At 68.0% G+C, this 57,671-nt stretch carries 45 protein-coding genes and 1 pseudogene (1 of these 46 running past the window's edge); 24 read left to right on the forward strand and 22 right to left on the reverse strand.

Annotated features, from left to right (window positions below):
- From MKK84_RS33940 to MKK84_RS33960, 5 genes are all read left to right on the forward strand, one after another.
- The coding region (locus tag MKK84_RS33940; RefSeq protein ID WP_243927234.1) for a glycosyltransferase at positions 1-2,240 on the forward strand (2,240 nt) is incomplete at its 5' end.
- An 87-nt stretch (positions 2,241-2,327) separates the two neighbouring features.
- Positions 2,328-3,122 (forward strand): ABC transporter permease, encoded by a 795-nt coding sequence (locus MKK84_RS33945; RefSeq protein ID WP_243927235.1) that lies wholly within the window; start codon positions 2,328-2,330, stop codon positions 3,120-3,122.
- Positions 3,123-3,348: 226 nt separating this feature from the next.
- Positions 3,349-3,693, forward strand: a complete 345-nt coding sequence (locus tag MKK84_RS33950) for a hypothetical protein (RefSeq protein ID WP_243927236.1) — start codon at positions 3,349-3,351, stop codon at positions 3,691-3,693.
- Between the two features lie 58 nt (positions 3,694-3,751).
- Entirely contained in the window at positions 3,752-4,507 is a 756-nt protein-coding gene (locus MKK84_RS33955; protein WP_243927237.1) for an FkbM family methyltransferase, read from the forward strand.
- 7 nt (positions 4,508-4,514) lie between these two features.
- Positions 4,515-4,835, forward strand: coding sequence for a hypothetical protein (locus MKK84_RS33960; protein WP_243927238.1), 321 nt, complete (start codon positions 4,515-4,517; stop codon positions 4,833-4,835).
- Between the two features lie 78 nt (positions 4,836-4,913).
- Here the strand turns inward: MKK84_RS33960 and MKK84_RS33965 are convergent, their stop codons facing one another.
- Positions 4,914-5,915: a hypothetical protein gene (locus MKK84_RS33965; RefSeq protein ID WP_243927239.1), complete on the reverse strand. Its 1,002-nt coding sequence runs from the start codon at positions 5,913-5,915 to the stop codon at positions 4,914-4,916.
- Between the two features lie 437 nt (positions 5,916-6,352).
- On the opposite strand from MKK84_RS33965, the gene MKK84_RS33970 reads away from it, so the two are divergent.
- Entirely contained in the window at positions 6,353-7,396 is a 1,044-nt protein-coding gene (locus tag MKK84_RS33970) for a hypothetical protein (RefSeq protein ID WP_243927240.1), read from the forward strand.
- Between the two features lie 143 nt (positions 7,397-7,539).
- Positions 7,540-8,958 carry a phosphomannomutase gene (locus tag MKK84_RS33975; RefSeq protein WP_409566575.1) on the forward strand — a complete coding sequence of 473 codons (1,419 nt, stop codon included), beginning with the start codon at positions 7,540-7,542 and terminating at the stop codon, positions 8,956-8,958.
- A 107-nt stretch (positions 8,959-9,065) separates the two neighbouring features.
- Here MKK84_RS33975 and terL read toward each other — a convergent pair whose 3' ends face one another.
- The 6 genes from terL to MKK84_RS34000 form a co-directional block, all read right to left on the reverse strand.
- Entirely contained in the window at positions 9,066-10,703 is a 1,638-nt protein-coding gene (terL, locus tag MKK84_RS35795; RefSeq protein WP_243927242.1) for a phage terminase large subunit, read from the reverse strand.
- 16 nt (positions 10,704-10,719) lie between these two features.
- Complete coding sequence (locus MKK84_RS33985; protein ID WP_243927243.1) at positions 10,720-11,193, reverse strand: DUF5681 domain-containing protein; 474 nt, start codon at positions 11,191-11,193, stop codon at positions 10,720-10,722.
- Positions 11,194-11,543: 350 nt separating this feature from the next.
- Complete coding sequence (locus tag MKK84_RS33990; protein ID WP_243927244.1) at positions 11,544-12,974, reverse strand: DNA modification methylase; 1,431 nt, start codon at positions 12,972-12,974, stop codon at positions 11,544-11,546.
- 584 nt (positions 12,975-13,558) lie between these two features.
- Positions 13,559-13,882: an HNH endonuclease gene (locus MKK84_RS36050; protein WP_409566573.1), complete on the reverse strand. Its 324-nt coding sequence runs from the start codon at positions 13,880-13,882 to the stop codon at positions 13,559-13,561.
- The gene (locus MKK84_RS33995; RefSeq protein WP_243927245.1) at positions 13,879-14,364 is read right to left on the reverse strand and encodes a hypothetical protein; all 486 of its coding nucleotides are present in this window, start codon (positions 14,362-14,364) and stop codon (positions 13,879-13,881) included. Before MKK84_RS33995 ends, MKK84_RS36050 begins: the two co-directional genes overlap by 4 nt.
- Before the next feature lie 918 nt (positions 14,365-15,282).
- Positions 15,283-16,209 (reverse strand): LysR family transcriptional regulator, encoded by a 927-nt coding sequence (locus MKK84_RS34000; protein ID WP_243927246.1) that lies wholly within the window; start codon positions 16,207-16,209, stop codon positions 15,283-15,285.
- A gap of 151 nt (positions 16,210-16,360) precedes the next feature.
- Between MKK84_RS34000 and MKK84_RS34005 the strand changes: the two genes are divergently transcribed.
- From MKK84_RS34005 to MKK84_RS34015, 3 genes are all read left to right on the forward strand, one after another.
- Entirely contained in the window at positions 16,361-18,514 is a 2,154-nt protein-coding gene (locus MKK84_RS34005) for a malate synthase G (RefSeq protein ID WP_243927247.1), read from the forward strand.
- 663 nt (positions 18,515-19,177) lie between these two features.
- Positions 19,178-20,308: a methyltransferase domain-containing protein gene (locus MKK84_RS34010; protein WP_243927248.1), complete on the forward strand. Its 1,131-nt coding sequence runs from the start codon at positions 19,178-19,180 to the stop codon at positions 20,306-20,308.
- A gap of 458 nt (positions 20,309-20,766) precedes the next feature.
- Positions 20,767-20,964: a hypothetical protein gene (locus MKK84_RS34015; protein WP_243927249.1), complete on the forward strand. Its 198-nt coding sequence runs from the start codon at positions 20,767-20,769 to the stop codon at positions 20,962-20,964.
- Here the strand turns inward: MKK84_RS34015 and MKK84_RS34020 are convergent.
- The gene (locus MKK84_RS34020; RefSeq protein ID WP_243927250.1) at positions 20,942-21,202 is read right to left on the reverse strand and encodes a hypothetical protein; all 261 of its coding nucleotides are present in this window, start codon (positions 21,200-21,202) and stop codon (positions 20,942-20,944) included. The two genes, MKK84_RS34015 and MKK84_RS34020, sit on opposite strands and share 23 nt — an antisense overlap.
- Positions 21,203-21,456: 254 nt before the next feature.
- Between MKK84_RS34020 and MKK84_RS34025 the strand changes: the two are divergent.
- A pseudogene (locus MKK84_RS34025) lies at positions 21,457-21,759 on the forward strand (transglycosylase SLT domain-containing protein); the annotation flags it as partial.
- Positions 21,760-21,766: 7 nt separating this feature from the next.
- Here MKK84_RS34025 and MKK84_RS34030 read toward each other — a convergent pair.
- The 6 genes from MKK84_RS34030 to MKK84_RS34055 all read right to left on the reverse strand — a co-directional run bounded on the left by MKK84_RS34030 (position 21,767) and on the right by MKK84_RS34055 (position 25,344).
- Positions 21,767-22,195, reverse strand: a complete 429-nt coding sequence (locus MKK84_RS34030; protein WP_243927251.1) for a hypothetical protein — start codon at positions 22,193-22,195, stop codon at positions 21,767-21,769.
- Between the two features lie 357 nt (positions 22,196-22,552).
- Positions 22,553-22,744: a hypothetical protein gene (locus MKK84_RS34035; protein ID WP_243927252.1), complete on the reverse strand. Its 192-nt coding sequence runs from the start codon at positions 22,742-22,744 to the stop codon at positions 22,553-22,555.
- Positions 22,745-22,902: 158 nt separating this feature from the next.
- Positions 22,903-23,496, reverse strand: a complete 594-nt coding sequence (locus tag MKK84_RS34040) for a cell wall hydrolase (RefSeq protein WP_243927253.1) — start codon at positions 23,494-23,496, stop codon at positions 22,903-22,905.
- A gap of 189 nt (positions 23,497-23,685) precedes the next feature.
- Entirely contained in the window at positions 23,686-23,829 is a 144-nt protein-coding gene (locus MKK84_RS34045) for a hypothetical protein (RefSeq protein WP_243927473.1), read from the reverse strand.
- A gap of 106 nt (positions 23,830-23,935) precedes the next feature.
- On the reverse strand, positions 23,936-24,730 hold the full coding sequence (locus tag MKK84_RS34050; protein ID WP_243927447.1) for a septal ring lytic transglycosylase RlpA family protein: 795 nt from the start codon (positions 24,728-24,730) through the stop codon (positions 23,936-23,938).
- Between the two features lie 287 nt (positions 24,731-25,017).
- Positions 25,018-25,344, reverse strand: coding sequence for a DMT family transporter (locus MKK84_RS34055; protein ID WP_243927254.1), 327 nt, complete (start codon positions 25,342-25,344; stop codon positions 25,018-25,020).
- A 333-nt stretch (positions 25,345-25,677) separates the two neighbouring features.
- Between MKK84_RS34055 and MKK84_RS34060 the strand changes: the two genes are divergently transcribed.
- The gene (locus MKK84_RS34060) at positions 25,678-26,904 is read left to right on the forward strand and encodes a serine hydrolase domain-containing protein (RefSeq protein ID WP_243927255.1); all 1,227 of its coding nucleotides are present in this window, start codon (positions 25,678-25,680) and stop codon (positions 26,902-26,904) included.
- A gap of 37 nt (positions 26,905-26,941) precedes the next feature.
- On the opposite strand, the gene MKK84_RS34065 is transcribed toward MKK84_RS34060, so the two are convergent.
- Positions 26,942-28,321: an HdeD family acid-resistance protein gene (locus MKK84_RS34065; protein ID WP_243927256.1), complete on the reverse strand. Its 1,380-nt coding sequence runs from the start codon at positions 28,319-28,321 to the stop codon at positions 26,942-26,944.
- An 825-nt stretch (positions 28,322-29,146) separates the two neighbouring features.
- On the opposite strand from MKK84_RS34065, the gene MKK84_RS34070 reads away from it, so the two are divergent.
- The gene (locus MKK84_RS34070) at positions 29,147-29,569 is read left to right on the forward strand and encodes a MucR family transcriptional regulator (protein ID WP_243927257.1); all 423 of its coding nucleotides are present in this window, start codon (positions 29,147-29,149) and stop codon (positions 29,567-29,569) included.
- A 325-nt stretch (positions 29,570-29,894) separates the two neighbouring features.
- On the opposite strand, the gene MKK84_RS34075 is transcribed toward MKK84_RS34070, so the two are convergent.
- On the reverse strand, positions 29,895-30,896 hold the full coding sequence (locus MKK84_RS34075; protein ID WP_243927259.1) for a PAS domain-containing protein: 1,002 nt from the start codon (positions 30,894-30,896) through the stop codon (positions 29,895-29,897).
- Between the two features lie 612 nt (positions 30,897-31,508).
- Here MKK84_RS34075 and MKK84_RS34080 point away from each other — a divergent pair.
- Positions 31,509-32,438, forward strand: a complete 930-nt coding sequence (locus MKK84_RS34080; RefSeq protein ID WP_243927261.1) for a sugar kinase — start codon at positions 31,509-31,511, stop codon at positions 32,436-32,438.
- A 130-nt stretch (positions 32,439-32,568) separates the two neighbouring features.
- Positions 32,569-33,360, forward strand: coding sequence for a DUF502 domain-containing protein (locus MKK84_RS34085; protein WP_243927263.1), 792 nt, complete (start codon positions 32,569-32,571; stop codon positions 33,358-33,360).
- Positions 33,361-33,508: 148 nt separating this feature from the next.
- Here the strand turns inward: MKK84_RS34085 and cbiB are convergent, their stop codons facing one another.
- Positions 33,509-34,492 carry an adenosylcobinamide-phosphate synthase CbiB gene (gene cbiB, locus MKK84_RS34090; RefSeq protein WP_243927265.1) on the reverse strand — a complete coding sequence of 328 codons (984 nt, stop codon included), beginning with the start codon at positions 34,490-34,492 and terminating at the stop codon, positions 33,509-33,511.
- Here cbiB and cobD point away from each other — a divergent pair.
- Positions 34,484-35,503: a threonine-phosphate decarboxylase CobD gene (cobD, locus tag MKK84_RS34095; RefSeq protein ID WP_243927267.1), complete on the forward strand. Its 1,020-nt coding sequence runs from the start codon at positions 34,484-34,486 to the stop codon at positions 35,501-35,503. The genes cbiB and cobD overlap by 9 nt on opposite strands.
- Positions 35,504-35,660: 157 nt before the next feature.
- On the opposite strand, the gene MKK84_RS34100 is transcribed toward cobD, so the two are convergent.
- Complete coding sequence (locus MKK84_RS34100; RefSeq protein ID WP_243927269.1) at positions 35,661-36,827, reverse strand: MFS transporter; 1,167 nt, start codon at positions 36,825-36,827, stop codon at positions 35,661-35,663.
- Between the two features lie 348 nt (positions 36,828-37,175).
- Here MKK84_RS34100 and MKK84_RS34105 point away from each other — a divergent pair, with 348 nt between their 5' ends.
- From MKK84_RS34105 to MKK84_RS34115, 3 genes are all read left to right on the forward strand, one after another.
- Positions 37,176-37,367 carry a hypothetical protein gene (locus MKK84_RS34105; RefSeq protein WP_243927271.1) on the forward strand — a complete coding sequence of 64 codons (192 nt, stop codon included), beginning with the start codon at positions 37,176-37,178 and terminating at the stop codon, positions 37,365-37,367.
- Positions 37,368-37,619: 252 nt separating this feature from the next.
- The gene (locus MKK84_RS34110; RefSeq protein ID WP_243927272.1) at positions 37,620-39,029 is read left to right on the forward strand and encodes a malonyl-CoA decarboxylase; all 1,410 of its coding nucleotides are present in this window, start codon (positions 37,620-37,622) and stop codon (positions 39,027-39,029) included.
- Positions 39,030-39,253: 224 nt separating this feature from the next.
- The gene (locus MKK84_RS34115; RefSeq protein ID WP_243927274.1) at positions 39,254-40,762 is read left to right on the forward strand and encodes a malonate--CoA ligase; all 1,509 of its coding nucleotides are present in this window, start codon (positions 39,254-39,256) and stop codon (positions 40,760-40,762) included.
- Between the two features lie 169 nt (positions 40,763-40,931).
- On the opposite strand, the gene MKK84_RS34120 is transcribed toward MKK84_RS34115, so the two are convergent.
- The 4 genes from MKK84_RS34120 to MKK84_RS34135 all read right to left on the reverse strand — a co-directional run bounded on the left by MKK84_RS34120 (position 40,932) and on the right by MKK84_RS34135 (position 43,313).
- On the reverse strand, positions 40,932-41,747 hold the full coding sequence (locus tag MKK84_RS34120; protein WP_243927276.1) for a hypothetical protein: 816 nt from the start codon (positions 41,745-41,747) through the stop codon (positions 40,932-40,934).
- Between the two features lie 228 nt (positions 41,748-41,975).
- Positions 41,976-42,347 carry a DUF3618 domain-containing protein gene (locus MKK84_RS34125; protein ID WP_243927278.1) on the reverse strand — a complete coding sequence of 124 codons (372 nt, stop codon included), beginning with the start codon at positions 42,345-42,347 and terminating at the stop codon, positions 41,976-41,978.
- A gap of 5 nt (positions 42,348-42,352) precedes the next feature.
- Positions 42,353-42,775, reverse strand: a complete 423-nt coding sequence (locus tag MKK84_RS34130; RefSeq protein ID WP_243927280.1) for a phage holin family protein — start codon at positions 42,773-42,775, stop codon at positions 42,353-42,355.
- A gap of 4 nt (positions 42,776-42,779) precedes the next feature.
- A complete protein-coding gene (locus MKK84_RS34135; RefSeq protein ID WP_243927283.1) occupies positions 42,780-43,313 on the reverse strand; it encodes a hypothetical protein in 534 nt (177 codons plus the stop codon).
- A 471-nt stretch (positions 43,314-43,784) separates the two neighbouring features.
- Here MKK84_RS34135 and MKK84_RS34140 point away from each other — a divergent pair, with 471 nt between their 5' ends.
- The 5 genes from MKK84_RS34140 to MKK84_RS34160 form a co-directional block, all read left to right on the forward strand.
- Positions 43,785-45,209, forward strand: a complete 1,425-nt coding sequence (locus MKK84_RS34140) for a trehalose-6-phosphate synthase (RefSeq protein WP_243927285.1) — start codon at positions 43,785-43,787, stop codon at positions 45,207-45,209.
- A 167-nt stretch (positions 45,210-45,376) separates the two neighbouring features.
- The gene (gene glgX, locus MKK84_RS34145; protein WP_243927287.1) at positions 45,377-47,485 is read left to right on the forward strand and encodes a glycogen debranching protein GlgX; all 2,109 of its coding nucleotides are present in this window, start codon (positions 45,377-45,379) and stop codon (positions 47,483-47,485) included.
- Between the two features lie 223 nt (positions 47,486-47,708).
- Positions 47,709-49,514 (forward strand): malto-oligosyltrehalose trehalohydrolase, encoded by a 1,806-nt coding sequence (treZ, locus tag MKK84_RS34150; RefSeq protein WP_243927289.1) that lies wholly within the window; start codon positions 47,709-47,711, stop codon positions 49,512-49,514.
- Positions 49,515-49,525: 11 nt separating this feature from the next.
- The gene (locus MKK84_RS34155) at positions 49,526-54,433 is read left to right on the forward strand and encodes a malto-oligosyltrehalose synthase (protein ID WP_243927449.1); all 4,908 of its coding nucleotides are present in this window, start codon (positions 49,526-49,528) and stop codon (positions 54,431-54,433) included.
- Between the two features lie 345 nt (positions 54,434-54,778).
- Positions 54,779-57,671: the 5' portion of a maltotransferase domain-containing protein gene (locus MKK84_RS34160; RefSeq protein WP_243927291.1), read on the forward strand. The gene runs 488 nt beyond the window's last position; only the first 2,893 of its 3,381 coding nucleotides appear in the window; its start codon is at positions 54,779-54,781; its stop codon lies off the right edge, out of view.

The following is a 57,671-nucleotide window of genomic DNA, read 5'->3' on the forward strand; positions in this document are numbered from 1 at the left end:
TCGGTCCGGGGGAGTCGCCGTTCCTGCACTACGTGCGCGTCGGCCGCGCCGCCGGCCTGATGGGCTGCCCCGAGGATCTCGGGACGCTCCCGCCCCTGACCGCCCCCGATCCGCACGACTGGGACGGCCTGCCCCAGGCCCGGCCCATCGCGGACGCCCACGTGCTGGTCATCATGCCCGTCTACAAGGGACGCGCCGAGACCCTGCGCGCCCTCCACGCCTGCCTGTCCCAGCCCCAGGCCACCCCCTTCACCCTGCTCGCCGTCAACGACCGATCCCCCGAGCCGGAACTCACCCGCGACCTCGCGGCGCTCGCCGCCCGCGGCCTGTTCCACCTCGTCGAGAACGAGACCAACCTCGGCTTCGTCCGCTCGGTCAACCGCGCGCTGTCCCTGCGCCAGGGCCGCGCCGTCGTCCTGCTCAACTCCGACGCCCAGGTGTTCGGCGACTGGCTCGACCGCCTCGTCGCACACGCAGAACCCGCCGATCCGGCAGCCCCGCGCGTGGGCAGCGTCACGCCGCTGTCCAACAACGCCACGATCTGCTCCTACCCGCGCTTCAACGCCAACAACACCATGCCGCTCGAGATCGCCCCGCCCGAACTCGACCGCCTGGCCGCCGCGACCAACCCCGGCCGCAGCCTGCCCGTGCCCACCGGCGTCGGCTTCTGCATGGTCATGACCGCCCACGCCCTCGACACGGTGGGCGAGCTCGACGCCGAGGCCTTCGGCCGCGGCTACGGCGAGGAGAACGACTGGTGCCTGCGCGCCGAGAAGGCCGGCTTCCGCAACCTTCTCGCCGAGGACGTCTACGTCTACCACGCCGGCCAGATCTCGTTCGGCACCGAGGGCGGCGGCGGGGCCGGCGGCGCCTACGACGAGGGCCAGGCCGCGCTGCTGGCTAAGCACCCCGACTACCCGGCCCGCGTCGGCCAGTTCGTCCAGGCCGATCCCGGACGGCAGGGCCGGGCGCGGCTCGACCTGGAGCGGCTGGCCCGGCACGTCGCCGGCCGGGCGCTGCTGTTCGTCACCCACAGCTGGGGCGGGGGCATCCAGCGCCACCTCGACGACCTGATCGCCCAGGCCCGGGCCGAGGGCACCCCCGTGGTGCTGCTGCAGATCGACCGCACCCGCAACCTCGCGGTGCACGTCGCCTATCGCGGCGCCGCGTTCCTGTACCTGCCCAACCTCGACAGCCTGTACCTGCCGCGCGACGCGGACGAACTCGCCGGGTTCGTGGCCAGGCTGGCACCGCGTCTGATCCACGTACACTCGCTGGCGGGCCTGCGCTGGGCGGCGGCGCGGGCGATAATGGACGTGGTGGCGGGCTCGGGCCGCCCCTACGCCTGGACGCTGCACGATTACTCGCCGGTGTGCCACCGCAACCACCTGGTTCAGCCGGACGGGCGCTACTGCGGGCTGGCGGCGGTGGCGGAATGCCGGGGCTGCCTGGCGCGCGACGCGGACGGGTTCGAGGAGCCGGATCCGGGCGAGCGGCGGGCCACGTTCGGGCGGTTCCTGAGCGGGGCCGCGCGGGTGTTCGCGCCGTCCTCCGACACGGCGGGGCGGATCGGGCGCGTGTACCGGGATCTGGCGATCACGGTGCGGCCGCACGCGGAGCCGGAGCGGGCGGTGCGCACGACCGCGCGGCACCGGCCGGGGCGCGTCCGGCGTGTCGCCGTTCTAGGCGGCATCAGCATGCCCGAAGGCGGGCTGGTGCTGCAGGCCCTGGCCGCAGATGCGCGCGAGCGTGATCAGCCGTTGCTGTTCACAATCGCGGGCTACTGCGACCCGGCGCTGGAAGGCGGCCTTGAGCGCGCCGGCGTCACGCAGACCGGACGCTACGCCACCGACGATCCGACCCTCGATCGGGAGGCGCGGGCGGCCCTTCAGATCGCCGAGACCGGCCGACATTGGGAGGACGACGAGACCTTCGACCTGGTCACGCAGGTCTCGGCGGATCTGATCCTGCTCCCGGCGATCTGGCCGGAGACCTATTCCTACGCGCTGACGCTGGCGTTGCGCACCGGTCTGCCGGTGGCGGCCTTCGACCTCGGCGCCCCGGCCGACCGGCTGCGCGCCGATCCGGACGGCCATCTCCTGCCCTATGCCCTGGCCGACGACCCGTCCACCTGCAACGATCGCCTGCTGGCCATCCCGCTCCCGGGCCGGGTCCGCACCATCATCGAGGCCACCACATACGCCGATCTGATGCGCGACTATTACGGTCCCTTGGCCTGACGCTGCCATCAAGCCCGGCGCACCCGTCCAACCTACTTTGGCCTATTTTATGGTGGAGTCAGGCCCGGAAACGCAGAGGTCGCGCCGATGTTCGCTGTCCCGACGGCTCAAACGCAGAAAAGCCCAATCGAGTCCTATCTCCATGTCTTGTACGCGCTGATCCTGCGCGACATCCGCACGCGCTTTGGGGCCTCGCTCTGGGGTTACGGCGTGATCGTGCTCTGGCCGTGCGTGCACGTCTTCGTGCTGATCGCGATCTACACGTTCCAAAAATTGCCGGCACCGCTGGGAGACGAGCGAGCGCTGTTCTTCGCCACTGGCGCAGTTCCGGTCTTGGTCTTCCAGTACATCTCCCGTGAGGTGATGAAGTCTGTTATGATCAATCGACCGTTGACCTATTACCCCCAGGTCAAAATGTTCGATTTGATTTTCTCGCGAATTCTCGTCGAAATCGTCACCGGGTTCCTTGCTCTTTTGGTCGTTAGTTCCGTGCTGACGGCCATCGGCGTTAATCTTATTCCGTCCCAGCCGCTGACGGCTGTCACTGGGTATCTGGCAGCCATCATCCTCGGCATCGGTGTTGGAACGATCAACGTCGCAATCATCGGCTTTTTCCCCGGATGGATGATCGGATATGCTCTCTTCAGCATCATTCTGTACATTTCAAGCGGAGTAATGTTCCTGCCGAGCTATATGCCCGAGCAGCTCTATTATTGGATGAAGTTCAATCCAGCCATGCAATTGGCGGAGTGGGTGCGGTCAGCTTATTATCCGTATGCTGGAATACAGGTTGATTATCTGTACGTCGTTATGTTCGGCCTGACATCCGTAAGCATCGGCCTGTTCCTAATCAAGCACGTCGTCAGCAAGATGCAGGCCTGATCCAGCGACAGAATCCTCGACCCCAGACATCAGGAGCCGCATCGGTTCGCACCGCGATCGGATGCGGCTCCTGATCTTCGTTCTGACCCGCGCTCCCGCGCCGACCTGGCTCGCGGAACCAGTCCGGACCGTGTTGCCAAGCCGCCGGGGCACGACGTAAGGGGTCGGTCGGCAATCGATACTGGCCACTGCCCGAACTGCTTCCGCCCGGGGTCAGAGCGTTCCCATGACGACACGTGCGGCACACGCCGTTGACACGAAATACATCCGCCAGATTCAACACCAGCAGATCGAACTGGCGCTTGTCCGGGCCGAGCGCGATGCAGCTTTGCTGGAGCGCGACATGGCCCGGGCACGATCGAACGCCGCGGCGACGCTCCTGGATGCCATACTCGAGAGCCTAAGGCCCTATGGGTTCGGCCGAAAGCGCTTCCTGGCCAGGATCCGCAGGGCCGCACGCCTGATCCCCAATCAGGGTCCCGAGTCGATCCAGCACACCCTCCTGCACGAGGGCTCGAACCGTGTCCTGGGCCGCGGGACCTTACGGGCTACGCCAACCGGCAACACTTGACGACCGCGATCGAACCGCCCGCCCAACCGATCCCGTTTACGAGGTGGATCAGCGTACGATGGATGTGGAACTCCTGACGGTGTTCAACGCCGTGATCAACCTGAGAGACAATCTCGATGTCCGGCCGCATATTCTGACCTCGGAACTCGATTTTCTGTCCTTCGCCACCCGCATGGCGCCCTATTCCAACGCGCAGCTCCTGCAGGATCTCTGGGTTCTCCATGAGCTGCGGGAGAAGCGAAACGGCTACTTCGTCGAGTTCGGCGCCTGCGACGGCATCAGCCTCAGCAATACACTTCTCCTCGAGAAAACCTTCGGCTGGCAGGGCGTTCTAGCGGAGCCGGCAAGGGCTTGGCACGCGGCGCTGTACAAGAACCGTGACTGCTACATCAGCGATCAATGCGTCTACAAGACTGACGGGATCGAGGTCCTGTTCAACGAGGTCGATATCGGTGAATTGTCCGGTGTCGACGACTTCGTTGCCGGCGATTTCCACGCGGATTTTCGCCAGGAAGCGAAGCAATATCCCGTCTCGACAATCTCCCTGAATCGGCTTCTGCGGGAAGCGCGGGCGCCGAGGCGGATCGATTACCTGAGCCTCGATGTCGAAGGGGGCGAATTCGACGTCCTGCAGAGCTTCGATTTCGCGGCCCACGACGTCGCCCTCATCAGCGTCGAGCACAATTTCGCGGACAGTCGGTCGAAGATCTATGACCTCGTGACGAATTTGGGCTATCGGCGGCGCTTCAAGCAGCTTTCATTGTTCGACGATTGGTACGTGCGCCCCGATCTCGTGGCCTCCCAGGACTCGTAGAGGCCCCATGTCCGCGCAAGCCGCGATCGAAATTCTCGATTCTCTCTTCGACATCTTCATGCAGATGGGCGGGGGCATTGCCCTCGACCTGCATTGGCTGGCGATCTCCAAGCGCCTGCAGCAGGCTCGCGCGGAAGCCCACTGGTCCGCGGACCTCGATTTCGTCGCCGTGCGCCTGAAGGCTCAGGCCGCCTTCTATGTGACGAATTATCGCCCGAACGAGGGTCCGGAACCGATCCGTCCCGCCGATGCGGCCAGGCTCGAAAAGGTGGTGCACCAGTATTCGATTCTCCGTGCGCACCTTGAGCAGCAGGTGAGGGCGCAGTGACGGCACCACGCGGCGACGCTCGGCCCTATCCGGCACCACGCGGCGCTCACCCGCGCTCCTAGGTCCGCCAGGGCGGCGTCATGCGCAAGGCCCGTTATCCGACCCCCCCGCCAACTCAGCGTCGTAACGCTGGCTGACATACTGCGCGAGATTCCAATCGTCCTTCGAAGGCCGGAACACGAAGCGCTCCGACATCTCCGTCAGCACGAGGTCGGGCTTCACCTGCGCGATGTGATCGTAATCGAGCTGCGTACTCCAGATGAAGTGCACCTCGCGGAACGTCTCGGCCAGCATGATCGTCAGGCCGATCGGAGCGAAGTTGGCGTAGCTGTCGCCGAACAGCATGACGCGCCGGGGGTCGGTGGCCCGCCCGTTCCGATAGATCACGTGCGCCCCCGTATGGAGCGTTCCCGACAGGCCGCGCCGCTCCCTGTGTTCGACGATCGGGCTCGCATACACACGGACCGCATCCCGCTGCAGATCGTGCAGCATCGTCCCCTCGTACCGCGGGGGGTGGAAGGCCATCCCCAAATCGCCCGCCCAGCCCGCGTGATAGGTGGCGGGCCGCTCCTCGAAATCGCGCACCGGCTCGGCGCCGATCGCCCGGCAGATCTCGCGATACGCCAGCAGACGGCCGGCAAACGACAGGTGACTGTCTGTCCGATAGAAGAGATTCTGAATGTCCCGCTGCTGTCGCATGGGTGCGATCAGATCGATCAGTGTCGCCCGCCATCGCAGGTTCCGACGGACATAGTTGACGAGGTTCAGGCGCCGGAGCGGAAACAGTGTGTAGTAGGCGTCCTCATGCAGCAGCCGAAAGGCGGGCGACAACCGCCAGTCGATGCGCAAACCGTCCAGCAGATGATCGTAGATCGTGATCTTCTCCGGCATCAGGATATGCTTGTAGGGGATGCCGAGCGCCCGCAAGCGTCGCTCGCGCTGGGCCACGACCAACCGCCAGTGGATCAGCAGAAACTGCGCTTCCGGCGACCGCACATATTGCGAGCTGACGTTGTTGGTCCCCTGCAGCAGGAAAAGCCAATCCCGCTTTCCGATATGGACCTCGACGGACGTCGCCATGAACCCAAGCTTGCTCAAGATCGAACCGGGACCCGCAACCCGAACGGCGTCTTCGTCGTCCAGGCGCCTTGAGACCGGCTCCGTGACCACGCATCGAACGACAGCGCCATCGGCCACCGCGTGAGCCGAGGCGTCGGCGCGGCTCCACGCTCCTCTAGAACCGTTCCCGATCGCGTTGCAATCGGAACGGTTTCGGACCCTTGCGGTGACCCGCCCGCCTGCGCCGAGCCGGCATCCATCCCGGCGCAGCCGCGTGGCGGCCGGTCAGCAGATCCCGCGGCGGCACGGGTGCCTTTTGCGCTCGACTTGGCGAAGTGGTAGGGCCGCAGAGCCTGGAGGGGGCCGAGGAACGACGGCTCCGCTCGGGAGCGTCCCCGACGCTTCGAACGGATTGCGCCAAGACGGATCGCGCCCCAGAAACGATTTAGAGCCTCACCGTGCGTTTCTTCATCGATCACGACGACGGCCATTCGATCCGAGGCTGGATCGTTCCGGACAATCAGCTCGCAATCAGTCGCGTCGTCGTGTCCGTCGCGGGGCGGCGCGTCGCGGAGGTCGCAGCGAGCCATGTCGACGCGACGTTTCGGAACAACGGCTGGCACGCGACCGGTCAGTGCATCTTCATCGTGACCGAGGCCGAGGTGCCGGGCCTCGCGGCGCTGGAACAGCTCGAGCTCTATGACGCGGACACCAACGTGCTGGTGCATCGGCGCATTCCGGCCGACGGAAAGATCCAGTGCCGCACCTGCCTAATCAACACCGGCATCGAACCGGAGTCGGTCCTGCAGAGCGCCATGTTCCCCCATTATGCGCGCAGCTACTTCGGCATGCACCGCATGTCTGACGAGATCCTGACCAGCATCTTCCTGAACCCGGTGCGCTCCCTCCTCCTGTCGGGTTCCCTCGTCATCCCGCGCTACGAGAATTACCTGACCCCGGACCTGATGGTCACGGCACTCCTGGTGCAGGACCCGCACCTCGAAATGGCGACCCGCATGCACTGGCTGCAGGCGCGGGCCGACGATGCCGCCGATCCTGCGCGCAGCTGGCGCCTCGGCGCGCTGGCCGAAGCCGCAGCCTTCATCAAGGATTACGATCTGACCGACACGAAGAGCCTCAAGCGCTTCTTCCGCATGATGCCGGAATCGGCCTACCGCCTGCTGTACAATCCCCTGACCCGCCAGTTGGGGACCCGCATGCCGGAGGATCGGCTGCACCCGGGCAATTCGATCGCGGCGATCGAGGTCCTGTCGCGGGTCGGCATCGTCGGGCACAAGACCCGCTTCCAGGCCTTTGCGCGCACGCTGTTCGACCAGCTCTACATCAATGCCCCGCTCCCGGTGCTGCCGGAGCCACCCGCCGCGGTGCGCGACCTCGCGCAGCAGCTGCGGAGCCTTCGCCCGGTGGAAGAGATGCTGGTGTTCGACGCCGCCATCTCCGATGCCGTCAAGGATATCGTCGACAAGCATTGGAACGCGTAGACAGGCAATCCACCCCCGCATCCGCACTCTCGACGAGGCAGCACTCTGCTGCTTCGTAGACCTCAGCGTTGGAGCGGGGCATTGAGATCGTCTGGATTTCACGGCATCAGTCGCTTGAGCCCGACCCAATCCGAGCCTTTGGAATCGCCGTGAGCAGCCTGAAATTCGGAACCAGCGGCCTGCGCGGGCTCGTGACGGATCTCGTCGGCGGGCCGAGCTATGCCTACGCCTCCGCGTTCTTCCGGTCGGTCCCCGCGGGCGACGACCGCCGCGCGGTGGTAATCGGGCGCGACCTGCGCGACAGCAGCGCGGGCATCGCCGCGACGGTTGCGAGCGCCGCGGCGGCGGCGGGGTTCACGGCGATCGATTGCGGCGCGCTGCCGACGCCCGCGCTCGCCCTCGAGGCGATGCGGCGCGGCGCCTGCGCCGTCATGGTCACGGGCAGCCACATCCCGGAGGACCGCAACGGCCTTAAGTTCTACCGGCCCGAGGGCGAGATCACCAAGGCCGACGAGATTGCGATCCTGGCGGCGCTTGAGGGTATCACTGCGGTCGGTGCGGTGCCGGATGCCCCGCCGGCCACGCCCGAACCCGACGCTGTCGGGCGCTACCACCAGCGCTACGGCGCGGCCTTCGCGCCCGACATCCTGCAGGGCCTGCGCGTTGCGGTCTACCAGCAGAGCTCCGTCGCCCGCGACCTGCTGACCGACCTGCTCGCCGGGTTCGGTGCGGCGGTGACGCCGATCGGCCGGTCCGACACCTTCGTGCCGATCGACACCGAGGCCCACCGCCCGGAGGATGTCGCGTTCATCGCCGAGGTGATGGCGTCGGGCACCTACGACGCCCTCGTGACCACCGATGGCGACGCCGACCGGCCCCTGATCGCCGACGGGACAGGGCGGATCCTGCGTGGGGACGTGCTCGGGCTGATCACGGCGCGGTTCCTCGGGGCCGATACGGTGGTGGTTCCGGTCACGGCGGGCTCCGCCCTCGAACAGGCTGGCGGCTTCCGGCAGGTCCTGCGCACCCGGGTGGGCTCGCCCTTCGTCATCGCCGGCATGGAGCAGGCGAAGGCCGCCGGGGCCGAGATCGTGGTCGGGTTCGAGGCCAATGGCGGCTTCCTGCTGGGATCGGATATCACCCGCGACGGCCGAACCCTGCCCGCCCTGCCGACCCGGGACGCGATGCTGCCGATCCTGGCCACCCTCGCGGCGGCTCGTGCAGCCGGCACGTCCCTGGCGGACCTCGTGACGTCGCTCGATGCCGGTGAGATGGCGAGCGACCGGCTCCCCAATACGCCCTCGGAGCGGAGCGCGGCCTTCCTGGGACGACTCGGCGACGCCGGCTTTCGCGCCGCCTTCCTGAAGCCGATCGGCGTGCCGCAGGACGTCGACCAGCAGGACGGGGTGCGGATCGGGCTCGACGGCGGACGCGCGATCCATTTCCGAGCCTCAGGGAACGCCCCGGAGTTGCGCTGTTACGCCGAGGCGAAATCGGCGCGTGAGGCCCAGGACCTCGTCCGGTGGGGGCTCGGAGCCGCCGCCGCCGCCATTAAGGAATAGGCCTGGCGATCCGCCGGTCCACGTCGTGGCTTCCTGAGAGTTCAGCTTCGGTTCCAGGTCGTGCCGAGCCTGCGCCATGCTTACGCGACCAACGCGATCGCATCGATCTATGCGCCGTCGCGCCTGCGCACCGATCGACGGATGGTACGACCTGAAGGCGGCTCGTGCTCCCACGGCGTCGGGATCGGAGTGGAGGCCGGGACGTAGATGATGCGGCGTCCATCCTCGATCCGCTCCTTAGCCCCAGCTGGTACCGACGCGGCAAGCTCAGCCGTGGCGGCTTGCACGTCTGGTGCCTGCCGGGTGCGCGTCTCCCCCCGAATACTCTCTCGGCTCCGCCGAGCCGGCGGACGCACGCGTCGCAGCCAATTCGTGAGGTAGTGCAGCGCGTAGCTCGTGGCGTCGACCTGATCATCATGACGCCCGTTTGGGAAAGCCAGGAGCTCAGCCTCATAAACGCCAAGCCATGGTGCTTCAGCGGGCAGGTACACCCGTCCTTCCTCAAAGCGCGCCGATTGCGCTTCGCAGCGTGCCACTTTGTCGAGGCGCGCGGGCAACAGGATCGGACGCAATGGGCTCGTGCGGCGGAGATCCTGCAGCAGCGCGTGCCCCAGTGCGGTCCTTTCAATCAGCGTGACGTCCGCGTTCCAACGTTCATGCAGTCTCAGCACGGCACGCCGCAATTGATGGAATTCGACGCGCTGCCGGACTGCGTCGAGCAGGTAGAAGTCCTGATCGCGCACGCCCCATACTAAGCCTACCGACCAATCGCTCGTCTCCCCGAGCGTGGAGGCGGTGTCCCAGGATACGACGACCCGATCGAAGGTGACCGGCCGCTCGCGATAATGCCTCAGCCATTCGCGCCGGATCAGGTTGCCGCCGGCCGGCACCGGCGTCTGCTGGTACTGGGCCTCGAAGGTTCGAGATCCGAGTTCGCGCCGCAGTCCTTCGAGCAGGTCACGAGGCTCGCGGTCGGGCTGGAGGGCCTCGCCGCAGCGGCGGCGATGCACGTGGTCCGGCCGGCTAGAAAGCGGAAACACACCATCCTCGACGGCGATGGCCGGCAAATGTACGACCTCCCAGTCCTCGCGGGCCCGCTCGACCAGATGACCGCACAAGTCGGCCTCGTGCAAGCGCTGCATGACGAGTACGATCGCCCCGCGACGCTTATTGTTCAGGCGAGAGACCAGCGTCCCCTCGTAGTACTCGATCGCCCGGCGCCGATCAGCCTCTGAGGTGGCGCTGGAGGCTTTCATCGGGTCGTCGAGGATAATGACGTCGGCGCCGCGTCCGGTCAGCGCACCGCCGAGACCGAAGGCCAAGCGACCGCCCCTAAGCGTCGTCACGAGTTCGGTATCACGCTGACGACGTGCGACGAGCTCGCAGCGTGGGAACAGCTCGCGGTACCAGTCGCTCTCCATGATATGGCGGGTGTCGATCGCGTGCTTTCGCGCCAGATCGGAGGCATAAGATGCGCACAGTATCCGCTTCGTCGGGTCGCGGCCTAGGAGCCAAGCCGTGAAGGCGACCGAGACGGTGATCGACTTCATCGAACGCGGCGGCACGTTGATGATCAGCCGGCGCACCTCGCCGTCGGCGATCCGCCCCAACTGCCAAGCGAGGTGGTCGAGATGCCAGCTATGGCAGTACGGCGTCCCAGGCTCGAGCGCGTGGAAGGTCTTTTGCGCGAAGGCGGCGAGGTGCTGACGCATTAACGCGCGAAGGAGGCGCTGTTGGTCACTCACCGCCTTCGCTCCTATCCTAACCACATGGACTTGCATCGCGCTCGTCGGCATCGAGCACACTGGGCCAATGGTTGCGCAAGATTGCCTCGTCCTCGGTCGTAGTCTCCTCGCTCGTGCGAAGCGTGGCCTCCTCGACGGCCAAGCGTAGGACGAGATCGAAGACGTCCTTCATGGCCCTGAGGTCACCCTTCAAGGCGAGCTCAGCTTGCTTTTTCAGGAGCGCGACGAGGCGAGGGACGCGCCGCTCGCGACCACCCTCGACGATCTTGATGGTTTCCTCCAGCCACTGCGCTGCGACCAGCGCGCGGACCGTCGACTTGTTAAGGCTGCCTTTCGGTCTTCCCGCCGGATTGCCGCTCTGGCCTTTGCGGTATCGGCTATGCTTTGGCGGCTGCTTGTAGCCGACCCGCTCTTTATCCCCGGCGGCATTCGAGGAGGGGTTCGCCTGACCAAAATCGCCAGCCTGCCCTTCATCATCGTCATAAGGCATAGAAAGCTCCAGCGAAGCGCCATGCCTTCCGGTTCGAGGAAGGCACGGGGTTACGCCGGAATGCCGCCCCACGCGAAACGAGGGCGTAAGCACCGCACGATTACGGGCTTGTTTTCCCGACCAATTTTTAGTTGTTAAAACACATCACAAGGATATGCTTCATAACAATTTAGCACATCTGATCCGCACGTCAACTCAATTCATAAGTAATTTCATCTATCCCGCCGCACATTCAGAAGCATTTAGGCGGAATAAGACCGCGCGCTTACCCGGATCATCACTGGGTCAGAGCTCATATTTACATCAGCGGCGAATGGGGTCGGCCGGTCAGGTGATGGCCGGTTGAGTTACTATGAGGCTGGGGGGCGCAACCGTTCCCTCACCCGGGGGCGGACGGCTGCGGCCGCGCCCGATGGTCTGAGCGAGGGCGAACGACCCGTCAGTGCATCCTGCCGTTCCTCGGCAAGGCGGCGCTCGGTCAGCTGCGTCAGGGTCAATCCGGTCTCGACATGCACCGCCTCTCGGGCCGAGACCTCCTGGTAGCGGCGCATCGCGATCTGCGCGTAGCGCGGCTCATACTCTACCGCTCGCACACGCCGGCCGACCTGCTCGCCAGCCAGGATCGTCGTACCCGACCCCGCGAAGCTGTCGAGCACCAGCCCCTCACGTCGGCTGACGTCTTTGAGCGCATCGGCCACGAGTTGAACCGGCTTGATAGTTGGGTGTGCGCTGAGATCCGCCATACGGCCCGACCGGAAGCCGTTGCCGCCGGGATAGGTCCACACGTTCGAGCGGTTGCGTCCAAACCGGCCCATCTGGACGTTGTCGCGATGGGGGCCCTGCCCAACCCGAAATACGCCGATCAACTCGTGCTGGTTGCGGTAGAGGCCGCCCTGGCCCGCGTTGGTCTTCACCCAGGTGATCAAGTTGAGATAAGCGCAGTAGACGCGCTCCCCAGCCTCGATAAGGTCGCGCACGTGCTTCCAATCTATACAGACGAAGTGTACCGCCCCAGGCTCTGAGACCCGGGCAGCGTTGCCGAGCGCCGCCTCCAAGAAGGCGACGAACTCGACCCTGTTCATCTCGCCTGACGCGAAGGCGAACTCAGGGTGGCGGGTTTGACCGCGACCGCCGGTCGACCGCATCGGCACATTATAGGGAGGATCGGTGAACGCGACCTCCGCTTTCTCTCCGGCCATGAGCTGGTCGAGGAGCTCGGCATCGCGCGCATCGCCGATGGCGAGTCGATGCGGGCCAAGGGCGAAGATGTCGCCCCGCCGCAGGCAGGACTCGGCCTCCGCGAGGGCCAGATCGATCGCGTAGTCGATCGCGCCGCCCTCCTCCTCGTAGTCGATCACGAGCGCGTCGATCTCGGCGACCTCGAAGCCGGTATCGCTGAGGGTGATCCCAGCCTCCTCGAAGAGCAGGGTCAGCTCTGGGATTTGGCCAGCCAAAGCCTTGCGATCGAGGCGGGCATCCAAGCCGATTCGGTTGTCGCTCAGCAGAAAGGAGCGCTTCTGAGCCTCCGATAGGTTAAAGATCTGAACCACCGGCATGCTGGCGAGCCCGAGCGACTTGGCCGCCACGAAGCGGGCGTGACCTGCAAGGATGACGTAGCGCTCGTCGATGATGGCCGGCGCCAGCTGCCCGGCGACCTCAATGGCACGGCTCAGCTTCTTGACCTGCCGCAACGAGTGCATCTGCACGCGGTGCGGGTTCTCGACCAAGGTTGTCAGCAGAGCCAGCCCGTATCGCCCTTCGAGCCCGGGCCCAACGCCCACGCGCGGTGCCTCGTCCAGGCTGATCGCGTTGGTAGAATTTGAGGAAGAGGAAAAATCTGCCGTCGTACCGGTAAGGGAAACGCGGTGTTTCGTAGCCATAACAACCTCCAAAGCTAACACAGCGATGGAGACCGGAGCCAAATAGGGAGACTATGGAGACCGACAGCATGCGCAATCACCAGTTACCGACTGATCCTAGGGGATCTATCAGGGCAAACTGACGCTGCTCAAGGCGGAAACGCCCTATGCTGCTTCATCTATGATGGCTGCGGGCTGCCGGTCGCCCACCCGAGGACCGGTCCCGTAAGCCATGGCGGGTCTAACGCGACAAGCGCCACAGCGGCGTCTACATGCCGCATCATTTCTACAAACGCAACCCAGAAGATAACGCCTGACTGTATTTACATGTGAGGCGCATAGGCCGTGCCTGTCGGGTGGATCGTTCTGGCAGGCTGGGAGCAGCGATCGGTTGAAGCTACTCCTAGCAAGGGGGTGGGCGCCGCGAAATTTGAGTCACACAGCTACCTACTCGCCGCCTCTATCCAACCGCTCGCCCGTGTCGCGGCGGATCACGCCCCCGCCGATCAGTCGCTTGAATGGGCTGGCCTTACCGCCTGGCAGCGGTCGACGATGCCCGCGTGTCGGTCACGGACGCGCCGCACTCGCGCGATCACGCTCACATCCACCACAGTCTTTACCGCGTGACAGGGCCGACACAGCACCTGGCAGTTCTCGAAGGCGACATTCTCTGCCAGAGCTGCCGGGACGATATGATCGTAGTGGAACCGCCCAACCTGAAGCATGCACGGACAACGGCTGCCATCTGTGAGCAGACCTTCGCAGCGCCCGTCCGCTCGGGCCAGGGCGGCCCGCTGCACAGCCTTGCTGAACTCCCGCCGGACCATCATACCGCTCCTGAAGCGGTTTGGTTCATCACGCCGCCCAAGTCGACCGCGACCGCGCAGCGCTCGGGTGCGGTCTCAGCCAACCGGTAGGCATGCAGTTCGTGCGCGCCAAGCTTGGCGCAGGCAGCGAGCCAGCCGAGGAAGCCTGGATCACCCGCCTCGCAGGCGCGAGCAGCGATGATCGAGGCTTGACCTCGCTCATCCCTGGCTACAGCGAGCGTGACGGCTCCGATATCGGCGACCAGATCTGGGGTGTCCAGCGGTTGGACCACGACGACGTAGCGTCGACTCGAATGCCCACGCCAGACGCTCATGGCGAGGGCCGGTGCGCCGCGCACGCCCGCGCTTGAGCGCAGGCGCTCCTCACGCACAGCGCTGCGGATGCCGCGATCAGCTTTAAGCTCGCGCAGGGCTGCAGCCCAGGAAATGCTGCGGTTCGACATCGCCGCTCTCACTTTGCGAGAGAGTGAGACAGCGAACAGCACACAGCTGACGCCCCGCGCCCCGATGGCGTGCGTGAACTCTCGCGAGGAGGCGAGGGGAGGGTACGGATCTGGTCTGATCTATCGGTGTGCATGCGCGCGCGCCTTGAGCTCGCGGCGGGATCAGCCCCGCCACTGCCCTGGCCCCGCACCCGGCTTAATCAGCCTGCGGGACGACGCATTCGCTATACCTAAAGGCGCCTAACGCCCTCCTCAATCAGAGGGCGTCGATCGGAGAAACTTAATCAATCCCGATTTCCTAAAGAACGTCACTTTCTGTCCGCAACTGATTTCAGAATTGATGGTTTCGAACTTCCACATTTTTACCATAGTATTATTTAATGATATCTGTCAACTAATGCAAAGATAGGGATATTCACAGCTGTCATATCGATCACTCAGATGGCTGCAATTTGGTAGCGATGCCGGCGTTTCGTCCGCGTAAGTCACGATTGCTTCGCGCCACGACAAACAAGCTCCAAATTCGAAACGAGTCCAGTCCAATGATTCCGTTGCAGCGAGATTATCAGCTCCAAAAGCCACTTTGGGCACAAGCCACTCGTTCAGCCGGGCCTTTTAAGCCAACCGACCATGACACCGCTCTGTGTGAGGCGATTGCCCCTCGGTCCCGCGAACTTCCTTGTATTTTTCCCTGGTGCAGGGATTCGGAGGAGCGCACTCACTCAGCCGCTCTCCTGCCCATGAAGGCAGATGCGCTGCTGGCCTCAGATCGCCCGCCAGATCCGTTTGCGCACACCGGAGCCTGCCCTCCGTCATCGCCGGCATGGAGCAGGCGAAGGCTGATGGGGCGGCGACCAACGCCGGGTTCGAGGCGAAGGGCGGACTCCCGCTCGGATCAAACGCGACACGATGAGGAACTACGGCCAGCGCGGCCATCAGCGACGGGACGCTGGCGGCGGCTCAGGGCGCGCGCCCTCCGGAGCTATCCCCCACCGCCGCACCAGCCTCGCTCGACCGATAGACCCGTTTGAGAAACGCGATGAACGCCCGCGTCTTGGCTGGAACGAAGGCGCGGCTCGGATAGACAGCGAAGATACCCGCCGAGGCCGCGGCCGCGTAGGCTGGCAGCACCACCTCCAATGAACCATCGCGCAGCTCCGCGTGGACGTCCCAGGTGGAGCGCAGAGCGATTCCGAGGCCGCCGATCACCGCCTCCCGCACCACCTCGTTGGAATGGGTCCGCAAGGGGCCGGACGCGCCAACCGTGCAGGGCCCCTCGGGCCCGACCAGCCGCCAGGGATTCTGGTTCTCCGTGGCGAGGCAGACATGCCCGCGCACGTCGTCGAGGGTCTCGGGCCGTCCGGCGGCGTCGAGGTAGCTCGGCCGCGCGCACAGGACCCGCCGCACCGGGGCGAGGCGCACCGCCGTCAGCCCGGAACTCTGCAGCGCGCCGACCCGGATCGCGAGATCGTAGCCGCGCTCTACGATGGATTCGAAATCGTCGCTCAGCTCGAGGTTGAGCACGAGGTTGGGGTGGAGGGCGAAGAAGGCCTGCAGGTGCGGGACGATGTGCAGCCGCCCGAAGGAGCTCGGAGCCGTCACCCGCAGCGTCCCCCGGGCTCGGGTCGCGTCCTGCGATACGAGGCTCTCGGCTTCAGCAATGGCATCCACGATCGGGGCGATACGCTGGAAGAATGCCTCGCCGGCATCGGTCGGGGCGACGCGGCGGGTGGTGCGGTGCAATAGGCGAACGGCGAGCCGCTCCTCCAGCCGCTTCAGACGCTTCGACACCAGCGCCACCGACAGGCCAAGTTCCGAGCCTGCCTGGGTCAGGCTGCCGGTCCGGACCACCCGGGCGAAGATCTCTAAATCGCTCTGATCGTGCATTCTCAACGCTGCGGAAAGAATCAAATCCGTTTTGCTGCCTTTTTCGCGGGTTCCAAGAAGTCTATCCCAAAAACCTCAAAAAATTTTAGCCGCCGCTCGATTTTTTCTGACGGCCGGCACCCCTTGCTCGCCCCTAGCCCAGGAGACAGCCATGTCGAAGCTCGTCGTCGCTGAGGACCTCCGCACCTTCCTGGCCGAGGAGGCGCTGCCAGGAACGGGGATCTCGGCCGAAGCCTTCTGGTCGGGGTTCGAGGCCATCGTGCGCGATCTCGCGCCGCGCAACCGCGCGTTGCTCGACCGGCGCGACGGCCTTCAGGCCGACATCGATTCCTGGCACCGCGACCATCGCGGCCAGCCGCACGACCCGGCCGCCTACGCGGCCTACCTGACCCGGATCGGCTATCTCCAGCCGGAACCCGGCGCCGTCCGCGTGACCACCGAGAACGTGGACGCCGAGATCGCGGAGATCGCCGGCCCGCAGCTCGTGGTGCCGATCTCGAACGCCCGCTACGCGCTCAACGCCGCCAACGCCCGCTGGGGCAGCCTCTACGACGCCCTCTACGGCACCGACGCGATCCCGCAGGACGGCGACCTCGCCTCCGGCCAAGGCTTCAACCCGGGCCGCGGCGCCGCCGTGGTGGCCAAGACCAAGGCGCTCCTCGACGCGACCGCGCCGCTCAGCGTCGGCTCCTGGGCGGATGCCGTCGGCTTCTCCGTGACGGGCGGGCGGCTGGCCGTCGACCTGGGTGCGGGCCGCAGTGCCGGCCTGACCGGCTCGGCCGCCTTCGCGGGCTTCACCGGCGACGCCGCGGCGCCGACCGCGCTGCTGCTGCGCCATAACGGCCTGCATATCGAGATCGTCATCGACCGGACGAGCCCGATCGGCCGCACCGACCCGGCCGGCATCGCCGACGTAGTACTGGAATCCGCCCTCTCGACCATCATGGACATGGAGGATTCGGTCGCCGCGGTGGATTCAGCCGACAAGGTCGCGGTCTACCGGAGCTGGCTCGGCCTGATGCGCGGCGACCTCGTCGCCAGCCTGTCCAAGGGCGGCCGCACCGTCGAGCGCCGGCTCGCGGAAGACCGGACCTACACGGCTCCCGAGGGCGGTAGCTTCACCCTGCCGGGCCGCGCGCTGATGCTGGTCCGGCATGTCGGCCACCACATGTATACCGACGCCGTCACCCTCGACGGCGCCGAGATCCCCGAGACGATCCTCGACGCGGCGGTGACCGCGCTGATCGCCCGGCACGACCGCGATGGCGCCCGGCGCAACAGCCGGACCGGCTCGGCCTACATGGTCAAGCCGAAGCTGCACGGGCCGGAGGAGGTCGCCTTCGCGGTGGAGCTGTTCGGCCGGGTCGAGGCGCTTGTCGGGCTCGCGCCGCGGACGCTCAAGATCGGCGTGATGGACGAGGAGCGGCGCACGACGCTCAACCTCAAGGCGGCGATCGCGGCGGCCTCCGACCGGCTGTTCTTCATCAACACCGGCTTCCTCGACCGGACCGGCGACGAGATCCACACCTCCCTGGAGGCCGGGCCGGTGGTCCGCAAGGATGCCATGAAGGCGACCGCCTGGATCCAGGCCTACGAAGACGGCAACGTCGATGCCGGCCTCGCCTGCGGCCTGCCGGGCCACGCCCAGATCGGCAAGGGCATGTGGGCCGCCCCCGACCGGATGGCCGCGATGCTCGATGCCAAGGGCGCCCATCCGGAGGCCGGCGCCAACACCGCCTGGGTGCCATCGCCGACCGCCGCGACGCTGCACGCGCTGCACTACCATCAGGTCGATGTCCGCGCCCGTCAGGCGGACCTTGCCGGCCGGGTGCCCGCGACCCGGGCCGCCATGCTGACCCTGCCGCTGGCCGAGGGTCCGTTCACGCCGGAGGCGGTGCGGGAGGAACTCGACAACAACTGCCAGGGGATCCTGGGCTACGTGGTCCGCTGGATCGACCAGGGTGTCGGCTGCTCGAAGGTGCCCGACATCCACGAGGTCGGCCTGATGGAGGACCGCGCCACCCTGCGGATCTCCAGCCAGCACATCGCCAATTGGCTGCGCCACGGGATCGTCGACCGCGATCGGGTCGAGGAAGCGCTCCGGCGGATGGCGGGCGTGGTCGATCGCCAGAACACCGGCGATCCGGCCTACCGGCCGATGGCCCCGGGCTTCGACGGGCCGGCCTTCCGGGCCGCGCAGGCCCTGATCTTCGAGGGCGCCAGCCAGCCGAACGGCTACACGGAGTTCGTGCTGCATCACTTCCGCCGGGAGGCCAAGCGAGAAGCTAACGGCCGCGCGGGCTGACCAATGTAATCCGGCCGCGGCCATACATGCGCTGCGGCCGGCGGAGAGCGGCCCCTCCCCATCACCGTCCGGCCGCTACTCTTTAGGCCCTATGTACCAAGCCTGAAGGCTCACACGATCCGCTTACAAGTCGGAATCAGCATAGTAGTCAGCGACATAAGATTCCCGTGTCTAAAATGGCATCTGACAGGTCCTGGTGCGACGGCCCCCGGGCTCTTCAAGCGGCGCTTACGCATCATCACATAGACGAAAAAATTTGACACCATGTAGTAGAGTTCCGCCGGTAGCTTTTGGCTGATCTCTATATTGTCGTTCATCACGCGCGTCAGGGTCTTATCGATCACGACCTCCCCCACACTGCTGCAGCGGCTGATCGGCGTTCGATCATTGTGCCGGCTCCTAAAATATCATGATTTAAACTTATGACGCGGCAACACGCGGCTTACCAGTTAAAGAAAAGCTCATCAGGCTCTGAGCCGAACCGCATCGATCTAGTTGGCAACCGTGGATGCGGTCGGAAATGTGGGTGAGGCCGGGCGAACCTTGATCATATGGCTACCGGGCCGATAACCAGAGCTCATAGCAGCTATGCACATTCTCACGGCATCGTGACCAACGACCTCTGCTCGAGTACATCCGTGCCACAACCAGGAGTAGGTGTGCATGGATCGGACACAACGCCTTCTGCGATCTTTGACGAAGAGCGCGCGCATTATCGAAATTGGGCCTAGCTTCAGTCCACTCGCACCTAAGCGCGACGGTTGGAACACCCTCGTGGTTGATCATGCGTCCCATGAGGAACTACTGGCCAAGTACGCTGATCAAGATATCGCTCAGATCGAAGAGGTCGACTGTGTCTGGAAGGGCGGATCGATCGCTGATGCCCTACCAGCGGATCAGCACGGCACCTTCGACGCCTTCATCGCCAGCCACGTCATCGAACATACCACTGATATTGTGACGTTTTTGCAGGCCGCGCAGACGCTGATCAAGCCGAACGGCATCATAATCTTGGCCGTGCCTGACAAGCGGAAGTGCTTCGACTTTTATAGACACCTCTCCTCAACCGCTGATGCAATCGAAGCCTTCTACCAGCGCCGAGATCGCCACTCGGCCCGCACCCACATCGACTACGCACTAAATATGGCGCACAAGCCAAATGGTGAAGGAGCTTGGCACGGCGAGGACACCCGACCAGTGGTTCCGGTATCTTCAGTTATAGACGAGCCAAATTGGCGACTTGCGGCGGGACTACCGGACTATACCGACGCGCATGCCTGGGTGTTCGTGCCAGCGAGTTTCCAGCTTATGATTTTGGAACTCGCGGCAGCGGGCTACATCGACCTTTGTGTCGAAGAGGCAGCTGAAGCTGAGGCTACGGAGTTCTACGCTTGGCTCCGGAAGGGCCGAGAAACGCTACCGCAAAGCGACCTTCAAGCTATGCGCAAGCAATTGATGGATCGCGTCATTATCGAACTGGCTGAACAGTCCCGGCAGATTATAGGCAGTCCTTTGAACAGGCTCCAATTCGCCGAGAACACAGTCGCCCGTCTCGTTGAGGCAGAATCCCGGATTGAGGCCATGCAGACCGTCTTAGAGGCTATACGGGGAAGCACGAACTGGCGGGGTCTCAACCGAAGGAAGTTCCAGAATTTGATCGCCGAAGCGAGCCGATCGGTCCCGTCCACGGGCTCAGCAGCTGTTCAGCATATCGTCCTGCTCGCTGAAGCGCGCAGAATGTTGGGAACGCCAGCCTTGTTCGAGGGCGGTAAGATTAAGGCCGGCGAGTTTTAACAGCCGATCAGGTGCGTGCGAGGCTAGGCTTCATTCTGGTATGCTAGCATAGACCCGCGAGGGGCAAGCAGTTCTAGTTAACCCTGAGGCCGATGTCGACGATGCCTGGCAAGTCGCGAGGCGACCTCCGCGCGGCGGCGAGCAGCCCGGACGCGCTCGATATCAACCATACCGACCGGCTGCGGGGGCGACTCTCGCGTGAACGGCATATGGCTGCGAACGTCACCGTAATAGTCCGCTCCGCTCATGCCGAACGCACCGGCCACGACGGGCCCCCCGATGGCGGGCTCTTCAGCAGCGGCATCTGTGACAATGAGAACGAGAAAGACAACGGCGAAGATCGAGCGCATGCCAGGAAGAGGCACAGCCGTTCGGAGCTACGCAAGGGCGTAGAGATAACGATATCGTAGGTCTCTGAAACGACGAACAGCGGCGCGGCCAGCTCGGAGATGCCTCACGTGGGCAAGGTGCTGGCCGAGCGCTTGGTCGTGCCGCCGGTCTGCGTGGGTTTCAGCGCCATCGAGGGTGCCATGTCACTCGCGTTCGACCGCCTGACCAATTTCCTGATGCATCGCACAGGCATCGAGCCCAACGAGTGCGAGGTAGCGCGGTTTGAGCTGGATAAGCTCTTAGTCAGTGCCGCAGCTTCGGCTTAGCGCCGGCGAACGATGCAAGGCCATCCGCGTCCACCATCGCCAAGAAAGCTCGATAGGCATCCTGTTCGGTATCGAAGCGCTCATGCCAGCGGGTGCAGCCCCCCGAAATGCTGACCACTTCCATTCGCCATGCATCCCACGTGCCGGCGGTGCGATAAATCTCGACATCGACGGTGATGTCACCGCGGGTGAATTTCCCCGACAACGGGGAGTGCTCGAAATCGCAATCGTCTTCCATGTGAATGAGCCCAAGGAACGCTTCGCCTTCACAGCTTCCTATACGCAATGGGCAACGCCATCGCACGAGCGGCCCACAGCGCTGCCCCTCGATAGCGTCCACCCCTTACGAATGCGACTAACGGGGAAGTTGCAGTATCCGATCTGCACACCTGTGACGCCTTGAATTTCCTTTGAACAACCCCCGGTCGGCTCTGTCGCGCGCGGGCCATTCCAGACGGGGGACCAGGACAGTTTGCCGGTGGAGTTGGGGCCTCACGTCGAAGTGGCGTGCGCCTGATCGATCTCGGCTGCATGCAGATCAACCACCATTTCCATGGCGGGAAGTTCAGCTCGGTCGAGGCCATGATCGACCCGCACGCGAATGTCGAATACGCGACCCAGTTCCTCAAGGAACTGAAGCAGCGGGAGGGCAGCTGGACCCTGGCCGTGGCGCGCTACCACGCCGGGCCGAACAACAACGCGGCCCAGAAGGTCTATATCTGCCGGGTGATGACCAACATGGTCGCGACGGGCTTCGGGCAATGGACCCCGGCCGCGGCTCGGTTCTGCCGATGAGCCCGGCTCACAGACCCCGACAGCTTCCGGTACTGACCTTGACCTCCGTGCGATCCTCGGGGTTCAGCTGCGCCTCAACGAAGTTCAGCGTGTTGAGATCGATCAGGAAGAAGTAGACGCCGTTCTGGCATTTGATCGCGTTGCGCGGCGCGCGCTCGTTCAGCCGCGGCGATGCGGGCTGGCACTCGTAATAATCGGAGCGCCCGGCCGAGATCACGGTGAGCAGGCCGCCGCTGGAGACCAGCGAGAAGGTGCGGGCCTTGCGCGGTTGCGGCTTCGCGCCCTCCGGTAGGCTGGGCGTCGCGAAATCGATCGCCGAGTCCTCGGTGCACGTCAGGGGGCGCCGCAGCTGGGCCGCCGATGGTGCGATGCTCAGCAGGAGCAGCGCACCGGCGAGCGCGACCCGGTCGGCGATCATCGGTCCACCATTCGTCACGCGTAAGTCGTTTCTACCGACACGCTAGACCGTTGTCCTCCGGTGTAAATGCCGCATGTTCGGCCGACAGGTTCAATCAACAGTTTCACCGGCCTATTCGCGGTCATCGACCCCGCGCCGGGCAGTCGATCCGGGTTTCCGGGCGAAATGCGTCGGTCGAAGCCGGCTGGCAGAGGCCAACCGTGCCGTCTGCTCCCATCCCGTCGGATCGTCCGTGCGGGCGACCAAGCCACGGCGGGGCATGTCACGGGTCGGCGCCTTGGCGCCAACAGAGCGCGGCACAAGGGGTTCGGCTCTAACGTCTTGTAAAAAAACGCTTTCCGACGCAGCGCCCGGTTCGGTTCGGCTCAGAGCACCCTAATCGTCAGCCTCGTCCGGATTGTCGTTGGCCGCACGATCGTCATCGGGCCGCGCCGCGATCGCGAAGCCGATTTCCATCAGAAGCAGGCGGGACAGGAGCTGCATTGCAGGCGTGCCATGAGAGCACATCAGCTGGTGCGTGCGGATGGCGGCTCTCACCATGCGGTCAAAACCGGCATCGTCTGGCATTGCGATGCCATACCCCGATCGATCGCCAAACTACAACCTCAGCTTTATGCGCCGCTTCAATAATCCCGCAGAAACAGAGGGGCGGACCAATATCCACGGACGCGAAACCACGCGGCGCGAGCGGCGCCCCGGGCCGCACCGGGATCCGCCGCGGAGCGCTACGGCGTTGGCGCCATCGGGGCGGCCGCGAAGGTCGGGATGGAGACGGAGGCCACCGTGTCGGGCTTGGTGTCAGGCTTGGCCGTACGGGTGTTGCGCTTCTCGTAGAAGGCGTTGCCGCCGGCGACGGCCACGTAATGCATGTTGCCGTAGGGGTAGTGCCGCCCGGCGGTGTGGAAATACATCGCCTTGCCGACCTGCGGGTGGCGCTCGCCCGCCAGGACGGCGTCGGCGGCGTCGGCGACCTTCTGCAGCTCCTTCTCCTGCATCGGCTTGGTCAGGACCCCCGCGGCGAACTGTCCGGGCTGGCCGACCACCGCGCAGATGCCGCCGGGGAAGATCGCGTTCTCCAGCCGGTTCATCACGACGGTGCCGACCGCGATCAGCCCGCCCGCGTCGCTCCGGTTCGATTCGAAGTACATGGCGCGGCCCAGGCAGTCCCGTTCGGCATCGCTGACCGCCAGCGGCACTGCGTGGCCGGAAATCGAGCCCGTCGTGAGCACCGGGGCGGACGTGTTGCACGCGCCCAGGCCGCAGGCTGCGGCCGCCACCATCAGGACAAAACCGATTCTCGTCCGCTCGCTACCCTGCATGCAGGTGTGCTCCGTGCTGTTTCAGCCGCTTCATGCCGTCCGGCGATTGCCGGCGCCCCGCCGCGACAGGGCGTCCCGCAAGCGTGACCGTACCTTCGCGGCGAGGATGTGGCAGGCGGGCCCGGCGCAATGCGCCCGGTGGGACCGTCGCCGGAAGACCACAGGGGCGGACAACCGGCCCGGGCGAGGCTACTCGTTCGACGCGCTCAACCTGACGAACAGCAAGTCCGACCAGATCACCTCCGTGTAGGTCTCGCGCCTGCCCGGCGAGCCGGCCGAGGGGCTGATCGACCGCGTGTTCCACCCGGTGGAGCCCACGGCGGTGCGGCTCACCCTTGCCGGGCGGTTCTGAACCGCGGCGCCGGCGGTGCAGGATGGTCGGGCGGAGACGAGCGACCTGCGCGGCGGCCGGGTAACCGGCCCAAGCCATCGGGCCGCATCAATCGACTTTGTACAGGGCAACTTGCCCGATCCCGTCGAGGCCGATCTTCCGGGCGCTCGCACGGGACAGGTCGATGGCGTAATTGCGCTTCATCTTGGTGCGCTCGTTGGTACGATCGGTGATCTTCACGGTGACCGATCGGCCATTGGCCTTGTTGACGACCTTGAGCAACGTGCCGAAGGGCAACGTATGATGCGCGGCCGTCAGCCTGTCGGGATTGTAGATCTCCCCGCTCGCCGTCTTACCTGTGTGCTGATACCAACTCGCCCGGCCGCTCCCGATCAACTTGGCTTTGCCGGCATCGGCATGCTGTTCGTCGGCCGATCCGGGCTGACGCGAACGGTCCGTGCCTGCCGCTGTTGATCTCGACCCGTCAGATGACGCGTCCTGTCCGCGTTGAACGGCCGGCAGATCCGTCCGCGCTGAGGCAGTATCGGTGGCTGGGTCGGTATTGCCGATCCTGTCCGCCCGCTCTTGCCTGTCCGCCCGGTCTTGACCGAGTACGGGATCCGGTGGCGGCACGGACGGCCTTCCGGACGGATCAAACGCCGTGGCTTCGACGTGACCGGCCATGTCGGGCGTCGGTGCAAGCGGCGGTAGCTTCGTCGTGAACTGACGATACGTGAAGACGGGCGCTGGGCGCTTCACACCGGCCGATCGGTCGACGGCGTCCTGGCTCCGAGCCTCTGCCGCCTGAGCCATGCCGCCCCCAAGGTTGGGTACGAGGGCTGCGGAGACGGCAAGCAGCATATGCGCCAGCCGATAGCGTTTTTGGCCAGCCGACCCAATCATGGCCTTCACCGAAGATTAACCATACCTGCGGTGGACATAAATCGTTACGGGCAACTCAGTTCCCGATGACTGATAAAGGCGCAGAATCTTATACTTCCGAGCTTCCAGATCTGCATCTACAGCCAAGCCTGGCCGCTGTTTGCATGGGGATGCAGGTCAACCCGCCGAATCGCGCCTCGCTCGATGGCGCGGCGCGCCGCAGCCACGGCCATGAAACGCCCCGGTGGCCACGCGCGGTCCAGGCGTCCGGGACGGGGACCTTTGAGGTCGGAATCCGGCGATTGGTCTCAGTGCTGGCCCTGGCCGGCCGCCAGGATGGTCACGCCGACGGTGATCACCGCGATACCCACCAGCATCGTCGGGCTCACCGATTCGCCGTAGAGCCACGCGCCGCCGATCGCGGCGCCGATCATGCCGATTCCGGACCAGATCGCGTAGACGACCCCGATCGGCAGCATGTCCATGCTGGTCGACATCAGCCACAGGGCGGTCCCGTAGCCCAGGGCCACGATCAGCGTCGGGATCGGCCGGGTCAGGCCGTCGGCGGCCTTCAACGCCAGGGTGGCGGTGACCTCCGCGCCGATGGCGAGTCCGAGGAGCAGGAACGGATTCATGACGGGGTGAGCTTCCTGCGCACGGGGCTTCGTGAATTCGAGGCGGGACCGGTGTACAGATCTGCCGCGAATCGGACAGCCTCAGCAACCGAAGGATCGGGCGGCCGCGGCAAGTCTGTTTCGTTTCTCCGGCAGGACTTCGCGGGTCGACACCGGATACCTATCCCTGGAAGCCATGACCCTGTCCAAGCCGGCGCCGTGGGCGCGAACCTTCGTGAATCGCGCTCCCATCCCCGGCGTGGCGCTTTCGTTAAGCCCTCCTGCCCATGGTGGCCCCGCCCCTTGCGACCCCGGCCCCGCCAGCGTGGCGATCCAGAGCGAATCAGAGCCGACATGACCGCGTCCCCCGCGCTCCCGGACAGTCCGGCCCGACGGCGCAGGGGCAGCCCCGCGGGTCGCCGCTGGGCCACGATCGCGGCGGCGGGCACAGCCGCACTCGCGGGTTGCGCCTGGGCCGCCTGCGCGCTGCTGAATGTTCCGAACCCCGTCACCCTGGCGGCGCTCGCCGTGATCGAGCCGTCCTCGGTGGGACCATGGTTCCCGAGCCGGGTCGTGAAGGCCCCCGATCAGGCCCGGGACCTGCCGTCCCGGCCGCGCCCGATCCTCGATCGCGTCCCCTGGAAGGGGCGGACCGTACCGCTCGGGGACGTGCTGGCCGCGACCCACACCAACGCGTTCCTCGTGGTGCAGGACGGGGCGCTGATCCACGAGTGGCAGCGGGCCGGCACCGGGCCGGCGACGCTGTTCCCGTCCTGGTCGGTGGCGAAATCGATCGTCTCGCTCCTGGTCGGCACCGCGGTGGCCAAGGGCCGGCTCTCGGAGACGGATCGCGTCTCCGCCCTGCTGCCGGAGCTGAAGAACGGCGCGGTCTTCGGCCAGATCACCGTGCGCAACCTCCTCGACATGGCGAGCGGGATCGCCGTGCCGGAGAACTACGATCCCGCGCGCCCCCTGACCGGCACCGCCGGGATGTACCTGACGCAGGACATCGCGGGCTTCGTGCGCGACCATGCGCACCTCGCGTTCAAGCCCGGCAGCGAGGGCCGCTACCGCAGCATCGACACCGAACTCCTCGGCCTGATCCTCGCCCGGACGGAGGGCCGGCCGCTGGCCGACATCCTGTCGGAGCGAATCTGGAAGCCGATGGGCGCCCAGGCCGACGCCACGTGGAACCTCGACCGGCCCGGGGGGATCGAGAAGGCGTTCTGCTGCATCAACGCCACCGCCCGCGACTTCGCCCGCCTCGGGCTGCTCGTGGCCGACCAGGGCCGGGCCGGGGAGAACCGCATCATCCCGGCGCGCTGGATCGAGCGGATCATGACGCCGGCCAAGCGTGCGGTCGACGGCTGGCCCTACTCGGCCCAGTGGTGGCACGCGCCGGGGGGCGACGACGACGACATCTCGGCGATCGGCGTCTACGGGCAGTACGTCTACGTCAACCGCCGGGCCGGCACGGTGATCGTGAAGCTCAGCGATCACGGGGCCGAGCAGGACGAACTCGACACGCTTGCGGTGATGCAGGCGATCGCGGCCGACCTCGCCGGACCGTCATCGCGCTGAGCGGACACGCCCGATCCGGACGCGGGCGGGGCCGCGCTCAGGCCTCGGTCGGCCCGGCATCCGGCAGGGTGGGGCGCCCGGTGATCTGGTGCAGCCGGGCCAGGGACCGCGCCCGCCAGTTGCGGAGGAGCCGCCAGCCGACGCGCCGCCACGCGATGGACGGCACCGGCGAGGCCGGATCGATCAGCGCGCTGAGCGCCCGCGCGTAGTCGAGCACGAGGCCCGGAGTCCAGGTCATCGACCGTGCGCCGGTGCGCAGCAGGGCGGCCGCCCAGAATTCCGGGGTGGTCAGCGCCGTGGCGAGCTGCCGCCAGGGATGGCCGCCGCGGCTGAACGCCCCCTCGATCGCGACGTCGAGCGCCCGGGCCGCCGTGGTCGAGCAGTTGCGGCTGATGAAATTGTAGGTGGTGTCCTGGCGGTACGCCGCCCAGAACGCCCGGAGCCGCACGGCATCGATGCCGTTCAGGGTGACGGCGACGGTGGGCGGGCACCAATCGGCCACCTCCGCGTCATGGGAGGGCAGGAAGCGCCCCGGCACGTCGTTCTCGGGCCCGGCGCGCAGGCTCGAGCGCAGATTGGCGGGCGAACGGTCGATCTCCACCGCGGGATAGTGGCTGATATAGAGGTCGTCCCCCTGGCCCAAAGCCCCCTGGCCCAAAGCCCTCTGGCCCAAGGCCGCGTGGCCTGTGGAGAACCGGCCGGCCTGATCGACCGAGGCGACGTAGCGCCGGATCAGCCGCTGGCTGGCCGGGGTGGTCGCCTGCCCGGTCGGGGTCCAGACATAGACCGTCAGGCTGCCGGGCTCGGCCGCATCCGGCTCCGGCGCGGCGCGGCGCAGGTGCCGCGCCCGGAGGCCGATCAGCGTCAGGTTGGTGCCGCTCAGGATCAGGAACATCCCGATGCAGTAGCCGACCGTGCCGGCATACCACGTCGGCCACGGCTGGAGGTGAAACACGCCGAACGCGACGCTGAGCGCGCCCAAGGCCACCGAGGCCCGCCAGCCGGCGAATTTCAGGAGGCTCGCGATCGTGATCCGGACCAGGCCGTCGACCGTGAAGGCGATGCCGAAGATCATGGCGAGCAGGAAGTTGCTGTGCCGCGTGGCCATCAGGATCAGGACGGCCATGATGGTCAGGAGTACGAACTGGAACAGGCGCATCCGGCGCGCGGTGCCGGTGACGAGCGCGCTGACCGCCAGCGAGATCAGGCCGTCGATCAGGAGGATCACGCCGAACCACCGGTCCGGGACGTGGATCGCCCCGTCGAGGGAATCGACCACCACGACGATGCCGGCGAACGCCCACAGGAGGCCGACCGACAGGAGGAAGCGCCAGTGCCGGCCCACCGCCGCGCGTCCCACGAGCAGCAGCCAGAGCGGCGCCATCCGGCCGCCCACCGGATCCGCAATCCCGGACACGGTCGGCACCGCGGGGGAGCGCGGAAGGGACGTCGAACGCGGTCCGGACATGAACGGTCGGCCTCAAGGATGCGCAGAGAAGGATCTCTCGCACAGACGCGGCCGGACCGAAATGGCGGGACGCGAGACAGTCGATAATCGGAAGTTTTGCGCGGTTCTTCGGACGCAACTTCCACAATGGGGCTGAGGGATGTCTTAACGAACCCCGGACCGGGGGCAGCGCGCCCGATTCGCAACGGGATAGTCTTTACGACATCTGAAGAAGTGCGGCGCCGGATCCGACCCGGACGGACATCATCGCACGCCCGCCGTTAAACACCCCCTCGTTCCCCTCCCGATCTGTCGGCGATGCCCCTAAGCCGGGCCGGGCGCCTGTCCGAGGGCGAACGGCGTCCCGCGAATAGTTTCGAGCAGCCCTAGACCTCCAGACTATTGATCTCGGTCCCGACGCCCGCGCGATGCCCCCACCGGCCCGACACGTCGCGCCGCCGCCCATCTCGTGACTGATTCGTGCGTTCACGGTCGGTCGTTGGATCGCCGTTTGAAGTCATCGTCGGCCCGATGCCATTCAATCGTGGGACGGGCACAATATTTGTTGCAGATTTTCTGCGTACAACCTCATGTTAACGCAGACGATTAGAAACTGTTCAAAGAACATCTCTAGAGAAATGGTAGACATTTAGTCCCGATTTTGTATCATTAGGTGCCAATGTTGGCATATCAGAAGCAGTCCGGCAGGGATCGGGCGGGGGAATTCCGATCCGATCATCGGTTTTCGGCTTCTCTGCGGATTGTTTTGCTTCGTCGCGTACCTGGGGGACCTTCATGAACACGATTGACCTGTATGAAAAGTCTTCAGATCTCAATACCGATCTGATCAAGTGCACGGCTTCTCTGGTCGCGGCCTACGTCTCGCGGAACGCTGTGGGCGCGGGGGAACTGCCGGCTCTGATCGATCAGGTTCACACGGCCATCACGGTTCTGCAGACCGGCACGTCGGGCTCCGCCTGGACCGGACCGAGCGCGGCTCAGATCGAAGCGTCGATCCAGCATGACGGCCTGATCAGCTTCATCGACGGCCGGCCCTACAAGACGCTGAAGCGTCACCTCACCGCCCATGGCCTGACGCCCGAGCGGTACCGGGCCAAGTACGGCCTGCCGGCCGATTACCCGATGGTCGCCCCGGGCTACGCCGCCAAGCGGTCCGAAATCGCCAAGGCGATCCAGCTCGGCCACAAGGCGGCCTGAGGCCAGCCTCACCCCGCGGTCGCTTCGTCACCGGCACCGACACGAGCCGGCCGCCGGAGCGTCGCGCTGGGGCGACGCGCGACCGGGATCCGATGCCCCGGGGGATCCGGACTCCGCCTTGTCGAGGGGGCTCGGCAAGGCGGCCGGGCCGGGTCACGCCAGGGCGGCCACTCCAACACGTGGCGCGCGATGCCGGAGCCACAGGACAGGGCCGCACGATCAGCGACAGGCCCGATGGAGATCGTCGGGTGCGGACCGGGATCGGTCGGGGCCGCCCGCCTCGGAGCGAACCTCGCCGGGGCCGAGGTCCCCGGCGGCCGTCATGTCAGGCCTTGGCGACCGCCAGGGTGCCATCATCCATGATGAGGAAACGCACGCCGGCGCGGCGCAGGGCCTCGACTGCTTGGAGACGCGAGCGGCTGCCGCGGTGCTCGCTGTCCTCTTCCAGGCGCCGGACCGTGGAATGCGACAGGCTGCTCGCCTGGGCCAGATCCATCATCGACCAGTCCAGCATGGCCCGCGCGGCGCGCAGGTGGCGGCCGGCCACGGACTGCTCGAAGCCCGCCCGCAGGGGCGCCGGCATGAGAACGCCGACGCCGAGCGGATACTTGAGACCGCATCGCCCAAGATACGTCCCGTCGGGATCCCAGATCGGCATCGTGAAGATCCGGAAGTGCACGAGATCCCCGTTGGCAAGGCGCTCGTGGGCGGTCGCCTGATAGAGCGTGCGCTGCTCGATATGCTCCTCGGCCATCGCCCGGAAGGCCCCGCGCTCCTCGGGCACGATCATGAGGAAGGGATCGCTGCAGATCTCCTCGAACGGCAGACCGTGGACCTGCGCCATCTCGAACGGCATTTCGCGGACGCGGTCGACGCCCACCCAGAAGCTCGCGATGTGCTGGGTCTGGTAGAGCGCGGCCCGTCGCCGCCGCTCGTCATGCCGCGCATGGGCCCGCTGCTCGCGGTCGCTCACGTCCAGCGCCGTGCCGCTGACCGCCACCGGCCGCCCCTCGGCCGAGAAGCGCGCCTCCATGGTCAGCGACAGGGTACGCTGCGTGCCGTTCGGGCGGATGACCCGAACGATCGCTTCCCCCGGCACGTGGCCCTGCCGGACATCGGCGAGGGACGGCAACCGGTGCCGGTCCTCCGGATGGACCAGGGAGAGCAGCAGCTCGTAGCTCGCCTTCGTGGCATTGGGCACGAGACCGAGCAGACGGTAGAAACCCGGCGACCAGATCTGCTCACCACCCGTGAAAACCCAGCTCCAGGCGCCGCTGACGCCTCGACTTTCCGTAATGGCCAGAAATTCCCCGGCTGAGAATGTCAAGGCGCTTAAAGCAGAATGAAACATACCGGCGTGCCTGGATCGTTCGAGCGCCCGCCACAACAGGCGTATGTCGACTCACTGACGAAACGATTGCGCGACAAGACCTGATGCTCGTCGGAGATCAGAAGGAGATCCGCGAAAAGCATTTCATAGCCCCTCTTGGCTCGCAACAACGAACATGCCGGCGCACAACCCACAGGCTCCCCGAACACGAAGACACCCCCCGCCCGCCCATTCCCCGCCGAGGGCGGATGCCGAAACCGACGCCGGTTGAGGCGCGCGTCGACCCGGGACCGAGCCGCAGGGCGAGGACGCTTCATAACTCATACTAATGCGACTGTCGCATCTCCGATCCGTTTATGCAAAATATATTCAATATTTTTTGACGCGGCTCGACATGGCAGCAATGCGTTGGATTTCGATATTACTTTTCTTCTAAGCCACATGCTTCATTTTGCATCGAATGTGATAGCATTTTTCGTGATCAATTTTCTGAGATTGATACAAATTATCCCATCGAGCATGATCCGAGCTTCTCGCCAAGGAGTGGCCGGCGGTTGACAAGCGGCCCCGGGTTGTGGGGGAGCGAATGGAGCATCAGGGAGGAGCCGTATGAGCGTCGCCTGCATCGGCGAATGCATGGTCGAATTGTCGGAGCAGCCGGACGGGAGCCTCGCCCGCGGTTTCGGCGGCGACACATTGAACACCGCGCTCTACCTCGCGCGCCTCGGCGTCGCGGTCGACTACGTGACGGCGCTGGGCGACGACGTCTGGAGCGACGAGATGGCGGCGGCCTGGGGCCGCGAGGGGATCGGCCTCGGCGAGGTCCGGCGTCTGCCCGGCCGGATGCCGGGCCTCTACATCATCCGCACCGACGCGGCCGGCGAGCGCAGCTTCCACTACTGGCGCGATCAGGCGGCGGCTCGGGACCTGTTCACCGAGCCGGGCGCGGCCGCGACCCGGGCGGCGCTCGAAGCCTACGACCTTGTCTACCTCTCCGGCATCAGCCTCTCGCTCTACGGCGAGACCGGCCGCGCGGCCCTGTTCGAGACCCTGGCGGCCCTGCGCGCCCGGGGCGGGCGCGTCGCCTTCGATACCAATTACCGGCCCCGCGGCTGGCCCGTCTGGGAAGTCGCCCAGGCCGCGTTCCGGGAGGCCCTGGCGCAGGCCGACCTGATCTTCGCCTCCGTGGAGGATCTGGACTGGCTGTTCGGCGCGGAGGGCGAGGATGCGGTGCTGCGCCACCGCGGCCAGGCCGAGATCGTGCTCAAGACCTCGATCGGCTCCACGCCCATCGTCCGGGTGCTGCACGGGACGTCTGACTCGGTGGTGCCAGCCAATCCGGTCGCCCGGGTGGTCGACACGACGGCTGCGGGCGACAGCTTCGCGGCGGGCTATCTCGCCGCCCGCCTCGCCGGGCTGGACCCGGAGGCGGCCGCGGCCGGGGCTCATCGCCTCGCCGGCACCGTGATCGGGCATCGCGGCGCCGTGATTCCCCGGGACGCGATGCCCGATCTCGATCTCCCCGGATCGCGCGCCTGACCGCAGCGGAGGACGGCCCGTGCGTGAAACGGGCCGCCCTTGAGACCGGCAAGCGCAGCCGCTACCTGTGCCAGTGGGGGACGACCCCCGCAGCAGGATCGCCGCGCCTCGTGCGGCCGAGAGGGCAGCCGTGGCGCCGAGTCCATCGCCGATCCAGGTTCCCGAGCCCGACGCCGCCGCGCCCGGTGGAATCCCCAAGACCCGGGTCAGCGCCCGGGGTCGGTTGCGCACCTACTTCCTCACCGGCATCATCGTGGCCGGGCCCCTGGCGATCACCACCTACATCACGTGGTGGTTCATCGCGCTGATCGATTCCTTCGTGAAGCCGCTGGTGCCAGCGAGCTACCTGCCGGACCATTACCTGCCGTTCTCGATTCCCGGGCTCGGGCTGGTCATCGCGTTCCTGGCGGTGACGCTGCTCGGCTTCCTCACCGCCAACCTCGTGGGCCGCTCGGTGATCGAGTTCGGCGAGGTGCTGCTGGCTCGGACCCCGGTGATCTCCGGCCTGTACAAGGGCCTGCGGCAGATCTTCGAGACCCTGTTCTCGGCCAACGGCACCTCGTTCCGCACGGTCGGGCTGGTGGAGTTCCCCGTGAAGGGCACGTGGTCGGTGGTGTTCCTGTCGGCCCCGGCCGCCCCCGAGGTCGAGGGCGCGCTCCGGGCCAAGGGCGCCGCTGCGGACGAGATGGTCGGGGTGTTCCTGCCCTGCGCGCCCAACCCGACCACAGGGTTCTTCTTCTACCTGCCGCGGGCCGAGGTGGTGGAGCTTCATATCAGTGTCGATGACGCCGCCAAGCTGGTGATGTCGGCCGGGGTGATCCAGCCGGAGGATCCGCAGGGCCGGCTCAACGCCATGGCGGCGTCCCTGCGGGCCGCGCACCACCCGGGCGCGGCCACGCAGCGGGAACCGCAGGACGCCTGACGGCGACACCGGGTTTCCAAAGGGCTCAACCCTTTGGCGGGTGCTCAGGGCGGAGCCCTGAGAGCTTTACCAGGGCAACGCCCTGGACCCGCGGAAGGTCTCGACCTTTCGAAACCATGACGTCTGCCCCCGGAAGGCTGGGCGACGATCAGCTGGTTGCCGCCAGCCAGATGCCGAGCAGCGCCAGCACGAGCCCGCCCTGGAGCCAGCAGGCCGTGCGGTAGAGGACCAGCGCCCGGGCGATGTCGTCGGCCGCGGCCGCGGCCCGGCCGTCGCCCATATGGGCGTCGGGCACGAGGGTGCCGTCATAGACGCGGGGCCCCGCGAGCTTCAGGCCGAGCGCCCCGGCCATCGCGGATTCCGGCCAGCCGGCATTGGGCGAGCGGTGCAGGCGGGCATCGCGGGCCATCGCCCGGACGGCACCGCGCGCATCGGCGCCGCGCAGGAGCGCCGCCCCCGCGATCAGCAGGCCGGCGAGGCGGGAGGCCGGCAGGTTCACGCCGTCGTCGAGCCGGGCCGCCGCCCAGCCGAAGGCCTCGTAGCGGGGTGTGCGGTGGCCAATCATGCTGTCGGCGGTGTTGATCGCCTTGTAGAGCGCGCCGCCCGGCAGGCCGAGGGCGCCGATCCAGAAGGCCGGCGCCACGATCCCGTCGGAAAAGTTCTCCGCCAGGCTCTCGATCGCAGCGCGGCAGACCGCCGGTTCGTCGAGGCGCTCGGGATCGCGGCCCACGATCATCGCCACGGCCCGCCGCCCGGCCTCCAGGCCGCCACCGCGCAGGGCCGTCTCCACCGCGGCGACATGGTCGTGCAGGCTGCGCTGGGCCGGCAGGCTCGCGCAGGCGAGGCCGAGCAGGACCAAGGCGGGGAGGGGACCGGCGAGGCCCGCAAGCGCCGTCAGGGCCAGAGCCGGCAGCCCCACCGCGGCGAGCAGCAGCGCCAGAGCGAGGCAGCCCGCGATCCGGCGGCGCCGCGCGGAGCCGCGGTTGAGGTTCCGCTCCAGGGCGGCGATCAGCCGGCCGATCCAGGTGACAGGATGGCCGACCGCCCTGTAGAGCGCGTGCGGATAGCCGGCCGCCGCCTCGATCCCGAGGGCGAGGGCCAGCACGGCGAGCGTTTCAGGCGGATGGACCATTCGGGGTGGAATTTTTCCGCGCGGGAGCGCGCCGCGATCGCCCATGGCGGCGATCTCGGAGGACTCCGACAAGCCTTCCCCGACGCGCCGAAACCCTGGCTCGACCTCTCGACGGGGATCAACCCGATCCCGTATCCCGTGCCGCCCGTGGAGGCCAGCGCCTGGACGCGGCTTCCCGAGGCTGCCGAAGTTCAGGCCCTGCGGACGGCTGCCGCTTCGGCTTACGGCGCGCCGGATGCCGCCCATATCGTGCCCGCCCCCGGCACCCAGATCCTGATCGAGACGCTGCCCCGGCTCCTGGCGCCGACCCGGGTGGCGGTCCTGGGTCCGACCTATGCGGAGCACGCCGCCGCCTGGGCCCGGGCCGGGCACGCGGTGGCGGAGGTCCAGGATATCGACGCGCTCGGCGATACCCGGGTGGCGGTGATCGTCGATCCCAACAACCCGGACGGGCGGACTTTTCCGCTGGCCGAGCGCCGGGCGCTCGCCGAATCCTTCGGCGCCCGCGGTGGCCTGCTGGTCGCCGACGAGGCCTTCGCGGATCTCGAGCCGGTGGAGAGCCTGTGCCCGCATGTCGGGCCGGGTCTCGTGGTGCTGCGCTCCTTCGGCAAGACCTACGGGCTCGCGGGCCTCCGCCTCGGCTTCGCGGTCGCTGAGCCGGGCACTGCGATGCGGATCGCAGGGGCGCTCGGGCCCTGGGCGGTGTCCGGCCCGGCCCTGGCGATCGGGACCGCAGCCCTGTCGGATGCGGACTGGCGCGCGGAGGCCGCCCGGGCACGGGCGGCGGATGCGGCCCGGCTTGACCGGATGATCGCCCGGGGCGGGGGGCAGGTCGTCGGCGGCACATGCCTGTTCCGGACCGCGGATTTTCCGGAGGGGCCTGACCTTTACCGGCGATTGGCGGCGGCGGGCATTGCCGTGCGCCGCTTCGCCGAGCGGCCGGAGCGCCTGCGCTTCGGGTTGCCGGGCGACAAGACGAGCTGGTGCCGGCTGTCGCGGGTTCTGAAGTAGATGCGGGCGGTTCGGCATTCGACGATCATGGATCCACAAGGTCCGGGACCTTGCGTGGGTGCAGGGCAACGCCCTGCTGGGTTCGGGCGACCCCGACATCGGGGCTCTGCCCCGAACCCCCCGCCAAAGGGCTGAGCCCTTTGGCAACCCCTGTCTTTTACGGACCGCGCCCGTGCGGATCGCGCGCGGCCACGATTACGGCCAGCGCCGAGAACACCAGCCCCACCGCGCAGACACCCGGCCAGCCGACCAGCAAAAAGGCCTGCGAGCCGGCATAGGCGCCGAGCGCCCCGAACACGAACAGCGTCGTGAACAGCACGGTGTTGATCCGCCCCCGCGCCCCCGGGACCAGGGCATAGGCCCGGGTCTGGTTGGCGATCAGCGCGCCGTTCATGCCGATATCGATCAGCAGAACCCCGAGCGCCACGGCGATCAGCGACCACGCGCCCCCGACCCAGAGCACCACGAAGGACAGGGCGACCATCAGGCTGCCCCCGAGCACCACGGGCTTGGCGCCCTTGCGATCGGTGAACCGGCCCGAGAGCGGCGCCACGAAGGCCCCGCAGACGCCGATCACCCCGAACAGCCCGGCGCCGGCCGCTGTGAGCCCGAAGGGCGGCCCCTCGACCAGGAGCGCCAGCGTCGCCCAGAAGGCGTTGAAGGCGGCAAACAGCAGCGCCTGCGACAGGCTCGCGGTGCGTAAGACCGGCTGGCTCCGGGCGAGGTGCAGGATCGACAGCATCAGGGCGCGGTAGCGCAGCGGGTGCGTCTGCACGGTCTGAGGCAGGGTCGCCTGGGCGATGCCCGCCATGGCGAGCGCCAGCAGGGACGCGATGAGGAAGACCGGCCGCCAGCCGAGATTCGCACCGAGGAACCCGCTCGCCGTCCGCGCGAGCAGGATGCCGGTCAACAGCCCGGTCATCACCTGCCCGACCACCCGTCCGCGGCTGGCATCCGGCGCGAGCTCGGCCGCGAACGGCACCGCCTGCTGGGCCGCGCTGGCCAGCACGCCGACGACGAGATGGGCGAGCGCGAGGCTGGCGAGGTTCGGGGCGAGGCCGACCGCCAGCAGCGCCACGGCGAGGGCGAGGCATTGCCCCACGATCAGGGCGCGCCGCGGCAGCGCGTCGCCGAGCGGCACGAGCCCGACGATGCCGAGCCCGTAGCCGACCAACGCGGTGGTCGGCACCCAGAGGGCGGCACGGTCGCCGAACTCGGCGACGATCAGGCCGAGCAGCGGCTGGTTGTAGTAGATGTTGGCCACGGCGCCGCCGGCGATCAGCGTCAGGCCGAACCGGGCCTTCGCGTCGAGGGACGTGGTCACGGCTGTTTCGAGCGCAGGCTGGTTTGCCGCCGCGGATGGGCCATGGTCGGGTCCGTATCGTCGAGGGGGAGGGAGCGAGAAGTGCGGGTCGCGAGGCTCTACGGGCAGAGCTTGCCGGCCGGCAAGCTGCGGCGATGCATCCCTGCCGGGGGAGGGCGCGCCTCTTCACGGGTGAAGCCACCGCACCATATGAAATCGACACGGCGTGCGTTGCCGGCCTGCGGGCGGGTGTCGCGCAGCACGGAATCCGGGCGCCGAGTCCAAGAGGCTGTAGATCCGGGTTACGACCGAGAGGGCGGTTTCGTTCCGTGCGGACGCATCCGGAGCCGCCGGAACAGGGAGTACGGAATGCCGAACTACCGCATCGACTTCGCCAAGGAGATCCTCGGGGTGCCGTTCACGATCGGCTCCGTCGAGATCACGCGGGCCCGCGATCCCGAGCGCGCCCGTCGCGCGGCCGAGCTTCGCTTCGCCCGCCAGCACGGCGTCGGCGACTGGCGGGAGCGGGCCGACCTCGCCACCGTGGCCGAGCGCGCCTGAGCTCAAAGGCCCCGGCCCGTCACACGACCTTCGCACAGCATTTGCAAGGTCGCCCGTCGCACTTCGCTACTGGTCAAGCTCTGGTCGCCGCGAGCGCGGCGCCGTAAGATGCCGGACGGGATCGGGGGCTGATCCGGCCTCCCCGGCGCGCGGGTGGGCGGCGCCGGATCGGGCGGCGCACGCATCCGAGCGGCGAGCCCGCCGGGCGGGGCGCGTTTCGAGTTCGGGTCGACGGGGGTCAGTGCGAAGGTCATGGCGGCGATCTCCTTCTTCGGCGACCTCCTTCAGACCATCAGCGAGCGCGGCCGCGACCTGATCGGCATCGGCCGCGGCGATCTCGGATCCCGGGCGAATGCCGCAGACCTCGTCAAGCTGTGCGAGGATCTGATATCCCGGCGCGGCGAGGCCTCCGGGGTGGCTCTGGCCCGCCTGATCCTCGACCGCTACGCCAGCTTCGGACCGGCCGAACGCCACGCCTTCCTGCGGGCCATCGCGCTGGATTTCGACGCGGATCACGCCGCCGTCGACGAGGCGATCGCCGCCTACCGGGCTGACCCGTCGCGCGCCCGTCTCGGGACCCTGCACGATGCGGCGGAGCCGCGCAGCCAGGAGCTGATCCGCCGTCTCAACCTCGCCCGGGGCGGCACGCTCAGCCTCGTGCGGATGCGTGAGGACCTGTTCGATCTGCGCCAGACCCTGCGCGCCGGCGAGACCCTGGATCCTGCCCTGCTGGACGCGGTCGACAGCCTCGATTGCGACTTCGAGCACCTGTTCGCCTCGTGGTTCAACCGCGGCTTCCTGGTGCTGCGCCACATCGACTGGACCACGCCGGCCCATATCCTGGAAAAAATCATCCGCTACGAGGCGGTGCACGCCATCGCCGATTGGGACGACCTGCGCGCCCGGATCGAGCCGCCGGACCGGCGCTGCTTCGCGTTCTTCCACCCGGCACTCGCCGACGAGCCGCTGATCTTCGTCGAGGTGGCGCTGACCGGGGAGATCGCCCCCGCCATCGCGCCGATCCTGTCACGGGAGCGCAAGCCGCTGCAGCCGCAGGCGGCGACGACCGCGATCTTCTACTCGATCTCGAACTGCCAGAAGGGGCTCGCGGGCGTCACCTTCGGCAACTTCCTGATCAAGCAGGTGGTCGAGGATCTGACCCGCGAGGTGCCGACCCTCAAGACCTTCGTGACTCTCTCGCCGGTGCCGGGCTTCGCCGCGTGGCTCGCCCGGGAGCGCCGGGCCGACAGTCCGCAGGGGCTGCTTCCCGAGGATGTCGAGACCCTGCGGGCGCTGGACGATCCGGACTGGCACGCCGACAAGGCGAAGGCCGAGGCGGTGCGCAAGGCGCTGATCCCGGCCGCCGCCGCGTATTTCCTGCGCGCCAAGAACGCGCGCGGTCGGCCCCTGGACCCGGTGGCCCGGTTCCATCTCGGCAACGGCGCGCGGCTCGAGCGGATCAACTTCCTGGGCGACACCTCGAAGAAGGGCCTGTCCCAGGCTCACGGCCTGATGGTGAACTACCTCTACGACCTCACCGCCATCGAGCGGAACCACGAGACCTACGCCAATCTCGGCACGGTCGTGGCCTCTCCCGCGGTGAGCCGGGAGCTGCGCGCCAAGCTGCCGCCGCCGCGCGCCGTGGTGCTCGCCGAGGCGTGAGGAGCGGACCACGCTGCCTCGCGAGCAGAGCGATGCAGTGCTGGAGTCCGTCAGGGCTTTGCCCTGACAACCCACCAAAGGGCAGGGCCCTTTGGAAACCCGGTGTCGGGGTCAAACAGGCCGAGAAACGGAAAGGGCTCGCCGGGAGGCCCCCGAGGCGGCTATGGGTGCGGAAGACACGAAGGCCCGCAACAGCCCAAGCCGCCAGCAGCCCAAGCCGCCCGATGACCAATCACCTCTTCTCCCTGATCCGGGACGGTGTCCCCGATCCCGCCAAGACCGTGATCGAGACGCCGGAGGGCCGCCGCTACGCTTACGCGGAGCTGATCGCCCGCTCCGGCGCCTACGCGGCGGCCCTGCGGGCGGCGGGCGTTGCGCCCGGCGACCGGGTGGCCGTGCAGGTCGAGAAGAGCCCGGAGGTCATCTTTCTGTATCTCGGCGTCGTCCGGGCCGGGGCGGTGTTCCTGCCGCTCAACACCGCCTACACCCCGGCCGAGATCGGCTATTTCCTGGGCGACGCCGAGCCTACCGTGTTCGTCTGCGATCCGGGCCGGCGCGACGCGCTCGCCGAGGCCGCAGCGAGCGTCCGGCAGATCTGGACGCTCGACGCCGCGGGCAGCGGCAGCGCCGCCGAGGCGGCAGACCGGCAGGACGGTGATTTCGCCGACATGCCCCGGGGGCCGGAGGATCTGGCGGCGATCCTCTACACCTCGGGTACGACCGGGCGCTCCAAGGGCGCCATGCTGACCCACGACAACCTCGCGTCGAACGCCCGGACGCTGGTCGATTATTGGCGCTTCACCGCCGACGACGTGCTGATCCACGCCCTGCCGGTGTTCCATACCCACGGCCTGTTCGTGGCAACCAACACGGTGCTGGCGAGCGGCGGCTCCATGCTGTTCCTGCCCCGGCTCGACCCGAAGCTGATCCTGAGCCTGATGCCCCGGGCCACCGTGCTGATGGGCGTGCCGACCTTCTACACGCGCCTCCTGAAGGAGCCGGGCCTGACGCCGGAGGCGGCCCGGGGCATGCGCCTGTTCGTGTCGGGCTCGGCCCCGCTCCTCGCCGAGACGCACCGGGACTGGCAGGCCCGCACCGGCCACGCCATCCTCGAGCGCTACGGCATGACCGAGACCAACATGAGCACCTCGAACCCCTATGAGGGCGACCGGGTCGCCGGCACGGTCGGGTTCCCGCTGCCGGGCGTGTCCCTGCGGGTGGTCGAGCCGGAGGGCGGGCGCATGCTCGGCCCGGATTCGGTTGGCATGATCGAGGTGAAGGGCCCGAACGTGTTCCAGGGCTACTGGCGCATGCCGGAAAAGACCGCCGCCGAATTCCGGGTCGACGGCTTCTTCATCACGGGCGACCTCGGCAAGATCGACGGGCGGGGCTATGTTCACATCGTCGGGCGCGGCAAGGACCTGATCATCTCGGGCGGCTTCAACGTCTACCCGAAGGAGGTCGAGACCGAGATTGACGCGCTGCCCGGCGTAGTCGAATCCGCGGTGATCGGCCTGGCCCACCCGGATTTCGGCGAGGCGGTCACCGCCGTGGTGGTCGGCGGCCCGGGCTGCCCGGACGAAGCCGGCGTGCAGGGCGCCCTGGAGGGCCGCCTCGCCCGGTTCAAATGCCCCAAGCGCGTCCTGTTCGTGGATGAGCTGCCCCGCAACACCATGGGCAAGGTGCAGAAGAACCTCCTCCGGGAGACGCATGCGGGGCTGTATCGGGGCTGATCCAGGCTCTCAGTCGGGTTCCCGCCGCAGCCGACGAAAGAGTTCCTCCGTCGTTCTAAGCGAAGCGGCCCAAAGTAGCGCAGCGTCTTCTGACGTCGCGCAACCCCGGGCCACTTCGCTCCACACGGGATGACGGTGTCGGCAACCCGAAGGGCGAGCCGGCCTCAAATCAAAGATTATGCTCTTTCCGCTCGCCCTCGGGCGGCGTGCGGTCGTCGGGATCCACCACCTTGCGGGCGACGGCGTTGAGGTTGTCCGGGTCGAGGGCCGTCTGGACGAACTCCCGGCCGATATTGGTCACCTCGCGGGCGTAGCGCAGGCCCTGGTCTCGGACCTCGTCGGCCCAGGGACCGATGTTGCGGTCCTCCTGACGGGTGCGCGGCAGCAGGGCGCCGAGCAACAGGCCGGCGGCGACGCCCACCACCCCGACGAGGAGCGGGTTGTCGTCCACGAAACGCTCGACCGCATTGCGGCCCCGGTGGAGGCCGTCGATCCCCTGGCTGGTCAGATCGTCGAGCGCCCGCAGGTTGCGGCGATGAACCCCCTCGGCGCGCTCGCGGACGTCGTCATAGGCCGCGGAGGCACGATCGCGGGCCTGATCGGCCGCGCCGCCCAGGCGGTTGCTGATGTCGTCGGCAAAGCTCGAAACGGTCTGGCTGGCCTGTCCGGCGAGATCGGCCGCCCGGTCGCCCACAGCCCGGGCGCCCTCCTTCACGGCGGAGGCCGGATCGGATGCGCGCGAACCGACGCCGGATGTTCCGCCCGACGAGAGCGGCGCGGAGCCGTGCGGCAGCGGATCGTGCAGGCCGCGCGGGTCGGGCCGCAGGGTGAAATCGCCCGCCGCCGTGCCGGGCGCACCCGGATCGCCGAGGCCGGCCGGATCGGGGCGCAGGCCGGTGCCGGACCCGTGCGGCATACCCGCCTCGGCGGCGATCTGCTCGGGGGTGCGGGACGGCGTGGTGGGGGTACCGGGCTTGTCGGTCATGGCGGTGTCCTCGGATATCCGTCTCGGCTGCGCGGCCTTGATCGGGCGGCGCCGTTCCCTCCGGCCTGCCGGCCGGCCTCAAAACCATGCTCGATCGCATTGCAATCGTGCGCGGCTCTACGCTCTAGTTGTGACGCGCTCTCCGCCGAACCCATGTTCGCTTCGGCGGAAAGCGCTCGCTTCGGCGGAAAGCGCTCGCGTGCGTTCGCGTCCGGCTCACGCCGGTTGTCAGATTTCGGTCTTGTCCAAGGGATCCCGCGCCGGGCGCACGGTCGGGAGATCGGGATCGTAGCCGCGCGCCGCGCCGGTGTTCAGGGTCGGTACGCGTGTGGCTGCGACCTCGGTGCGGCGACGCCCCGCGTCCTTCGCCATGCGGCTGAACAGCAGCCCAACGCCCGCCGCGATCAGCAGCACCGGCACGGGATTGCGGCGCACCGCCTCCAGGGCCGAGTCGTAGGTGGTGTTCAGGGCCGGGACACGCCGGGCATTGCCCAGCATCTCGTCCACAAGGTTCGGCACCGAGAGCCGCCCCTGAATGCGGTCGATCGTGTCGTCGAGCCGGGCGCGGCTCTCCTCGATCTCCTTCTCGAGGTCGTTCATCGAACTCATCCGGACACGCGCTCCGACAGGGCCTGGGCATCCTGGCGGACCTGACGCGTGGTGCGCTTCGGGGCCAGGGTGGAGAGGGAAAGGACGCTGCGCGCCCACAGGGCCATCCCGAGGGCGATCACCAGCAGCACGCCGCCAACGATCAGGGCCGAGAGCCATTCCGACCCGACGATCGTGGCGAGCCATTTCACCAGGGCGCCGATCAGGATCAGCAGGGCAACCACGGCGAACACCGCCGAGCCGACCATGCAGGCGAGACCGACGACGAGCTGGCGGATGTTGCCCGCCATCTCGGCCCGGAACAGGGCGATTTCCTTGCGGGCGAGTTCGTTCGTCTCCCGCAGCGCGTCTCCGATCAGGCTCTGGATGCTCGAAGCACCGGTGGCGCCGTTCTGGCGCGGATCAGTCCCCTGGGCCATGGCGTCAGGCCCGGAAGCTGTCGCGGGCGTCGCCGTCCGGCGCCTCCGGCGGCAGGCTCGACGACTTGATGAAGCGGGCCGCGATCAGGCCGGCCACGAAGGTGCCGACCGCCACCGCCACCGGTGCCCGGCGGGCGATGGACTCGGCCTCGCTGTAGAAATCGCCGAGGCTGCGGCGCTCGATCGAGGAGCCGAGCTGCTCCAGCCCGTCGGCGGCGCTGTCGAAGAAGGCGCGCACGTTCGGCTTGTCGCCGAGATCGCGGCCTGAATTGCGGATCGTCTGCGCGAGATCGTGGACCGACTGCGCCGCATCGCTCTTGCGCTGCTCGACGTAGCTCTGCGCCTGGAGACGCGCCGCGTCGATCAGACCGCGTCCGCGCTCGGCCGCCACGTCGGCCAGCCCCTCGACATCGCCCTGCAGGGCGCGCCACTGGGCGCGCTCATCCGCCCCCGCATGGGGCGGCTCGTGGGGCGCCTCATGCGCCGCCCCGTGAAGCGGGCCTCCAAGGGCGTCCTGCGGTAACTCGTTGCCGGCCATCTCGAAAACACTCCTCGCGCCGCGGGGTCGGCGCCGCTTGCGGCGACTGCGGCCCCCGCGATGGCTGAGTAACCGACTCAGCTGTGACCGGTTCCGGTGCCGCGTGCAGCGAACCCCATCCGAGCCGAACAGATCCCCGGCCCGAATAGATCCCCGGCCTTCGCGACTCGGCACAGCGGTCAGTCCACGTTCAGCCAAGGTCTGTCAGAACCGCCACGCTTCGACAACGGCCTTCGCTCGCTCCGCGCCGGCTCGGACGGGGCGCCGCGCGATGCCTGGACGGAGCGGCCACCCTGTCCCGGAACGGAACGGCCTCGACTTGACCCGCGCCCGGCTTCACGCTTGGGTTGCCTCAAGACCAACAAAGGATCGCGCAGGGTTCCCGCGCGTTCTGGCATATAATTGATGTCCCGATGCAGGCGTGGCGAGACCCTCGACCCGACCCGCGCCCCTGATCCGGAGCCGACCCGCGTGGCACGCCTTGTGATCGTATCGAACCGCGTCGCCGTCCCGGAGGAGGGCGGCAAGGCGGTCGCGGCAGGCGGCCTGGCGGTCGCCGTCAAGGAGGCTTTCACGGCCTATGAGGGGCTGTGGTTCGGCTGGAGCGGCACCATCACGGACGAGCCGTCCGAGGAGCCGACCCTGATCGACCGGGGCCGCGTCCAGTACGCGGTGGTCGATCTCTCGCCCCAGGACCACCTCGAATATTATGCCGGCTTCGCGAACCGGGCGCTGTGGCCGATCATGCATTACCGGCTGGGGCTCGGGGCCTTCTCGCGCTCGGATTACGCCGGCTACAGCCGCGTGAACCGCACCTTCGCCCGGGCGCTGGCCAAGCTGGTCGAGCCCGACGACATCATCTGGGTGCACGATTACCACCTGCTGCCGCTCGCCTCCGAGCTGCGCGGCCTCGGGCTCGACAACCCGATCGGCTACTTCCACCACATCCCCTGGCCCGCCGCCGATGTGTTCAACTCGCTGCCGGCCAGCGGCGAATTGCTGCGCGCCATCGTGGATTACGACCTGATCGGCCTGCAGACCGAGGCGGACGTTCAGAACCTGCAGCGCAACCTGATCGATACCCAGCGGGCGATTCCCCTGGGCGGCGGCTCGCTGATGGTCGACGGGCGGCGCACCCGGATCCGCGCCTTCCCGATCGGCATCGATGTCGCCGGCTTCAAGGAGGCGGCCGAGAAGGCCAGCGCCAACAAGGTCGTGCGCGAGACCATCGCCGGCCTGCGCACCCGCAAGCTGCTGATCGGCGTCGACCGGCTGGATTATTCCAAGGGCGTGTCCGAGCGGATGGAGGCGGTGGAGAGCTTCTTCGCCTCGAATCCCGACCAGCGCGGCAACGTCACCTACATCCAGATCACGCCGAAATCCCGCAGCGAAGTGCCGGAATACGAGCAGCTCGCCCGGGACGTGAACGAGAAGGTCGGCGAGATCAACGGCTCGCTCGGCGACCCGGCCTGGACGCCGATCCAGTACATCACCAAGGCCTATCCGCGCCCGGTGCTGGCCGGTCTCTACCGGGCGGCCCGGGTCGGCATCGTCACGCCGATGCGCGACGGCATGAACCTCGTCGCCAAGGAATACGTGGTCGCTCAAGCCGAGGACGATCCGGGCGTTCTGGTCCTGTCGAAATTCGCCGGCGCCGCCCGGCAGCTGCCCGAGGCGCTGCTGATCAACCCCTACGACAAGTTCGAGGTGGCGGAGGCGATCCGCGCGGCGCTTTACATGCCGAAGGCCGAACGGGTGGCGCGCTGGAAGCCGATGGTCGAGCGCATGACCCGCGAGGATGTCGATTGGTGGGCGCGCAACTTCCTGGCGGAACTTGAGAATTTCCGCACGATCGAGCGCGAGCCGCCATCCGCGGCAGCCGCTGCTGCCGAATAACCAGCGATGTCGCGGGTTTCCAAAGGGATCATCCCTTTGGCGGGGTCTCGGGGCGGAGCCTTGGGCCTTCGGGCTTCGCCCTGCACCCACAAAAGGTCGAAGACCTTTTGAAACCATGATGTTGCGCGGCAACTCTCCGATCTCACGTTCATATCTGGACCTCGCCCATGATCGCCGTCGATGACGGGGTGCCGGCGCCGCTCGGCGCGCATTTCGACGGGCGCGGGGTCAATTTTGCCCTGTTCTCCGAGCACGCCACCGCGGTCGATATCTGCCTGTTCGAGCCCGGTGAGCGGCACGAGACCCGCACGGTGCGGCTGCCCTGCCGGACCGACGACGTCTGGCACGGCTACCTGCGCGGGGTGCTGCCGGGCCAGCTCTACGGCTACCGGGTGCATGGCCCCTGGGATCCGGCGAACGGCCACCGGTTCAACCCCTCAAAGCTGGTGCTTGACCCCTATGCGCGGGAAATCCGCGGGAAGATCCGCTGGCACGACGCGCTCTACGGGCACCGGCGCGGTGGGCGCGAGGATCGGATCGACCGGCGCGACAGCGCGGTCTACATGCCGCGCTGCGTGGTCACTGCCCCCGAGGTGCCCGACCTCGCCCTCGATCCGGTGCGCCGGCCGCTCGCCGACACGGTGGTGTACGAGGCGCACGTCAAGGCGCTGACCCGCACCCATCCCGCGATCCCCGAATCCGAGCGCGGCACCTACGCGGCCTTGGCCCATCCGGCGATCATCGAGCACCTCGTGAAGCTCGGCGTGACCGCCCTGGAACTCCTGCCGATCCAGGCCTTCGCGGATGACCGCTTCCTGGTGGACAAGGGCCTCGTCAACTTCTGGGGGTATCAGCCGCTGAGCTACTTCGCCCCCGACCCGCGTTACCTGGGGGAGGGCGGCCTCGGCAGCCTCAAGGCGGCGATCCGGGAACTCAACGCCGCCGGGATCGAGACCTGGCTCGACGTGGTCTACAACCACACCGCGGAGGGCGACCACACCGGCCCGACCTTGGCGTTCCGCGGCATCGACAATGCCAGCTACTACAAGCTCGACCCCGCCGACCGGCACCGCAACTTCGACTGCACCGGCTGCGGCAACACCTTCGATGTGAGCCACCCGCGGGTGATGCAGCTGGTGCTGGATTCCCTGCGTCACTGGGTGACCGCCTACGGGATCGCGGGCTTCCGGTTCGACCTGGCTTCGAGCCTCGGGCGTTCGCCGCTCGCCTTCACCCCGCAGGCTGCCTTCTTCCAGGCGGTGGCGCAGGATCCGGTGCTCGCCCGGGTCAAGATGGTGGCCGAGCCCTGGGACATCGGGGAGGGGGGCTATCAGCTCGGCAGCTACCCGCGCGGCTGGAGCGAATGGAACGACAAGTTCCGCGACGCGACCCGCGGGTTCTGGAAGGGCGATTCCGGCACGCTCGCCAAGGTCACGCAGGGGCTGACCGGCTCGCGCGAGGTGTTCGCGCCCTCCCGCCGCTCGCCGCTCGCCAGCGTCAACTTCATCGCCAGCCACGACGGCTTCACGCTGGCCGACACGGTGGCGTACGAGGCGAAGCACAACGAAGCCAACGGCGAGGACAACCGCGACGGCCACGGCCACAACGTCAGCCGGAATTACGGCGTCGAGGGCGACACCGACGATGCCGCCATCCTGGCGGTTCGCACCCGCCAGAAGCGCAACATGCTGGCCACCGTGATGCTGGCCCAGGGCGTGCCGATGCTGCTGATGGGCGACGAGCGGTCGCGCAGCCAGGGCGGCAACAACAACGCCTATGCCCAGGACAATCCAACGAGCTGGATGGACTGGAGCGTCGATCCGGACCCTGCACTCACGGGCTTCGTCGCCAATCTGCTGGCCTTGCGACGGGCTCAACCGGCGCTGCGACGACGGCGCTTCTTCACCGGCGCGCTGATCCATCCGGATGCGCCCCTGCGCGACGTGCATTGGCTCAGCGCCGAAGGCACCGAGATGGGCGACCGCCACTGGTCCGACGACGGACTCCAGGCGTTCGGGATGCAGATCGGCAATGACGGCGCACCGGGCGAGCGCCTGCTGGTGCTGTTCAACGCCGGGGAGGGGACTCTGACCTTCCACCTCGCCCCGGTGATCGGCGGCCCATGGCGGCCCGTGTTCGACACGGGCGAGGCCGAGGGGGCACTTTCGCCGGATGCCGCGCCTTACGCGGCGGGCGCCGCGGTGCCGCTGGCCGGGCGGACGGCTCTGGTTCTCACCGCCCCGAGGGCGGATGCCGGGTGGGTGCCGGGGCCATAGGGCCTGTATCACGCGAGAAAAGGATCGGTGACGGCCCCACAGCTCTCCCTCCCCCCTCTGCGGGGGAGGCAGACGTGCGGGCCCCCGTTCCCCCATTGCCACACCCCACGCCCGCCATAGCTGCGCTGCGGGAACCGGATCGAGCCCGGGGCCTTCTCCCACGACAGGTGAGCCTGCCGCGCTTGCCCCGGCGCGTGCGGCCAACGACGAGGAATGTGGCCCGATGCGGCGCGCCCACAACATGGAATTCGGGGCCGAGATGGTCGGGGGCGGCGTCCGCTTCGCCCTCTGGGCCCCCACCGCGCAGAGCGTCGACCTCGTCGTCGACGGCGTCGACCACCCGCTGCCCGAATCCGGCGGCGGCTGGCGGCGCACCGCCCTGCCCGGCGTGAAGCCCGGCGCCCGCTACGGCTTCCGCATCGACGGCGACCTCGTGGCGCCCGATCCCGCCTCTCGGTTCCAGCCGGACGACGTTTCGGGCCTCAGCGAGGTGATCGACCCGCGTGCCTTCGAATGGTCGGACGAGGCCTGGGCCGGGCGGCCGTTCGAGGAGGCGGTGATCTACGAGTGCCATGTCGGCACCGCGACGCCGGAGGGCACCTATGCCGGCCTGCAGGCCCGGCTGCCCGACCTCAAGGCGCTCGGCGTCACCGCCATTGAGCTGCTGCCGCTCGCCGACTTCAAGGGCTCGCGCAACTGGGGCTACGACGGCGTCCAGCCCTACGCCCCCGACGGCGCCTATGGCCGGCCGGACGACCTCAAGCGGCTGATCGACACCGCCCATGGGCTCGGCCTGATGGTCTATCTCGACGCGGTCTACAACCACTTCGGCCCGGCCGGGAACTACCTCCACGCCTACGCCAAGACCTTCTTCACCGAACGCCACCAGACGCCGTGGGGCGCGGGCATCAACTTCGACGGCAAGGAGAGCGGCGCCACGGTGCGGCAGTACTTCATCCAGAACGCCCTGTACTGGCTGGAGGAATACCGCTTCGACGGCCTGCGCTTCGACGCCGTCCACGCGATCCTCGACGATTCGCCCCGCCACTTCCTGGCCGAGCTCGGCGAGACGGTCCGCAAGACCTTCCCGGACCGCCAGATCCACCTGATGCTGGAGAACGAGGCCAACCAGGCCCGGTGGCTGGAGCGCGACGCCGCCGGGCGCCCCAAGATGCACGACGCCCAATGGGCCGACGACCTGCACCATTGCTGGCACGTCCTGCTCACCGGCGAGGATGCCGGCTACTATAAAAGCTTTGCCGACAAACCCGTCGCCCATCTCGCGCGCTGCCTCGCGGAGGGCTTTGCCTATCAGGGCGAGCCCTTCCCGACGCTCGACAACCACCCGCGGGGCGAATCCTCCGGGCATCTGCCGCCCTCGGCCTTCGTGACCTTCCTCCAGAACCACGACCAGGTCGGCAACCGGGCGCTCGGCGAGCGGCTCAACCATCTGGCCGACCCGAAGAAGCTCGATCTCGCCCGGGCCGGCCTCCTGCTGGCGCCGCAGATCCCGATGCTCTGGATGGGCGAGGAATGGTCGGCCTCGGCGCCGTTCCTGTTCTTCGTCGACTTTGCGCCGGACGAAGAGCTGAACACGGCGGTGCGCGACGGCCGCCGCCGGGAGTTCAAGAGCTTCGCGGCGTTCGCCGACGATACCTCGAAGATACCGGATCCCACCGAGCGCGAGACCTTCGAGGCCTCGAAGCTCGACTGGTCCGAGCGGGAGCGCTCGCCGCACCGCGAGGTGCTGGCGGAGACCACGCGACTCCTGGGCCTGCGCCGCGACGTGGTCGTGCCGCTCGCCAAGTCCGGCTACGCGGGTGCCGCCGCCAGCCTGCCGCGGGCCGACGTGGTCGATTGCACGTGGCGCTTCGGCGCCGGCACCCTGCGGTTCGTCGCCAATGTCGGCGACACCCCCTTCGCGCTGGATCCGGGCGGCGCCCAAGTGGTCTGGACCAACGCCCCGGACGGGGCCGGACGCGACCTGCCCTCCTGGGCGGGCGTGTTCCTGACGGAGTCCCACTCGTGAGCGCCTTGAACGTGAGTGCCTTGGAACAGCTGGCCGATCTCGTCGGCGTGGCCGCGGGCTATACCGATGCCTTCGGCAAGCCGGTCGAGACCTCCCTGGAGGTGCGCCGGGGCCTGCTGGCGGCGCTGGGCTTCGCGGTGGAGGACGAGGCGGCGATCGCCGGGAGCCTGGAGCAGGTCGAGCGCCTGCGCCGCGGCCTGATCCCGCCGCTCCTGCCCGTGGAGGCCCGCCGGGCGGCCCGGGTGCCGGTGCGGCTCCAAAGCGGTGCGCCCCACACCCTGGTCTGGCGCCTCGTGGATGAACGCGGCACGGCGCGCGAGGGCCGGGCGAATCCGCAAGGGGCGGAGCCCGGCTTCGAGCTGCCGCCGCTGACCCCGGGCTATCACCGCCTCACCGTGCAGGCCGGGCAGAGCCGCACCGAAGCCTGGGTGATCGCCGCGCCGCAGCGTTGCTGGCGCCCGCGGCCCTACACGGAGGAGGGGGCCTCCGACTGGGGTCTGGCCGCGCAGCTCTACGGCCTGCGCTCGGCCACCAATATCGGCATCGGCACCTACGCGGATGCCGGCGAGGCCGCCCGCGAGGCCGCCTTGCGCGGGGCGGCGTTCCTGGGGCTCAGCCCGGTCCATGCCCTGTTCGGCTCCGACCGGACCAAGATCTCGCCCTACTCGCCCTCTTCACGCCTGTTCCTCGAGACCCTGTTCATCGCCCCGCGCAGCCTGCCGGGGCTCGCCGGATCCCGGGCCGAGGCGCTGCTCGCCAAGCGGGAAGATGCCATCACGGCTTTGCGCGAGGCGGCGCTTGTCGATCATCAGGGCGTGCACGACGTGCTCGACCCCGTGCTCCGGGCCCTCTGGGCGGATTCGCCGGCCCGGGCCGGGACAGACGCGGAGTTCGAGCGCTTCCGCCAGGAGGGCGGCGCGGATCTGGAATCGCACGCGATCTTCGAGGCCCTGTCGGAGCATTTCCGGGGGCAGGGGGCGCACTGGCTGGGCGACTGGCCGGAGGCGTATCGCCGGGCCGGCACGGAGGCCGTGACGGCCTTCGCGGCGGAGAACGCGGAACTCGTCGGCTACCACGCGTGGCTGCAACACCTCGCCGACCGGCAGCTCGAAGAGGCCTCGGCGGCGGCCCTCGGCTCGGGCATGCGGGTCGGACTCTACCGCGACCTCGCGGTCGGCGCCGACCGGGGCGGGTCCGAGATCTGGTCCCATCCCGAGCGCTTCGCCGACAAGGTCTCGATCGGTGCGCCGCCGGACCTGCTGGCACCGAAGGGCCAGAACTGGGGCCTGCCGGCCTTCGACCCGCTGACGATGGAGCGCGACGGACTCGCGGCCTTCCGCGCCCTGGTCCAGGCCAACATGCGCCATGCCGGCGCGATCCGGATCGACCACGCCTTCCAGCTCGCCCGCCTGTTCCTGATCCCGCTCGGCGCGGGCGCCCAGGCCGGCGCCTACGTGGCGATGCCGTTCGAGCCGATGCTGGCGGTGCTGCGGCTGGAGAGCCACCGCAACAAGTGCCTCGTCATCGCGGAAGACCTCGGCACCGCGCCCGAAGGTTTTTCCGACGCGCTGATGCGGGCCGGGGTGCTGAGCTACCGGATCCTCGCCTTCGAGCGCGAGGCCGACGGCCGGTTCAAGGCGCCCTCGGCCTATCCGCGCGACGCGCTCACCGCCATCACCACCCACGATCTGCCGACCTTCGTGGGCTGGTGGCGCGGGGTCGATACCGACACCCGCCAGTCGCTCGGCCTCTACGATCAGGACCGGGCCGAGGCCGAGCGGGCCGAGCGCGTGATCGAGCGTCGCCGCCTGACCGAGGCGCTGGCGGGCGAGCAGCTGCTCCCCTCCGCCGAGCCGCCGGATGCCGCGCCCTTCGAGGCCGCGGCGCGCTACCTCGCCCGCGCGCCCTCGATGCTCACCGCCGTCCAGTACGAGGACGTGGTCTCGGAACTCGCCCAGGCCAACGTGCCGGGCTCGACCGAGGGCTACCCGAACTGGCGGCGCAAGCTCGACCGGGACCTCGCGGCGATCGCCGCCCCCGGCGGCCCGTTGGCCAAGCTCGCAGCCGCCCTGTCGTCCGAGGCGCGAGGCCCGCGCTCGGGGGCCGCGCGGCTCGCGGTGCCGCCGCCGCGCTCGACCTACCGGCTGCAGTTCCACAAGGCCTTCACCTTCGCGGATGCCGGTCGGATCGTCCCTTACCTGCACCGGCTCGGGATCAGCCACGTCTACGCCTCGCCGCTCCAGAAGGCCCGGCCCGGCTCGACACACGGCTACGACATCGTCGATCACGGCGCGATCAACCCGGAACTCGGCGGCGAGGAGGGCTTCATCCAGCTCTCCGAGACGCTCCACGCCCACGGGATCAAGCTCCTCCTCGACATCGTCCCGAACCACATGGGCGTCGGCGGGTCCGACAATCCGTGGTGGCTCTCGGTCCTGGAATGGGGCTCCCTGTCGCCCTTCGCCGATGCGTTCGACATCGATTGGCAGCGGCTCGGGGCCGGGCGCAACCTCGTGATCCCGTTCCTGGGCGAGCGCTACGGCGAGGCCCTGGAGCAGGGCACGCTGGAGCTGAAGTTCGACCCCGAGAAGGGCGCCTTCAGCGTCTGGCACTACGAGCACCAGCTCCCGATTCGGCCGCTCAGCTACCCGACCATCCTCAACCGGGTGATCGCCGCCATCGGGGCGGTGGACGACGACACCACCGCAGAGCTGCTCGCCATCTCCGAGCGGCTGCGCGCCATGTCGATCGACACCGACGAGACCCGCCGCAAAAGCTTCCCCGAGGAGGCCGAGGGGCTGAAGCGCCGGCTCGCCGAGATCCACGGCGTCTCGCCACTGATCCAGGAGGCCACGGCCAGCACGCTCGCGCTGCTCAACGGCTTCAAGGGCCGCCCCGACAGCTTCGGGCCGCTGCACCGTCTGCTGGAGGCGCAGGCCTACCGGCTCGCCCATTGGCGGGTGGCGTCGAGCGACATCAACTACCGCCGCTTCTTCGACGTGAACTCCCTGGCCGGCCTGCGGGTCGAGCTGTCCGACATCTTCCACCGCTCGCACGAGACCGTGTTCCGGCACGTCCGCGAGGGCAGGATCGACGGCTTGCGCATCGATCACATCGACGGGCTCGCCGACCCGCTGGGCTATGCGCGGGCGCTTCAGGCGGCGGTCGGGCCGGGCTTCTACGTGGTGGTCGAAAAAATCCTGGAGCCGGGGGAGCGGCTGCGACCCTGGCCGGTGGCCGGGACGACGGGCTACGACGTGCTCAACCAGCTCGACGGCATCCTGGTCGACAAGGGAAAGCGCGGGAAGGTCGAGCGGCTCTACACCTGGGCCACGGGCTTCGACGAGCCCTACGGGTTCCAGCTCCGCGCCGCCAAGGCCGAGATCCTCGAGATCAGCTTCGCCAGCGAGTTGGAGGTGCTGACCTCCGACCTCAAGGAGGCCGCCGATGCCGACCGGCGCACCCGCGACTTCACCGTCAATGCGCTCCGCCGGGCGCTGATCGAGATCATCGCGCGCTTCCCGACCTACCGGAGCTACCTGCCGTCGGAATTGGAGGAGGGCGAGGTCGAGCCCGAGGATGTCCGCCTGATCGAGGGCGCGGTCGCCAAGGCCAAGCGCTGGTCGAGCCTGCCGGACCGCTCGGTCCACGATTTCGCCGCCGAGGTCCTGCTCGGGCGGATCGAGACCACGGGGCCGGGCCGGCCGGATCCGCGGGTGGTCCTGCGCTTCCGCCGCCGGTTCCAGCAGCTCACCGGCCCGGTCATGGCCAAGAGCCTGGAGGACACGCTGTTCTACCGTTACGCCTGCTTGCTGGGCCTCAACGAGGTCGGCGGCGATCCGGGCGAGTACGGGATCGACGCCGATCATTTCCACGACCTGCAGATCGCCCGCGCCCGGGACTGGCCGAGCGCCATGATCACCACGGCGACCCACGACACCAAGCGCGGCGAGGATGCCCGGACCCGGCTGCTCGCGCTGTCGGAGATCCCGGAGGAATGGGCCAAGGCCTGGGACCTGTGGCAGCGGACGGCCGGGCCGCACCTCGCCCGGATCGATGGTGAGCCCGCGCCCGACGCCAACGACCAGTGGATGTTCTTCCAGGCGATTCTGGGTGCGTGGCCGCTGGAACTGCTGGAGCAGGACGAGCCCACGGCGATCGAGGATTTCCGCAACCGGCTGATCGCCTACGGCGAGAAGGCCATGCGCGAGGGCAAGCGCCGGTCGAGCTGGGTCAACGTCGACGAGGTCTACGAGGGCGCGGTCAAGAAGCTGTTCACGGCGTTGATCGCACCGGGCTCGGACTTCCTGCGGGAGCTCCGGCCCTTCGCCCGGCGGCTCGCCCATCTCGGCATGCTGGCGAGCCTCGGCCGCACGGTCCTGAAATGCACCCTGCCGGGCCTGCCCGACACCTACCAGGGCACGGAGATCTGGGATTTCTCCTTCGTCGATCCCGACAACCGGCGCCCGGTGGATTACCCCGCCCTGGAACGGATGCTCGAACAGGGCGGCGAACCGGCGGCGCTGCTGGCGCATTGGCCGGATGGGCGGATCAAGCAGGCGACGCTGACGCGGTTGCTGGCCGAGCGGGCCGAGCGCCCGGATTTCTACGCGATCGCCGCCTACGAGCCTGTCGACGCCACGGGGGCGCGGGCCGACCATGTCGTTGCCTACCGGCGGACCGATCCCGGCCAGGAGGGCGGCGACCTGTTCGTGGCGGTGCCGCGGCTGGTCGCGGGATTTGTGGGCGAGGCGGGCTGGTCGGGCGAGGCCTTTGCCGGCACCCGGGTCGATCTCGGGGCCGGGACCCGCTGGCGGGATCTCGTCACCGGGCGGATCGTTGAGAGTGACGGGGAGGGGGCCGATCTCGGTACGCTTCTGCGGGATCTGCCCTTTGCGGTGCTGCGGCGGGATCCGTGAGGGAAGCGACAGACCCGCTTCTCTCCCGCCCCCCTGTGCGGGGGAGGGTGGCCCCCGCAGGGGTCGGGAGAGGGGAGCGACGGTGCGGAAAAGGGCTTTGGCCTTCATGCCGGTCGGCGCCTCTTCTGGAAGCCGGGTCCCCCCCCATGCGGGACTTCGTCCCGGCCCGACCCCTGCTGACGCAGGGGCCACCCTCCCCCGCATAGGGGGGAGGGGAAAACGCGCGGTTGGCAGGACCCTCCGCAGCCCTGTCACGCAACTCTGCTGAGACACGTCGAACCGGATCGCGAGGCACGCCTGCGTAGTTCGGGCGTTACGACACAGGAACGGGAGCCAGAAGCCAGCATGAACGCACCGACCAAAGCCGCTGCGACGTCCGGGGCCGAAGCCGTCCTGCCGGCGTCGCTGGCGCCGCGCGCTGCAGGGCCGCGGATCTACAATCTGTTCCCGCTCCTGGTCGGGCGCGTATCGGATTGGACCGCCGAGCTGCCGCGGATCGCGGCGCTAGGCTTCGACTGGATCTACCTGAACCCGTTTCACCAGACCGGCGGCTCGCGGAGCCTCTACGCGGTGGCCGATCCCGAGCGGCTGGACGAGCGCTTCCGCGACCAAGACGGCACGCCGGACGACGAGCAGATCCGCGGGTTCTGCACGGCGGCCGAGGCGCTGGGCCTGTCGGTGATGACCGATCTCGTGATCAACCACACCGCCGATAACGGGCGCCTCGTGACCGAGCGGCCCGACCTGTTCATGAAGGAGCCGGACGGCTCGATCATGCACCCGGCCGCCGTCGATCCGGACGACCCGTCGATCCGCACCGTCTGGGGCGATCTGGCCGAGCTCGACTACCACACCCCCGCCGCCCGGGATGAGCTGACCCGGATCTGGGGCGCCTACGTGGCGCATCTCCAGGGCCTCGGCGTGGCGGGCTTCCGCTGCGACGCGGCCTACAAGGTCCCGCCGGAGACCTGGCGCGTCCTGATCGGTGAGGCCAAGTCCCGCGATCCCGCCTGCCTGTTCGCCGCCGAGACCCTGGGCTGCACCTTCGAGGAGGCCAAGGCCACGGCCGGCGCCGGCTTCGACTACCTGTTCAATTCCTTCGCGTGGTGGGACCTGAAGAAGCCCTGGGCGCTGGAGCAATACGAGCGCCTGCGGGTGCTGGCGCCCTCCATCGCGTTCCCCGAGAACCACGACATGAAGCGCCTTGCCGCCGAGATCGGGGGCGGCCCGGAAGCGGTGGCGGCGCATCTGCGCACCCGCTACGCGCTGGCCGCCTTCTTCTCGGCCGGCGTGCTGATGCCGATCGGCTACGAGTGGGGCTACCGCCGGGCGCTGCACGTGGTCGACACCACCCCGCGCGACCGCGAGGACGACACCGGGCTCGACATCTCCGCCTCGATTCGGGCGATCAACGCCCTGCGGGCGGAGCTGCCGGCCGCCAATGTCGAAGGTGCGCAGATCCGGGTCTCGGCCCCCGACAGCAATCTGGTGGCGCTCGCCCGCTTCGACACCGGCCATCCGGCCTCGGCCCGGCACGGACTGATCGTGCTTTACAACCCGACCGACAAGCCGGTCCCGGTGGAGGCCGGTGCGCTGATCGCCCGCACGGGCGGGATGCTCGGGACCTTCGTCGACCGGACCCCGGAGGCCGAGCCGATCGCGTTCCATCCCGGCAGCGCCATCGACCTGATGCCGGGCGAGCTGCGCATCCTCGCGGCCAGCGCCCAGGAGGTCGCCCGCCAGCCGACGCGCGGCACGCCGGATGGCGAGGGCCGGGTGGTGATCGAGGCGGTCAGCCCTGAGCTCGACGGCGGCCGTTCTGCGGTGAAGCGGATCGTCGGCGAATCCCTGCGGGTCGAGGCCGACATCTTCTCCGACGGCCACGAGATCATCGACGCCGCGATCCTGTCGCGGGTCGCTGGCACCGAGATCTGGCGCGAGGACCCGATGGTCTTCGTCGACAACGACCGCTGGGCCGGGCAATTCCCCCTGGAGCAGAACGCCCGCTACGAGTTCACCCTGATCGCGTGGCGCGACGCCTTCTCGTCCTGGGTGCGCGACACCCTGAAGAAGCGCGCCGCCGGCGTGGATGTCCGCCTGGAGACGATTGAGGGCGTGGCCCTGGTCGGCACCGCCGCGTCGCTGGCCCGGACCCAGGGCGGTCGCGACGCCGACCGGCTCGCCGCCCTGGTGGCCGCGCTCGCCGCCGAGGAGACCGGCTCGGCCGCACAGCTCGACCGGATCCTGCAGCCCGACGCGGCGAGCCTCGTGCGCCGCAATGCCGAGCGGGTGAACCTGACCCGCTATCCCGTGACCCTGCCGGTGATCGCCGACCGCCTCGCGGCCCGGTTCTCGGCCTGGTACGAGATCTTCCCGCGCTCCCAGTCGATGGACGTGAACCGCCACGGCACCTTCGACGACGTGATCCGGCGCCTGCCGGAGATCCGCGAACTCGGCTTCGACGTCCTCTACTTCACGCCGATCCACCCCGTGGGGCGGACCAACCGCAAGGGGAAGAACAACACCCTGAAGGCCCTGCCCGGCGATGTCGGCTCGGTCTACGCGGTGGGCGCGGAAGAGGGCGGCCACGAGGCCGTGCATCCCGATCTCGGCACGCTCGCCGATTTCGAGCGGCTGGTCGCGGCGAGCCACGCCTACGGGATGGAGATCGCCCTCGATTTCGCGATCCAGTGCTCGCCGGACCATCCCTGGATCAAGAACCACCCGGAATGGTTCGAGTGGCGCCCCGACGGCACGCTCAAATTCGCCGAGAACCCCCCGAAGAAGTACGAGGACATCTCGAACGTCCACTTCTACGGCGGCGCGCTACCCTCGCTCTGGATCGAATTGCGCGACATCCTGCTCGGCTGGTGCGCGCGTGGCGTGCGCATCTTCCGGGTCGACAACCCGCACACCAAGCCGATTCCGTTCTGGGAATGGGTGATCGCCGAGGTCAACGGCCAGTATCCGGACGCGCTCTTCCTCGCCGAGGCCTTCACCCGGCCGAAGATGATGAAGAAGCTCGCCAAGGCCGGCTACCAGCAGAGCTACACCTACTTCACGTGGCGCAACACCAAGCAGGAGCTCACCGACTACGCCCTGGAGCTGGCCGGCGAGATGGGTGAGTACTATCGCCCGAATTTCTTCGCCAATACGCCCGACATCAACCCGCACTTCCTCCAGACCAGCGGGCGCGCCGGCTTCGTGATCCGGGGCACGCTCGCCGCGACCCTGTCGT

Origin of the sequence: Methylobacterium sp. E-065 (genome assembly GCF_022829605.1) — a bacterium.
Taxonomy (GTDB): domain Bacteria; phylum Pseudomonadota; class Alphaproteobacteria; order Rhizobiales; family Beijerinckiaceae; genus Methylobacterium.

Bases quoted from the DNA above. Each gene is read 5' to 3' on its own strand.
- MKK84_RS33945 (WP_243927235.1), top strand. From the start codon at position 2,328: ATGTTCGCTGTCCCGACGGCTCAAACGCAGAAAAGCCCAATCGAGTCC.
- MKK84_RS33950 (WP_243927236.1), top strand. From the start codon at position 3,349: ATGACGACACGTGCGGCACACGCCGTTGACACGAAATACATCCGCCAG.
- MKK84_RS33955 (WP_243927237.1), top strand. From the start codon at position 3,752: ATGGATGTGGAACTCCTGACGGTGTTCAACGCCGTGATCAACCTGAGA.
- MKK84_RS33960 (WP_243927238.1), top strand. From the start codon at position 4,515: ATGTCCGCGCAAGCCGCGATCGAAATTCTCGATTCTCTCTTCGACATC.
- MKK84_RS33965 (WP_243927239.1), bottom strand. From the start codon at position 5,915: ATGGCGACGTCCGTCGAGGTCCATATCGGAAAGCGGGATTGGCTTTTC.
- MKK84_RS33985 (WP_243927243.1), bottom strand. From the start codon at position 11,193: ATGCCTTATGACGATGATGAAGGGCAGGCTGGCGATTTTGGTCAGGCG.
- MKK84_RS36050 (WP_409566573.1), bottom strand. From the start codon at position 13,882: ATGATGGTCCGGCGGGAGTTCAGCAAGGCTGTGCAGCGGGCCGCCCTG.
- MKK84_RS34000 (WP_243927246.1), bottom strand. From the start codon at position 16,209: ATGCACGATCAGAGCGATTTAGAGATCTTCGCCCGGGTGGTCCGGACC.
- MKK84_RS34005 (WP_243927247.1), top strand. From the start codon at position 16,361: ATGTCGAAGCTCGTCGTCGCTGAGGACCTCCGCACCTTCCTGGCCGAG.
- MKK84_RS34010 (WP_243927248.1), top strand. From the start codon at position 19,178: ATGGATCGGACACAACGCCTTCTGCGATCTTTGACGAAGAGCGCGCGC.
- MKK84_RS34020 (WP_243927250.1), bottom strand. From the start codon at position 21,202: ATGGAAGACGATTGCGATTTCGAGCACTCCCCGTTGTCGGGGAAATTC.
- MKK84_RS34035 (WP_243927252.1), bottom strand. From the start codon at position 22,744: ATGCCAGACGATGCCGGTTTTGACCGCATGGTGAGAGCCGCCATCCGC.
- MKK84_RS34040 (WP_243927253.1), bottom strand. From the start codon at position 23,496: ATGCAGGGTAGCGAGCGGACGAGAATCGGTTTTGTCCTGATGGTGGCG.
- MKK84_RS34050 (WP_243927447.1), bottom strand. From the start codon at position 24,730: ATGATTGGGTCGGCTGGCCAAAAACGCTATCGGCTGGCGCATATGCTG.
- MKK84_RS34055 (WP_243927254.1), bottom strand. From the start codon at position 25,344: ATGAATCCGTTCCTGCTCCTCGGACTCGCCATCGGCGCGGAGGTCACC.
- MKK84_RS34060 (WP_243927255.1), top strand. From the start codon at position 25,678: ATGACCGCGTCCCCCGCGCTCCCGGACAGTCCGGCCCGACGGCGCAGG.
- MKK84_RS34070 (WP_243927257.1), top strand. From the start codon at position 29,147: ATGAACACGATTGACCTGTATGAAAAGTCTTCAGATCTCAATACCGAT.
- MKK84_RS34080 (WP_243927261.1), top strand. From the start codon at position 31,509: ATGAGCGTCGCCTGCATCGGCGAATGCATGGTCGAATTGTCGGAGCAG.
- cobD (WP_243927267.1), top strand. From the start codon at position 34,484: ATGGACCATTCGGGGTGGAATTTTTCCGCGCGGGAGCGCGCCGCGATC.
- cbiB (WP_243927265.1), bottom strand. From the start codon at position 34,492: ATGGTCCATCCGCCTGAAACGCTCGCCGTGCTGGCCCTCGCCCTCGGG.
- MKK84_RS34105 (WP_243927271.1), top strand. From the start codon at position 37,176: ATGCCGAACTACCGCATCGACTTCGCCAAGGAGATCCTCGGGGTGCCG.
- MKK84_RS34110 (WP_243927272.1), top strand. From the start codon at position 37,620: ATGGCGGCGATCTCCTTCTTCGGCGACCTCCTTCAGACCATCAGCGAG.
- MKK84_RS34115 (WP_243927274.1), top strand. From the start codon at position 39,254: ATGACCAATCACCTCTTCTCCCTGATCCGGGACGGTGTCCCCGATCCC.
- MKK84_RS34120 (WP_243927276.1), bottom strand. From the start codon at position 41,747: ATGACCGACAAGCCCGGTACCCCCACCACGCCGTCCCGCACCCCCGAG.
- MKK84_RS34125 (WP_243927278.1), bottom strand. From the start codon at position 42,347: ATGAACGACCTCGAGAAGGAGATCGAGGAGAGCCGCGCCCGGCTCGAC.
- MKK84_RS34130 (WP_243927280.1), bottom strand. From the start codon at position 42,775: ATGGCCCAGGGGACTGATCCGCGCCAGAACGGCGCCACCGGTGCTTCG.
- MKK84_RS34135 (WP_243927283.1), bottom strand. From the start codon at position 43,313: ATGGCCGGCAACGAGTTACCGCAGGACGCCCTTGGAGGCCCGCTTCAC.
- glgX (WP_243927287.1), top strand. From the start codon at position 45,377: ATGATCGCCGTCGATGACGGGGTGCCGGCGCCGCTCGGCGCGCATTTC.
- treZ (WP_243927289.1), top strand. From the start codon at position 47,709: ATGCGGCGCGCCCACAACATGGAATTCGGGGCCGAGATGGTCGGGGGC.